Origin of the sequence: Pseudomonas sp. AM4(2022) (assembly GCF_036346515.1) — a bacterium.
Taxonomy (GTDB): Bacteria; Pseudomonadota; Gammaproteobacteria; order Pseudomonadales; family Pseudomonadaceae; genus Aquipseudomonas; species Aquipseudomonas paracarnis.
Genome location: NZ_JAOTNW010000024.1, coordinates 1 through 57,063, shown reverse-complemented (window position 1 = coordinate 57,063; position 57,063 = coordinate 1). Strand labels below are relative to the sequence as shown.

The 57,063-nt window shown below is 60.8% G+C and carries 48 protein-coding genes and 3 pseudogenes (1 of these 51 only partly in view); 22 read left to right on the top strand and 29 right to left on the bottom strand.

The features are described 5' to 3' along the window. The 13 genes and pseudogenes from ODQ19_RS24370 to ODQ19_RS24310 form a co-directional block, all read right to left on the bottom strand. Positions 1–852 carry the 5' portion of an O-antigen ligase family protein gene (locus ODQ19_RS24370; protein WP_330211425.1) on the bottom strand. It extends 552 nt beyond the left edge of the window, so the window shows 852 of its 1,404 coding nt (coding positions 1–852); its start codon is at positions 850–852; the stop codon falls past the left edge of the window. Further along, positions 852–1,955, bottom strand: a complete 1,104-nt coding sequence (locus tag ODQ19_RS24365; RefSeq protein ID WP_330211424.1) for a glycosyltransferase family 4 protein — start codon at positions 1,953–1,955, stop codon at positions 852–854. The genes ODQ19_RS24370 and ODQ19_RS24365 overlap by 1 nt, the downstream gene beginning before the upstream one ends. Beyond that, positions 1,946–3,160, bottom strand: a complete 1,215-nt coding sequence (locus ODQ19_RS24360) for a glycosyltransferase family 4 protein (RefSeq protein WP_330211423.1) — start codon at positions 3,158–3,160, stop codon at positions 1,946–1,948. The genes ODQ19_RS24365 and ODQ19_RS24360 overlap by 10 nt, the downstream gene beginning before the upstream one ends. A 22-nt stretch (positions 3,161–3,182) precedes the next feature. Beyond that, the gene (locus ODQ19_RS24355) at positions 3,183–4,523 is read right to left on the bottom strand and encodes a beta-xylosidase (protein ID WP_330211422.1); all 1,341 of its coding nucleotides are present in this window, start codon (positions 4,521–4,523) and stop codon (positions 3,183–3,185) included. Beyond that, positions 4,520–5,701 (bottom strand): glycosyltransferase, encoded by a 1,182-nt coding sequence (locus ODQ19_RS24350; RefSeq protein ID WP_330211421.1) that lies wholly within the window; start codon positions 5,699–5,701, stop codon positions 4,520–4,522. Before ODQ19_RS24350 ends, ODQ19_RS24355 begins: the two co-directional genes overlap by 4 nt. Next, positions 5,701–7,680: an exopolysaccharide transport family protein gene (locus ODQ19_RS24345; RefSeq protein WP_330211420.1), complete on the bottom strand. Its 1,980-nt coding sequence runs from the start codon at positions 7,678–7,680 to the stop codon at positions 5,701–5,703. Before ODQ19_RS24345 ends, ODQ19_RS24350 begins: the two co-directional genes overlap by 1 nt. A 70-nt stretch (positions 7,681–7,750) precedes the next feature. Then, positions 7,751–8,578, bottom strand: coding sequence for a polysaccharide biosynthesis/export family protein (locus tag ODQ19_RS24340; protein ID WP_116666029.1), 828 nt, complete (start codon positions 8,576–8,578; stop codon positions 7,751–7,753). Positions 8,579–8,584: 6 nt separating this feature from the next. After that, positions 8,585–9,496, bottom strand: a complete 912-nt coding sequence (locus tag ODQ19_RS24335; protein ID WP_116666030.1) for a glycosyltransferase family 2 protein — start codon at positions 9,494–9,496, stop codon at positions 8,585–8,587. Then, a complete protein-coding gene (locus tag ODQ19_RS24330; RefSeq protein ID WP_330211419.1) occupies positions 9,496–10,956 on the bottom strand; it encodes a mannose-1-phosphate guanylyltransferase/mannose-6-phosphate isomerase in 1,461 nt (486 codons plus the stop codon). Before ODQ19_RS24330 ends, ODQ19_RS24335 begins: the two co-directional genes overlap by 1 nt. Further along, the gene (locus tag ODQ19_RS24325) at positions 10,956–12,395 is read right to left on the bottom strand and encodes an undecaprenyl-phosphate glucose phosphotransferase (protein WP_116666032.1); all 1,440 of its coding nucleotides are present in this window, start codon (positions 12,393–12,395) and stop codon (positions 10,956–10,958) included. The genes ODQ19_RS24330 and ODQ19_RS24325 overlap by 1 nt, the downstream gene beginning before the upstream one ends. Before the next feature lie 514 nt (positions 12,396–12,909). Continuing rightward, a pseudogene (locus tag ODQ19_RS24320) lies at positions 12,910–15,395 on the bottom strand (TonB-dependent siderophore receptor). A 105-nt stretch (positions 15,396–15,500) separates the two neighbouring features. Next, entirely contained in the window at positions 15,501–16,451 is a 951-nt protein-coding gene (locus ODQ19_RS24315; protein WP_330211418.1) for a FecR domain-containing protein, read from the bottom strand. Next, positions 16,438–16,953, bottom strand: coding sequence for a sigma-70 family RNA polymerase sigma factor (locus ODQ19_RS24310; protein WP_116666035.1), 516 nt, complete (start codon positions 16,951–16,953; stop codon positions 16,438–16,440). The genes ODQ19_RS24315 and ODQ19_RS24310 overlap by 14 nt, the downstream gene beginning before the upstream one ends. 169 nt (positions 16,954–17,122) lie before the next feature. Here ODQ19_RS24310 and ODQ19_RS24305 point away from each other — a divergent pair, with 169 nt between their 5' ends. Further along, on the top strand, positions 17,123–17,752 hold the full coding sequence (locus tag ODQ19_RS24305; protein WP_330211417.1) for a LysE family translocator: 630 nt from the start codon (positions 17,123–17,125) through the stop codon (positions 17,750–17,752). A gap of 740 nt (positions 17,753–18,492) precedes the next feature. Here ODQ19_RS24305 and inhA read toward each other — a convergent pair. Further along, the gene (gene inhA, locus ODQ19_RS24300) at positions 18,493–19,173 is read right to left on the bottom strand and encodes an isonitrile hydratase (RefSeq protein WP_019818712.1); all 681 of its coding nucleotides are present in this window, start codon (positions 19,171–19,173) and stop codon (positions 18,493–18,495) included. Positions 19,174–19,262: 89 nt separating this feature from the next. Between inhA and ODQ19_RS24295 the strand changes: the two genes are divergently transcribed. Continuing rightward, positions 19,263–20,231 carry a GlxA family transcriptional regulator gene (locus ODQ19_RS24295; protein ID WP_330211416.1) on the top strand — a complete coding sequence of 323 codons (969 nt, stop codon included), beginning with the start codon at positions 19,263–19,265 and terminating at the stop codon, positions 20,229–20,231. On the opposite strand, the gene ODQ19_RS24290 is transcribed toward ODQ19_RS24295, so the two are convergent. Genes ODQ19_RS24290 through ODQ19_RS24280 form a run of 3 tightly spaced genes read right to left on the bottom strand, consistent with a single transcriptional unit; the run spans position 20,217 to position 23,735 of the window. Then, on the bottom strand, positions 20,217–21,128 hold the full coding sequence (locus tag ODQ19_RS24290; protein ID WP_330211415.1) for an alpha/beta fold hydrolase: 912 nt from the start codon (positions 21,126–21,128) through the stop codon (positions 20,217–20,219). The two genes, ODQ19_RS24295 and ODQ19_RS24290, sit on opposite strands and share 15 nt — an antisense overlap. Beyond that, positions 21,116–22,942: a glycoside hydrolase family 15 protein gene (locus tag ODQ19_RS24285; RefSeq protein WP_330211414.1), complete on the bottom strand. Its 1,827-nt coding sequence runs from the start codon at positions 22,940–22,942 to the stop codon at positions 21,116–21,118. The genes ODQ19_RS24290 and ODQ19_RS24285 overlap by 13 nt, the downstream gene beginning before the upstream one ends. Next, positions 22,935–23,735, bottom strand: a complete 801-nt coding sequence (locus tag ODQ19_RS24280) for a glucose 1-dehydrogenase (protein WP_116667317.1) — start codon at positions 23,733–23,735, stop codon at positions 22,935–22,937. The genes ODQ19_RS24285 and ODQ19_RS24280 overlap by 8 nt, the downstream gene beginning before the upstream one ends. Positions 23,736–23,882: 147 nt before the next feature. Here ODQ19_RS24280 and ODQ19_RS24275 point away from each other — a divergent pair, with 147 nt between their 5' ends. The 7 genes from ODQ19_RS24275 to ODQ19_RS24245 all read left to right on the top strand — a co-directional run bounded on the left by ODQ19_RS24275 (position 23,883) and on the right by ODQ19_RS24245 (position 31,143). Then, positions 23,883–24,284, top strand: coding sequence for a c-type cytochrome (locus ODQ19_RS24275; RefSeq protein ID WP_330211431.1), 402 nt, complete (start codon positions 23,883–23,885; stop codon positions 24,282–24,284). Between the two features lie 79 nt (positions 24,285–24,363). Continuing rightward, entirely contained in the window at positions 24,364–24,864 is a 501-nt protein-coding gene (locus ODQ19_RS24270; protein WP_330211413.1) for a sigma-70 family RNA polymerase sigma factor, read from the top strand. A gap of 26 nt (positions 24,865–24,890) precedes the next feature. After that, complete coding sequence (locus tag ODQ19_RS24265) at positions 24,891–25,841, top strand: FecR family protein (RefSeq protein WP_330211412.1); 951 nt, start codon at positions 24,891–24,893, stop codon at positions 25,839–25,841. A 97-nt stretch (positions 25,842–25,938) separates the two neighbouring features. Further along, positions 25,939–28,332 carry a TonB-dependent siderophore receptor gene (locus tag ODQ19_RS24260; protein ID WP_330211411.1) on the top strand — a complete coding sequence of 798 codons (2,394 nt, stop codon included), beginning with the start codon at positions 25,939–25,941 and terminating at the stop codon, positions 28,330–28,332. A gap of 234 nt (positions 28,333–28,566) precedes the next feature. After that, positions 28,567–29,589 carry a type III secretion effector protein gene (locus tag ODQ19_RS24255; RefSeq protein WP_330211410.1) on the top strand — a complete coding sequence of 341 codons (1,023 nt, stop codon included), beginning with the start codon at positions 28,567–28,569 and terminating at the stop codon, positions 29,587–29,589. A gap of 292 nt (positions 29,590–29,881) precedes the next feature. Further along, positions 29,882–30,049 carry a type III secretion effector protein gene (locus ODQ19_RS24250; RefSeq protein ID WP_330211409.1) on the top strand — a complete coding sequence of 56 codons (168 nt, stop codon included), beginning with the start codon at positions 29,882–29,884 and terminating at the stop codon, positions 30,047–30,049. 341 nt (positions 30,050–30,390) lie between these two features. Then, a complete protein-coding gene (locus ODQ19_RS24245; protein WP_256660474.1) occupies positions 30,391–31,143 on the top strand; it encodes a type III secretion protein in 753 nt (250 codons plus the stop codon). A gap of 8 nt (positions 31,144–31,151) precedes the next feature. Here the strand turns inward: ODQ19_RS24245 and ODQ19_RS24240 are convergent, their stop codons facing one another. Beyond that, a complete protein-coding gene (locus ODQ19_RS24240; RefSeq protein ID WP_330211408.1) occupies positions 31,152–32,303 on the bottom strand; it encodes an MFS transporter in 1,152 nt (383 codons plus the stop codon). A gap of 812 nt (positions 32,304–33,115) precedes the next feature. On the opposite strand from ODQ19_RS24240, the gene tssI reads away from it, so the two are divergent. From tssI to ODQ19_RS24220, 4 genes are read left to right on the top strand one after another with little or no spacing between them, the layout of a single operon-like run. Beyond that, positions 33,116–35,011: a type VI secretion system tip protein TssI/VgrG gene (gene tssI, locus ODQ19_RS24235; RefSeq protein ID WP_330211407.1), complete on the top strand. Its 1,896-nt coding sequence runs from the start codon at positions 33,116–33,118 to the stop codon at positions 35,009–35,011. Next, positions 35,011–35,847 (top strand): DUF4123 domain-containing protein, encoded by an 837-nt coding sequence (locus ODQ19_RS24230; RefSeq protein WP_330211406.1) that lies wholly within the window; start codon positions 35,011–35,013, stop codon positions 35,845–35,847. The genes tssI and ODQ19_RS24230 overlap by 1 nt, the downstream gene beginning before the upstream one ends. After that, a complete protein-coding gene (locus ODQ19_RS24225; protein WP_442962779.1) occupies positions 35,840–36,613 on the top strand; it encodes a hypothetical protein in 774 nt (257 codons plus the stop codon). Before ODQ19_RS24230 ends, ODQ19_RS24225 begins: the two co-directional genes overlap by 8 nt. Before the next feature lie 14 nt (positions 36,614–36,627). Next, a complete protein-coding gene (locus ODQ19_RS24220; protein ID WP_330211405.1) occupies positions 36,628–38,772 on the top strand; it encodes a lipase family protein in 2,145 nt (714 codons plus the stop codon). A gap of 9 nt (positions 38,773–38,781) precedes the next feature. Here the strand turns inward: ODQ19_RS24220 and codA are convergent, their stop codons facing one another. From codA to ODQ19_RS24195, 5 genes are all read right to left on the bottom strand, one after another. After that, the gene (gene codA, locus ODQ19_RS24215; protein WP_330211404.1) at positions 38,782–40,017 is read right to left on the bottom strand and encodes a cytosine deaminase; all 1,236 of its coding nucleotides are present in this window, start codon (positions 40,015–40,017) and stop codon (positions 38,782–38,784) included. Between the two features lie 49 nt (positions 40,018–40,066). Next, a complete protein-coding gene (gene codB, locus ODQ19_RS24210; protein WP_330211403.1) occupies positions 40,067–41,335 on the bottom strand; it encodes a cytosine permease in 1,269 nt (422 codons plus the stop codon). Positions 41,336–41,485: 150 nt separating this feature from the next. Continuing rightward, positions 41,486–42,109 (bottom strand): NUDIX hydrolase, encoded by a 624-nt coding sequence (locus ODQ19_RS24205; protein ID WP_330211402.1) that lies wholly within the window; start codon positions 42,107–42,109, stop codon positions 41,486–41,488. Positions 42,110–42,173: 64 nt separating this feature from the next. Continuing rightward, a complete protein-coding gene (gene queD / locus ODQ19_RS24200) occupies positions 42,174–42,530 on the bottom strand; it encodes a 6-carboxytetrahydropterin synthase QueD (RefSeq protein ID WP_003190259.1) in 357 nt (118 codons plus the stop codon). 97 nt (positions 42,531–42,627) lie between these two features. Next, the gene (locus ODQ19_RS24195) at positions 42,628–43,707 is read right to left on the bottom strand and encodes a patatin-like phospholipase family protein (protein ID WP_330211401.1); all 1,080 of its coding nucleotides are present in this window, start codon (positions 43,705–43,707) and stop codon (positions 42,628–42,630) included. A gap of 157 nt (positions 43,708–43,864) precedes the next feature. Here ODQ19_RS24195 and ODQ19_RS24190 point away from each other — a divergent pair, with 157 nt between their 5' ends. The 4 genes from ODQ19_RS24190 to ODQ19_RS24175 are packed head-to-tail and all read left to right on the top strand — an operon-like array spanning position 43,865 to position 46,456. Beyond that, positions 43,865–44,167, top strand: coding sequence for a PepSY domain-containing protein (locus tag ODQ19_RS24190; RefSeq protein WP_116667335.1), 303 nt, complete (start codon positions 43,865–43,867; stop codon positions 44,165–44,167). Beyond that, positions 44,167–44,478 carry a PepSY domain-containing protein gene (locus tag ODQ19_RS24185; protein ID WP_330211400.1) on the top strand — a complete coding sequence of 104 codons (312 nt, stop codon included), beginning with the start codon at positions 44,167–44,169 and terminating at the stop codon, positions 44,476–44,478. Before ODQ19_RS24190 ends, ODQ19_RS24185 begins: the two co-directional genes overlap by 1 nt. Beyond that, positions 44,478–45,146, top strand: coding sequence for a response regulator transcription factor (locus ODQ19_RS24180; protein WP_003190268.1), 669 nt, complete (start codon positions 44,478–44,480; stop codon positions 45,144–45,146). Before ODQ19_RS24185 ends, ODQ19_RS24180 begins: the two co-directional genes overlap by 1 nt. Next, positions 45,143–46,456 carry a sensor histidine kinase gene (locus ODQ19_RS24175; protein ID WP_330211399.1) on the top strand — a complete coding sequence of 438 codons (1,314 nt, stop codon included), beginning with the start codon at positions 45,143–45,145 and terminating at the stop codon, positions 46,454–46,456. The genes ODQ19_RS24180 and ODQ19_RS24175 overlap by 4 nt, the downstream gene beginning before the upstream one ends. A 250-nt stretch (positions 46,457–46,706) precedes the next feature. On the opposite strand, the gene ODQ19_RS28280 is transcribed toward ODQ19_RS24175, so the two are convergent. Together ODQ19_RS28280 and ODQ19_RS28275 are read right to left on the bottom strand one after the other, a co-directional pair. After that, positions 46,707–47,462 (bottom strand): methyl-accepting chemotaxis protein, encoded by a 756-nt coding sequence (locus ODQ19_RS28280; protein ID WP_442962780.1) that lies wholly within the window; start codon positions 47,460–47,462, stop codon positions 46,707–46,709. 102 nt (positions 47,463–47,564) lie between these two features. Beyond that, positions 47,565–47,711 (bottom strand): annotated as a pseudogene (locus ODQ19_RS28275) (HAMP domain-containing protein); the annotation flags it as partial. Positions 47,712–49,083: 1,372 nt separating this feature from the next. Here ODQ19_RS28275 and ODQ19_RS24165 point away from each other — a divergent pair. The 3 genes and pseudogenes from ODQ19_RS24165 (at position 49,084) to ODQ19_RS28265 (ending at position 52,268) form a co-directional block, all read left to right on the top strand. Further along, positions 49,084–50,403 (top strand): Na+/H+ antiporter family protein, encoded by a 1,320-nt coding sequence (locus ODQ19_RS24165; RefSeq protein WP_165861644.1) that lies wholly within the window; start codon positions 49,084–49,086, stop codon positions 50,401–50,403. A 185-nt stretch (positions 50,404–50,588) separates the two neighbouring features. Further along, positions 50,589–51,410, top strand: a pseudogene (locus ODQ19_RS28270) (cache domain-containing protein); the annotation flags it as partial. 36 nt (positions 51,411–51,446) lie between these two features. Beyond that, positions 51,447–52,268 carry a methyl-accepting chemotaxis protein gene (locus ODQ19_RS28265; protein WP_370874666.1) on the top strand — a complete coding sequence of 274 codons (822 nt, stop codon included), beginning with the start codon at positions 51,447–51,449 and terminating at the stop codon, positions 52,266–52,268. Positions 52,269–52,290: 22 nt separating this feature from the next. On the opposite strand, the gene trhP is transcribed toward ODQ19_RS28265, so the two are convergent. Beyond that, positions 52,291–53,604: a prephenate-dependent tRNA uridine(34) hydroxylase TrhP gene (gene trhP, locus ODQ19_RS24155; RefSeq protein ID WP_330211396.1), complete on the bottom strand. Its 1,314-nt coding sequence runs from the start codon at positions 53,602–53,604 to the stop codon at positions 52,291–52,293. A 171-nt stretch (positions 53,605–53,775) separates the two neighbouring features. Between trhP and ODQ19_RS24150 the strand changes: the two genes are divergently transcribed. After that, entirely contained in the window at positions 53,776–54,843 is a 1,068-nt protein-coding gene (locus ODQ19_RS24150) for an AI-2E family transporter (protein ID WP_116667341.1), read from the top strand. Between the two features lie 3 nt (positions 54,844–54,846). Here ODQ19_RS24150 and ODQ19_RS24145 read toward each other — a convergent pair whose 3' ends face one another. The 3 genes from ODQ19_RS24145 to ODQ19_RS24135 form a co-directional block, all read right to left on the bottom strand. After that, entirely contained in the window at positions 54,847–55,029 is a 183-nt protein-coding gene (locus ODQ19_RS24145; protein ID WP_003190283.1) for a hypothetical protein, read from the bottom strand. 91 nt (positions 55,030–55,120) lie between these two features. Beyond that, positions 55,121–55,315: a hypothetical protein gene (locus ODQ19_RS24140; RefSeq protein ID WP_003190284.1), complete on the bottom strand. Its 195-nt coding sequence runs from the start codon at positions 55,313–55,315 to the stop codon at positions 55,121–55,123. Between the two features lie 235 nt (positions 55,316–55,550). After that, positions 55,551–55,925, bottom strand: coding sequence for a hypothetical protein (locus ODQ19_RS24135; RefSeq protein ID WP_019818659.1), 375 nt, complete (start codon positions 55,923–55,925; stop codon positions 55,551–55,553). A 156-nt stretch (positions 55,926–56,081) separates the two neighbouring features. Between ODQ19_RS24135 and ODQ19_RS24130 the strand changes: the two genes are divergently transcribed. Further along, a complete protein-coding gene (locus ODQ19_RS24130) occupies positions 56,082–56,900 on the top strand; it encodes a shikimate 5-dehydrogenase (RefSeq protein WP_330211395.1) in 819 nt (272 codons plus the stop codon). Positions 56,901–57,063: the final 163 nt, after the last annotated feature.

The window sequence follows — 57,063 nt, the reverse complement described above, 5'->3', positions numbered from 1 at the left end:
CACGCGCTTGTAGGCCAGCCAGATCAACACCAGCGCCAGGGCCACGATGGCACCACGGGAAATACTCAGCAGCAGGCCGGCACACCCCAGCACCGCCACCGCCAGGCCCAGGGCCCGACGCCAGCCGCTGCGGGTCCAGCCATAGAACAGCGCCAGGGGAATAAACAGCACCAGCACGCCACCGGTCAGGTTGGGGTGCACCCAGGGCGAGGCCATGCGCGTGTAGTTGGCAGAGAAAATATCCTTCACCGCTTCCGGGTGGGCGTATTTGAGGTCGGTGAGAATATCGATCATCGACATCGCGTTGCGCGTTTTCAGGAACATGAAAATCGACAGCAACAGCATCGCCAGGTTACCCAGCAACAGGGCGACCACCACCTTGTCGCGGTCGGCGTCGGTGCGCAGCAGCAGCGGCACGATAAACAGCATCGACAGGTTCATCAGCCAGCGCACCCAGTTCACCGGCCCGTTGCCTTCGGCATGGATGATCAGCATGCCCCAGATAAACGGAATGGTGCTGAATAGCATCAGCCACATCAGCGCCCGCTCGGTCGGTCGCCACAGCATGAAACCACGCGTCTTGCCGATGAACGATTGCCAGAACACCCCGACCCAGGTCAGCCCCAGTACCGCCTCGCTGACGGTGGTGCGGATGCCCAGTTGCAAGGTGGTGTAGGGAATACTGGTGGCCAATACCGCGAAAATCAGCAAGCCCCACAGGGGAAAGCGGATCAGCGTCAAGGCCACGGCCACTCCGGCCACGACCAGCATGACCTTGATCGGCGACAGGGCCAACAGCAACCCGCCGAACACCAGGCCCAGCAGCAGACTGACGAATTTTCCTGGCAGCATTAGCGATCCAATTCCTTGAGCAAAGTGTCCAGGCGCGAGCGATAGGCCGGTGCGGCAAATTGCCGGGCCCAGGCGCGTTGTGTTTCGCCGTCTTGTGTGGCGTCGGCAGCTGCCAGTTGTTGCATGACGTTGTGCAATTGCTCGGCGTCATGGGGGGCGAAGCGCGGGGCGTTGGGCGGCGCGATTTCATCCAGGGCGCTGCCGCGTGCCACCGCGACCGGCGTGCCGACACTCAAGGCTTCCACCACCGGCAGGCCAAAGCCTTCGGCATAGGACGGCTGCCACAGGCACGCGGCATGACGGTAGAGCGCTTGCAGTTGCCCGTCCGATAAACCGCTGCACCAATGCAGGCCCGGCAGGTCACCCAGTGCCGCCGGTACATCGCTGGCGTGGCCCACCAGAACCAAGTCCGGCACATCAGGGTTCAGCGCACGGCAGGCCTGCCATTGGCGCAGGAAGAATTCCATGTTCTTGCGTGGCTCCCGCGTGCCCACCACCAGCCAGTAGCGTGTCGGCAGGTGGGTTGGCAGTGGCTCTGGTGCTGCATTCAATTCGGGCACCAAGTTGTTCAGCACGCGGAACTTGGCCCGGGCCCAGGGGAACAGGCGCGCGGCTTCATTGCAGGAAAACTGCGAAGGGCACCACACCCGGTCAGCCTGCCACACCGACCAGGCAATCGAAGCCCCGTCGATCAGGCGGTAGGCCAGGGCCTTGAGTTTGGAGCGATGGAAGTTGCGGTGGGTCAGCTGAAACAGGTCATGCAGCACCAGTACATAGCGGGTGCCGGCGGGTTTACGGCACAGCGGCAAGCCCATATTGGCCGTGGCGATGTACAGGTCGATCTGCTGCTCGTGCAGCGCCTTGGGCAAGAACCTGCGCTCGAACCGCAGGCGCACTTGTGGGCGTTGCAGGCCGTCCAGCGGGCTGGCCCAGGCCGGGCAAACGGCAGTCTGGCGTTGCGGATGGTCCAGGGGCGCTTCGGTGAACAGCACCACCTCGGTGTTGCCCCGCGCGCGCAGGGCGTCTTCCAGGGCCACGACCTGGCGGGCGATGCCTGAAGACGGCGCAACCGTGGCGGGGCGATAGTCCAGGGCTACACGCATGGCTGAGACTCCTTGACGGTGAGCAAGCTGCGGTAGAGGTGCTCCAGTTCATTCGCCGCCACCGCCCAGTCGTGGTATTGCCGCGCATAGTCGCGTGCCGCATCGGCCAGTCGCCCAGCCAGCGCCGGCTCATCCAGCAGGCGCACAACGGCATCGGCCAGGGCCTCAGCGTTTTCGCCGGCCAAGTAATGTACCTGTGGCTGTACCGCCAACCCGGACACGCCCTGGGCCGTGCTCACCAGCGGCAAGCCGGCGGCCATCGCCTCCAACACCTTGAGCTTTGAGCCGCCGCCATGGCGTAACGGGGCGACAAAACCGGCGCAGCGGCGTTGCAAGGCACACAGGTCGGGAACAAAACCCAGCCACTCGATACGTTCATCGGGCCAACGCTCGCGCCAGTGTTCGGGTAAGCCATAGCCGACCACTGCCAGGCGTGCGTTCGGGCGCTGCAACCAGAGCCTGGGGAAGATCTCGTCGAGCAGCCACTGCACGGCGTCCAGGTTCGGTGCGTATTCGTAGTTACCGACGAACAACAGGCGCTGGCTCTGCGCATCGGCGCTGACCTCGGCAAAGGCACGACTGTCGACCCCATTGACCACCACGCTTACCGGCGTCGACGACAACGGTCGCATGGCCTGAGCGTCCGCCTCGGTCACGGCGACCACATGAGCGGCGGCATCGAACGCCTTGCGTTCCCATTGCCGGCAGCGCCACTGGTCATACTGTACAAACGGTGCGGCCCACTTCGGGAAGCGGTCGTAAGTGGCGCCGCCGAGGCTCGATTCCAGGTTGTGCTCGGTCAGCACAAATTCGCGCCGTTGCTGCTGCAGGGTGTGCAGGAACGGCTGCAGGCTGTAGCTGTGTTCCACCTGAATCACGTCCCAGCGCTCGTTCAACAGTTGCGCAAACTGTGCCTGCAACGGTGCCGACAGGCCGTTGACCGTGGTCAACAGCGGCCAGGGCGCGAACAGGCCGCCGAGCAGGGTCAGTGGATGTTTCAGTGCCCGGCGCGGTACCACGATCAGGCGTTCGAGCAATGGTTCAAGGGCCGCGTGCACCGCCCCATCGGCCGGCGTCTTCGATTGCGCCAGCAGCGTGATGCGATGCCCGCGCTCACTCAAGGTGCGCAGCAAATGGTACTGCCGCGTCTTGCCGCCGCTGGTGGCCGGCCACGGCAGGTAGGGCACGATCCAGAGGATTCTCATGTACAGCTCTCCATGCCCAGGGCTACCACATCAGTATCTGCAAACTTGGTTTCACCACCGGGCGAATACCGTTGTCGTCGCTCAGGGTTTGCCGGGCGCCGGTCAGCGGGTCCAGCAGTTCTGCGCGTTTGATGCCGGGCAGGCTGATGCTGCTGCCTTTGGCACTCCAATACATCAGCAGGTGTTTTCCGTCAGGGCGGGTCCAGGCCACGCTGTAGAAGCTGTCCGGTACATCCTGCAACTGCGGCGTGTTGCCGGGTTTAAGCGTGGGGCCGGTGATCTCCAGGAAGCGGGCGAGGGCGGTGTATACCGGCTTGGGTTCGCCATCAAGGTTCAACAGGCCGTAATGCTGGTCGCGTGGCGAGGCGCGTTGGTCGAGGTCGGACAGCGCGAACAGGAAGATCTTCTGGTAGTCCTGGGACGCCATCAACGCCAGGCGGCGCAAGGTGTAATCGGCCTGCCCGTCGATACCGATCAGGTCCTGCATTTCCTTGGGGCCGGCATAGCTGGACCAGCCCCACTCGGTAGCCCATACGTTCTTGATCCCGGCGCCGTGCAGCATTGAGTTGAGTTGATCACCGCGCAGCAGCACTTCGTTCTTGCCCGGCTCATCGGTTTCCGGGGTCATCGAATAAGGGTGATAGGCCGCGACCATGCCCAGGTTTTGCACACCCAGCGCGCCGAGTGCTTCAAACATCAGGGTTTTGCCACGGGGCGGCATCTGGCTGTAGTACGCCATGCCGCCCATGACCTGCAGTTTGCCGGGCGCGGCAAGGTTCAGGGCCTGGTGACTGGCCAATAACAATTGCCCGTACTCCTTGGCGTCGACTTTGGGGCGCCAGTTGTTCGGCAGGTTCTGCTCGTTCCACACCTGCCAGGCATCAATAGTGGGGTAGCGTTTGGCCAGAAGTGCCAGGCGCAGCGCATACACTTCCGGATCCCGCGGTCGGTACTGATCCTGGAACTGCGCACCCTTGGGGGCGGTGGTGATAAAGGGCGCCGAGCCCACCAGGTAAAACACCGAGCGGATTTTTTCAGCGGTCAGGGTGCGGTCCAGTTCATCGAAGGTGCTGAGCTGATAACCGTCTTCTTTGGGTTCCAGGCGATCCCAGTGCAGGTCGACCCGCACCCATTGCAACCCAAGCTTCTTGTATTGCTTGATCTGCTGGCGGTACTGCTCGGGCGTGAACCAAAGGAAGTGCGCATTCACACCGAGAAAGTCCTTCCAGGCGACGGTGCGCTCCGGGGCCAGGTTCACCGGCTGCGCATCGACTTTTTCACTCAACAGCAGGGCGCTACCGACGGCGATTGACAGCACCAGCGGCAGGTAGCGCCACAGTGGGCGAACGGATGACAGGTTCATCGCAACGGCTCCTCACAAGCATCCCGAAATAATTCAGCAAACCGCTGGGCCGTGTTGGCCCACTGGCGTTGGTGGCCGATTTCTCCAGCCCGGGCGGCCCATTGCTGCGCCTGTTGCGGGTCGAGGATCAAGCGGTTCAAGGCGTTGCTCAAGGACGCTGTATCGCCCTGCTGATAGGTGATGCCATTGCCGCCGGCCACCTCTTCGGCAAAGGCGCGGGCGTTGGAGGTGATCACCCCGCGCCCGCATGCATTGGCCCACGACAGCGCGCCACTGGTGCCGCGCATTTGCCCTAGGAAACTGAGTTTTTTCGATTCGCGATAGGGCAGCACCATCACATGGTGCGCCTGGATCGTAGAAGGGATCTGCGCCGATGGCAGGTCCAGTTGCCAGTCCACCACATCCTCAAGATGCAGGGCGCTGATCTGCTCGCGCAGGCCATCGAGGTAGTTGCCGGCGGGGTCAAAAGTCATTTCCGGCGCGGTGCCACCGGCCAGGGTCAGGCGTACCTGGCCTCGGCATTGCGGGTGGGCGGCCAGTGATTGGGCCAAGGCATGGAGCAGGTCCTCAATGCCCTTGCCACGGTAGATAAAGCCGAAATACAGCAGGCGCAACGGCGCCAGTGGCGGCAACGCCTGGGGCACGATGGGCAGGTTGCCGTGGGCAATCACCGCCACCTGTTCCGGGCGCAGGCCCATGCGCTGGCGCAGGCAGTCGCCGCCCAGACGGGTGAGTGTGATCAGGCGGCGCATGCCTTTGGCCAGGCGCCGTTCTTCGTGCAAGGTCAACGGGTCGGCCAGCAGCGCTGCCGCCTGGGGCAGGGGGTGGGGCAGGCGTTCAAGCAAGGTCAAGGGGAAAAACAGCTTGGCCCGGCGCCAGATCAGGCGCTCCGGGTCATGCACCGTGGCGGTCAACGGCAGGTGTGGTTGCGCCCGGCGCAGGTACTCCAGCGCCTGGAACTCACCGAAGCGTCCACCCCCGAGTTCGGCATGCACCAGGTCCACGCTGCGCCAGTCGAAGGCCTGTAGACGCTTCAACTGTTCAGGCAGGTCCAGGCAGCCGGCGAGCGGGGTCACCACCTCCAGCCCCTGTTCGGTCAACGCATGGCGCAAGTGCGCGGCATAATCGGCGATCCCGGTCTGCTCCGGTGGCAGCGGCGCCAGCAGTGCGATACGCATCAGGCCGCCCCGCGCCAGCTGTTGAGCCGCGCCAGGACCTTGGCCGGCACTTCGAAGCGGCGGCGGTTGAGGATCATGCCGTCGACTTTGCCGAACGCGGTGGTCAGCAACGACACGGCATTTTCGATAGTCGGTACGGTGCTGGTGCGGGCTTCGATCACCAGTACGATCTGGTCGGCGCGGCGCAGTGTCAGGAAGGCCTGTGGGTTGGAGGACAGCGCCGAGGCGTCCAGCAGCAATACTTCACCTGGCGTTGGCGCGTTCGTCCCATCGATCGAGACGCGGTGACCACGGTCCTCCAGCAGACGCTTGAGTTGCGAGGCGATAAAGGTCACACCCTCGCCATGCCGCGCCGAGGTCAGGCCCAGGGCAAAACCTTCGGTGGCGATACGGTCCAGGGGTAGCAGACTGTACAGGCGGTAGAGGCTGGCGGTGACGGCTGCCGGCGTTGCGTCTTGCACATCGGGAATGCTGCTCCACAGCGGCACATGGAACATCTCCTGCAACCGTGTGCCATCGTGGATGCGCTGGTCCAGCAGGTACAGCACATAGATGGTTAGCAAGCCCACGGCCACGCCGGCGGGAATGGCGAACAGCAGCATCAGCAGACTCTTGGGAAACACGCGTGCCGGGTTGAGGGTGGCGTGTTCGATCAGGGCGATGTTGCTGATCTGGCTGTTGTCCAGTTCGTGGTCGATTCGCGCCTGTTCAAGATTGTCCGAGTACAAGGCATAGCTCTTTTCGGCCGTGCGCAGTTGTTGGCTCAGGGTGTTGAGTTGCGGTTCATCAGTCATCGCCTGGTCACGCTGGGCGCGCAGTTCGGCAAGGGTCTTGTCGTAGTTCTCGATTTCCCCGGCCAGTTTGCGCTCTTGCAACTGGGCGTCGATCATTTGCTGTTTAACGTTGATCACCAGGCTGTTGGGCGCGGTGTTCTGCGAGCGTTCCAGGCGTGTAGCTTCCTGGGCGCTGAGGGCTTCCATGTCGCGGATGTTCTGCTCGATCTGATTGACCTGCGGGGTACCCGGCAGGTAGGTGCGCAACAGCCGAGCCCGCTCCACTTGCAGCGCATTGAGCTGGCGCTTGAGGTCGAGCTGGGTGGGGTTGAGGCTGGTTTCGCGCATCGTGACCACGTCTGCCGGCTGGCTCTTGATCTGCTGGCTGGCGTTGGCCAGGAGGCTGCGAATCCCCGATATCTGGTTCTGTGCGCTGACCTTGGCGTCGGTGACGCGGTCGATCTGGTTGGTCAGGTTCTTCAGGCGCGCATCGACACTGATCGAATCGATCTGCTTCAAGCGACCTTGCAGCTGATCTTTCAGGCTCTGGATATTCTCCGCCACCTTGGCGCGTTCGGTTTCATAGAAGGTATGCAGGCTCTTGCGCCCGAGAATTCGCGCACGTTCTTCGAGGTAAGCGTTGACCCATGTCTCGACGATTTTTTGCGCCACCGCCGGGTCGTCCCAGGTGAACGAAATCTCGATCACCGAAGAACCCGGCTCGTGACCGGCGGTGAAGTTCTTCTCCAGTGAGGTCGCCAAGCGCTCCAGCGGGCTTTGTTTCTCGGCAAGGCCCACGAACTGCAGCACACTACGAATGCCATTGATGACTTCGCCAACGCCCTTTTTGATGTAGAACTTGGTGACCTTCCAGAAGCCTTGCGGCGGTTCGGCGGTCATCGCCATATAGCGTTCGGCAACGATATGCACGATGGGCCGACCCGTGAGCATTTTTTCTTCGTCGACAATCGGGTCGTGCTGGGTGCTCGGGGCAATCAGCGTCTGGCGGTTGGCGGCCTCGATCGGCAAGGTGGTGTTATCCCGCCCCGGCTTGACCAGCAAGCGCGCGTCGGACTCGTAGCGAGCCGGCAACAGGAAGGCACCCAGCACGGCGACCACAATCGTGGTGAGCACGGCCAGTTTGAATTCGCGGCGGTAGATGAAGAACAGCCGCAGCAGGTCGCGAAGAGAGCGGATTTCGATCACAGGATCACTCCATTGCATATGGGGTTTACGAAAGGCGGGAACGCTTGGTTCGAGTGATACGAAGCCCGCTTCATAATCCTTGGCCTGCGTTGATGGTTGGGTTGTTGTAGATGGTGTTGCCGCTGTTTTTCACGTCGCTCTTGTTCAGGTCGTAATTCAAGCCAATACCAATCCCCTTGTTGATCGGAAACAGCTTGGTGAAGTACATGTCCACGGCCTCCACCGTCGCGCCGATGCCCGACTGCGGCACAAAGATCAAATCGCCGCGCTGCAACGCCACCCGCGGGTGATTGGGGTTGGTCAGCATGCTCTCCAGGCTGATGAAGTACGTCCTGTACTTGCCATCGGGACCGGTGCGCAGCAAGGCCACGTTGGAGGCATCCGCCGAGGGCAATACACCACCGGAGCTGAGCAGCGCCTGCTCGACGCTGACGTTGCCGGCCAGGTCGAAAAACGCCGGGTTGGACACCGCGCCGCCGATAAACACCTTGTTGCTCGGTGCGCTGGCGATGTTCACCGTCACCGCCGGTTCGCGGTAGATGCGCTTGTACTTCTCGGTGATTTCCTTGCCCAGGTCTTCGGGCGTGCGCAAGGCCGCCTTGACCCGGCCAATATTGGGCACCGAGATCACGCCGTCGGGGCGCACGACGAATACGGTCATGTCATCGGCCGCCGCCGGTTCCTGGGCATCACGCACGATACGCAGCGAGTCGCCGCTCTGGATCAGCACCTGCGGCGGTGGCAGGTCGGCCAGGGTCAGCGCCGCTTGATGGCCGGCCTTGAGCGTATTGTTGTCAGGAAGCGGCACCCGCGCGGGGGTCGAACAACCCGCCAGCCAGATTGAGGCACTCAAGAGGCTGAGCAGGGTAAGACGGGAACGTCGGTTGATAGTCTTCATGACGGCTCAAGTCCAGTAGGTGGAAAACATGCCCAGGCGCCGTTTAAGCGCGTTGGGCAAGTGGCGTTCAAGGTGGCCGAGGCGATAGCCCAGCAATTTAAAGGCACTGCGCACCACCACTTCGGGGGCGCGGTACAGCGCGTTGGCCTCGCGCAATGCGTGCAGTTCGGCCAGCACATAACGTTTGCCTTCGCCGCCGGCGTCGCCAAACGCCTGGCGAATCCATGGCTCGCGGCCGTAGAACACACCGATATCGAAGTAGCGGCGAAACTCTTCCAGCAAGCGGTAATCGTGGGAGTGATACACCTGCGCGCTGGCGGCGTAGCGCACCTGGTAACCGGCCAGCAGCATGCGGGCGGCCACATAGGCGTCTTCACTGCCAATCACATCCTGGGGGAAACCGCCCACCGCGCTCAGGGCGCTGCGCCGGTACACCGAAAACGAGTCAGAGCTGAAGCAGGTCTTGATGCCCAGTTGCGGTGCATCGTCCAGGCGCTTGGTGCGGCTGGCCGCCGGGTAATTGAAGTGCCGCGACTGCGCGCCGAGTACGCCGGCGCCGGGGTGCGGCAGCTGCCGTCCATAGGCCACGCCATTGAGCGGGTCCAGTTGCAGCTCGCTGATCAGGTTGGCGAAGGTCTCGGCAGTGGCGGGGATCGCGTCCTGGGTCATCACGATCAAGGCGTCGCCGCCCACCTGTTCACTGGCCCAGCGCCGGGTACCGCCGTGGTTGAAATCACGCGCATCGATCCGCTCCACGCGGGCGCCGAATTCGCGAAAGCGCGCCACGGTGTCATCGCTCGATGCGCTGTCGACCACCAGCATTTCATCCGGTTGCAAGGTCTGCATGCGCAGCGCTGGCAACAGGCGGTCCAGGTGGCTGGCCGCGTTGCGGGTGGGAATGATCAATGACGTACGCATCAGGGCTTCACTTCAACCGGCGCGCGGCCGTAGATGTCGTCATAGCGCACGATGTCGTCTTCACCCAGGTACTCACCGCTCTGTACCTCGATCATCACCAGATCGATGATGCCGGGGTTGGTCAGGCGGTGTTTGTGGCCGGCGGGAATGTAGGTGGACTCGTTCATGTTGAGCAGGATTTCACGCTCGCCATTGGTGATCATCGCCGCGCCGCTGACCACCACCCAATGCTCGCTGCGGTGATGGTGCATTTGCAGGGACAGCGAGCCTTTGGGCTTGACCACAATGCGCTTGATTTTGAAGCGCGTGCTTTCTTCCAGCACCGTGTAGGTGCCCCACGGGCGGGTGACCGTGCGGTGCAGACTGAACGCCGGGTGATTCTGGCGCTTGAGTTCGGCGACGATATAGCGCACGTCCTGGCTGCGGTGCGCGTCGGCGATCAACAGCGCGTCCGGGGTGTCGACGATGATCAGGTCACGCACGCCCACCGCACCGAGTACCCGCTTGGGCGAGTCGATGTAGCAGTTATGTACGTCGTGCAGGATGGCCTCGCCATTGATCTGGTTGCCATTGTCATCACTGGGGGTGAGTTGGCGCAGGGCTTCCCAGGAGCCGATATCGCTCCAGCCTATGTCGCAGGGCACGACCGCGACCTGGGCGGATTTTTCCATCAGCGCCACATCGATGGAGATATCCGGCGCGGTGCCGAAACCTTCAGGGCTCAGTTCGCGCTGGCGACTACTGCTGTTTTGCAGGCTCTGGCTGTGCTCCAGTGCAGCCTTGGCCGCTTCTAGAACCGCCGGGGCGTGGCTGGCCAGTTCTTCCAGCAGGGTGGCTGCCTTGAAGCAGAACATGCCGGCATTCCACAGGTGCTTGCCGCCGTCCAGATAGCCTTGGGCGGTGGCCAGGTCGGGCTTTTCGACAAAGCGCTGCACCCGAAACCCAGCGCCCAGTGCCGGCCCTTGTTCGATATAGCCAAAGCCAGTTTCTGCTCGGTCAGGCTGGATGCCAAAGGTCACCAGGTAACCGGCTTCGGCCAATGCGCGGGCTTTTTCCACCGCCTGGGCAAAGGCGCCTTCATCGAGGACCAGATGATCGGCCGGCATCACCAGCAACTGCGCGTCTGCGCCGAAATGCTCTTGCACGTGCAAGGCGGCCACGGCGATGGCGGCGGCGGTGTTGCGGCCAAACGGCTCCAGCAGCAGGTCGAGGCCCAGGCGCTGGGTGTTCACCGCGCGGTAGTCGTCCAGGGTGCGAAACAGCAGGTCGCGGTTGGTCACGGTCAGGATGCTGTCGACGCCCGGCAAGTGACTGGCCCGCAGGAAGGTCTTCTGCAACAGGCTCTGGTCGTCGCGCATGCGCATGAAGGGCTTGGGCATGTTCTGCCGCGAAACCGGCCACAACCGCGTACCCGAACCACCGGAGATGATGCAGGGAATCAATCCGTTAAGTGGGTTCATCAATAGACTTCCTTGGTGGAAAGAACGGCCGGGACCGTCATGAAAACGATGTAGAGGTCCAGCCACACGGACCATTTGGCGATGTATTCCAGGTCGTATTCGACCCGTTTCTGAATCTTGAACAGCGTATCGGTCTCGCCGCGGTAACCATTGATCTGCGCCCAGCCGGTGATGCCGGGCTTGACCCGATGGCGCGAACTGTATTCGCTGACCGCTTCCTCGAAAGGAATCCCGGCCGCCTTGGTGGCCGTGGCGTGAGGGCGCGGGCCGACCATCGACATATTGCCCAGCAGCACGTTGAACAGTTGTGGCAGCTCATCGATGCTGGTCTTGCGGATGATCCTTCCCACCCGGGTGATGCGCGGGTCCTGGCGTGTGGTCTGGTTTTCGGCGTTGAGGTCGGTCTGCTCGACGTACATCGAGCGGAACTTGAACACGCGGATCAGGTTGTCGTTGTAGCCATAGCGCTTCTGGCGAAACAGCACCGGGCCCTTGGAATCGAGTTTGATCGCGATGGCGGTCACCAGCATCACCGGCGACAGCAACAACAGGCCGAGGCTGGCCAGCAGCAGGTCTTCGCAACGCTTGATAAACGGCGACCAGCCCCGCAGCGGCAACTGCGAGGTGTTGAACATCAGGATGCCGCCCACATCGGTGATGCGGTTATGGCCATAGCGCAGTGCGGCCATATCCGGCACCAGCATGACGTTCACCGACATCTGCCGCAGGCGCTTGACCAGCCCATTGATGCGCTGCTCGGCAGCCCAGGGCAGGGTGATCATGACCTGGTTGACCTGTTCGGAGCGGATCAGCTTTTCCAGGTCGCGGGTATTGCCTAGCAAGGGCAGGCGGCTCAACTCCTTGGGAATGCGCTCGGTACGGTCGTCGATAAAACCGATGAGGCCGGAACGTATGTCACTGTTGCGCGACAGGTGTTCAGCCACATGCACGGCCGTGTCGGTAAAGCCCAGGATCACGGTGCGCTGGAGGAATTTGCCGTTATCCATCAAATGGCGGTACAGGCGCAGCATCAGTATCCGCTCCACGCCAAACAGCAGCAGGCTCGCGGAAAACCAGAACACCAGGTTGCGTGGGCTCAACTGCGGGAACAGGAGCAGGATCTGGTACATGAACAACAGGATGCAAAACGCCGAGACCCAGGCCACCAGCATCACGCGAAAACGCAGGCGATTGCTGAACAGGTCATCGGAGTAAACCCCCAGGGCCTGGAACAAGATAATGGTCAGGATCGCAAAGAACGCCAGCAGGCCCAGATAGTGAGTGCGCATGTGCTCAGCGACGGGATCCGGGTAGAACAGCAGGATGATCGCCGGCGAGATTGCGGTCAGCCCATGGATCAGTTTTACGAAAACGACAAAAAACTCAACGAAACCGGTGCGAGTCAAAAACAGGCTATCAACCGACGATTTACCGCGCATACATCAGATCCTCAATACACCACCAGAACGTTCCTATTCGTTTGCTCATCCATAAGGCAGGTATGCATTACAAGTGGTGCAAATCGAACGACTTCTGTTGCTGGGTAAACCGTAATGGCTGTCTAGACGCAGGCATTTACTGGGTGATGGCTAAATAGTGGCCCTATTGAGGGTTTGTGTCAATGATTTGGCTTTTAGTCCGTTTTCTTCGTTGCTCCTCTTAAGGTCTCCATGATATGACGGTTTGTTGACGTGTATGGCGGGTATTTCAGAATAATCGAGAATCGATGATGGCTTTTTGGAGTGTAGGAACAAACCTGGGGATTTGCCTGCCAGCGACGAAAAGCTTTTGCCGGCGGGAAGGAGGGGGCGGGACAAGGCTTTTTTGTAGGAGCGAGGACGCCTAGTTCTTGCTCGCGAAAGACGTCAACGATAACGCGTGCTTCCTGAATAAACGCGGCGTCTGTGAGTTTTTCGCGAGCAAGCTCGCTCCTACAGGAGGGGTATGCAGTGCTTAGAAGTTGCCTTTGAGGCTCAGCGTGAGGTTACGCGGCTCCCCGTAGAGGTTACCCCAGCCTGCTGTACCAACGGTCTGGTAGTAGTTTTTATCGAACAGGTTGTTGCCGTTGAGCGCCACAGTCCAGGTGTCGTCCACCTGATACGCAATGCGTGCACTCCACAACGCATACCCGGCCTGCTCCAGTTTGATGGTTTGCAGGCGGTAGTTACTGCTTTGGGCGTTGACGCCTGCGCCGACTGTCCATTTCGACAGCGCACCGTCCAACTGGTAGTCGCCCCACAAACGCAGCATATGCCGCGGTACGTAGGTGTTGGACACCGCGCCTTCGGCGGCACTGTCGATGTTTTTCAGGTTCTTGGTTTGCGTGTAGGTATAGCCGCCGAACACCTGCAGGCGTTCAAGCAATTCGCCGCTCAGCTCGGCCTCGACCCCTTGGGCGCGCACTTTGCCCGTGTCGGTGTAGCAGTAGCCGTCGGAGGAGCTGCCGCAGCGGGTCTCGAAATCGGTTTGGGCGGCGTTTTTTTCGATGGCGCGAAACAGCGCCAGGGAGCTGTTCAGGCGCCCGTCAAACCATTCGCCCTTGATGCCCAACTCATAGTTCTCCCCATTTTCGGCTTGAGGGCCGAACCGCTGACCGTAGCGTAGGAGCTTTGTGGCTGGAAGATATCGGCGTAGCTGGCGTACACCGAAAGGTTGTCATTGAGGTCGTAGATCAGCGCGGCAAACGGCGTGACCACCCCGGTTTCCTTGGTGCGTGCATCCTGGTCGGCCCACTCGCCCCAGGCCAGGTTCAGGGACTCACGGCGGTTTTCATACCAACTGACGCGACTGCCCAGAACCAGCATCAAAGGTTCGGCCAGACGCAGGCGCAAGGTGGCGTAGGCACCATATTGAGTGGCGGTTTCCTTGACCGTGCCGCCACGGTACATGTTGGGCCAGAAGGTGTCGTCGGCAGGTTCCGGGAAGTGGTGGTTGGGGGTGAAGACGCTTTGGCGCTGGGGCAGGTTGCGGATCGCATAGACATCGTCCTGAGTGCCACGGCTGCCATTGGCGCCGAGGATCAACTCATGTTGCAGGCCAAACGCTTCAAATTGACCATCAATGTAGGCATCCAGGCCGTAGTCCTTGTGATCGTAATCCAGCAGCGCGGCGTAACTGGTGAGCGTAGGGGCCGGGTTACCATAGTCCACGGTGCTTTCGCTGGCGGCGTATTTGATGTCTTGCAGGTTGCGGCTATGCACGGCGCTGACTTTGAGCTTCCAGTCGTCGTTGAAGTGATGGGTCAGATCAGCGAACAGCGTGGTGCGCTGGCTTTGCCAATCGTTCCAGGCCTGGCCCAGGCAGGTGGAGCGGCTCAGGCCGAGGCTTTTGCCGTCGCGATAACGCGGCAGGCCGCTCCAGCACGGTGTGGCGTCGACATCCTCATAGCTGGCCCCGAAGCCCAGGGTGGTGTCAGGGCTGACATCCATGTCCAGGGCCGCGTAAAACGCCTGGTCCTGACGCTTGGCAAGGTCCATGTAGGAGCCGCGATTCTGTTGGCTGACCGATGCGCGGCCACGCACCGTGCCGCTGTCGTTCAATGGGCCGCCAGTGTCGAGTTCGGCGTGGTAGTTATCCCAGGTGCCCGCCGACAGCCCGAGGCTGGTGGTCGGGGTGGCTTGGGGCCGCTTGCGCACGAAGTTCACTGCACCGCTGGCGGTGCCGGCGCCCTTGAGCATACCGGCGGCGCCTTTTAGCACCTCTACCCGGTCATAAATCGCCATGTTCGCGCTGAAACTGTCGGCCTGTATGTAGTCCTTGCCGATGTCCAGCGGCACACCATCGAACTGGTACTGGCCGAGCATCTTGAAGCCCCGGGAGTAAAAATACTTGCCGCCCATGGGCGATTCGTAGCTGGTGATCCCCGGGGTGCGCTCCAGCAATTGGTCGATGGTGGTGATGTTCTGGTCATCCATCAGCTTGCGGGTCATCACGCTCACCGATTGCGGCGTGCGCCGCAGGCTATGTTCACCCTTGCCGATGGTCACCGCACCGGTGGTGTAGGAGCCGCTGCCTTCGGTAGTGGCGCCCAGGCGGTTGCCGGTAATGGTGGTGGCGCTCAGGTTCAGGGCCGAACTGTCGGCCTGTTGGGGTAACAGTAACCAAGCGTTCGGGCCCTGGCTTTGAGCCTGCAAACCCTGGCCCTGAAGCAGTCTGCTCAGGGCCTGTTGTGGCTCCAGAGTGCCGCTCAGCCCAGCACTGCTTTTGCCGGCTACGCTGCCTGCGTCATACGACACGCTGATACCGGCCTGCCGCGCAAATTGATCAAGGGCACCGGCCAGTGGCCCGGGGGCGATATTCCAGGTGCGCGCCTGGCGTTCGCCTCCGGGTGGTTGGGCACCTGCGGAATAGGGCAGGGTACTGGCCGCCAGGCACGCGCCGAGAAGGGTCGCCTTGATGGCGTGCCTGAGAGGTGAACGCAGGGAGGGGAACGCTTGCATGACCGCGGGATGCTCCTGAAGGAAGTGGACAAAACCGGCCTGTTGATCGGCCTTTCCTTACAGGTCGAATGGCAATGAGAATTCACCTCATTTATTTTTGGCCGGTCACGCGCGCGCGGAGACGGTTACCCAGTAACGGCTACGGTAGGTCACATCGATTGCCAGCGATTTCGCCACCAACTTGAGCACCTGGTCGGTGTCGTCCAGTTGGTAAGTGCCCGACACCCGCAGCCCCGCCACGGCTTCGCTGCAACGCAGCAACCCATTGCGATAGCGACCCAGCTCGGCCAGGAAGTCCTCCAGGCGCATATTGTGGGCGCTGATCACGCCGTCACTCCAGGCCCAAGGGTCCAGGCCGTTGTTGGGGGACGGGCGAATGCCGCTACGGTTGAACACCACTTGTTCGCCAGGCTTGATCACTTGGCGTGCCGTGCCGTCATGGCGGTCGGCAAACACCGCCACCGCCCCCTGCTGCACGGCTAGCAGAGTGCCTTGGGGTTCTTCGCGCACCAGCAAGCGCGTGCCGAGGGCGCGTAGGTAACCGTCGCGGGTATGCACCCATAGCGGACGGCGGTCGACGCCGGTATTGATCAATATTTCACCCTGGCGCAGGTTCACCAGCCGTTGTTCGGCGCTGGAGGTAATGTCGACGGCGCTGGCGCTGTTGAGCTGGACTTTGCTGCCATCCTCCAATGCTACCCAGCGCCGCTCGCCAGTGGCGGTGCGGTAGTCCGCCATCAAGGCGGGCAGGGGTGTGTAGTCGCGGCCCAGCCAGGCTAAACCTGCGGCGCCGGCAAACAGCCCGAGCAGTTTCAGGCCTTCACGACGGCTGATGTGCTGGCGTGCGCCGTCGAGTGCATGGCGACTGACATGCGCCGGCAAGTGGTTGAAATCGTCATTCAGGGTGGCGACCCGTTGCCAGGCCTGCTGATGCGCCTCGCTGGTCTGCAGCCACTGGTCAAAGGCCGCGGTGCTGGCGTCGTCGGCGGTGTTATAGCGCAGCTTGATCATCCACTGGATAGCCTGGTCGACCAGGCGCGAGTCAGGAGTCGGCATAGCGCAACCGGTAACAGGCGTGCAGCGCCTTGGACAGGTCGCGCTCAACTGTGGCCTTGGACACGCCCAGGCGCAGGGCGATCTGTGGGCAGGTCAGGCCGTCCAATTGGGCCAACAGAAACGCCTCGCGCACCCGTGGTTTGAGCTGGTCGAGCAAACGGTCGATGCGCTCCAGGCTGTCGAGGATCAGCAGCCGTGTTTCCTCGCTTGGCACCTCCATTTGCGCAAAGTGCGCCAGGCTTTCCAGGTAGGCGCGTTCCAGTTCGCGGCGCCGGTATTGGTCGATCATCAAGCTGCGCGCGATGCTGCTCAGGTACGCGCGCGGCTGCTGCAAGGTCTGTTGCTGACGCGCGTTGAGCAGGCGCACGAAGGTGTCCTGCGCGAGGTCAGCGGCGCGCTCATGGCAACCCGTGCGCCGGCTCAACCAGCCCCGGAGCCACGAATGGTGGGCTTGGTAAAGCTGGCCGATGGCGGCATGGTCCAGTGGGTGATCGCTCGACATGGTCATCCTGGCGCAGCAGGCTTAATTGATAATGTTTCGCATTCTAGACGTTGGTCGTGGCATTCAGCAATCACTGGGTTCGCTGCGTGAGCAATGTATCCAGCACAATTTTTTGTAGCGCCTGCCAGCGCCGATTAATCTGGATTTTTTCCCAGCGGACGGTTCAACCATGATCAGCCTCGTCACACTTGGCGTTTTTTCCGGCGCTGTGTTGCTGTTGCTGCTGTCACCGGGGCCGAACATGGCGTTTGTCATCAGCCAGGGTGTCACCCATGGCTGGCGCGGCGGCGTTGCTTCTGCCCTGGGCATTGGCGTGGCCGACCTGTTACTGACAGCGTTGACCGCCATGGGGGTAACTGCGTTGGTTGCCAGTTGGCCGCCAGCGTTCGACCTGATTCGTTACGCGGGCGTGATCTACCTGCTGTGGCTGGCCTTCAAAACCTTGCAGAAACGTCCCGGCCTGGACACCGCTCACGTCGGCCGCGTGGCGTTGGGCCGGGTGTTTCTGCAGGCCATGTTCAACAGTTTGCTCAATCCCAAGGCGTTGTTGTTTTTCATGGTGTTCCTGCCACAGTTTGTGCGGCCGGAGGCGGGGCCCATCGCCTTGCAACTGATGGTGCTGGGCGGCGTGCTGACGTTGATCGCGAGTGTGTTTCATGTGTTGTTGGGCCTGTTTGGCGGGGCGCTCAGCCGCTTCTTCGCCAAGCGCACCAAAAGCGCCTGGCTGCAGAAGTGGGGCTTGGCAGCGGTGCTGATGGCGTTGGCCGTGCGCTTGGCGGTGATGTCACGTCCTGCCTGAACACACGCAGGAAGCCAAACGAGTTTCTTCGTGGCGAGGGAGCTTGCTCCCGTGACGGCCTGCCAGTCGCTGCTCATTTACCTGACACCCCACAATCCAATTGTGGGAGCTGGCTTGCCTGCGATGACGACCTGACAGCCGACACTTCTCTACCTGACACCCCACGATCCAATTGTGGGAGCGGGCTTGCTCGCGAAGGCGGCGTGACAGTCGACACAGCTATACCGTGTACATATCCATTCCTGCGGTAACGGCCACTTAGGGTTCCGCCCTTACGGCGGCTCACTTTGCAAAAGCGGCAAAGTAAGCAAAACGCTCTTGCCCCACCACTCGGCACCTCGCCTAGGCTCGGTGTGCCCGAACACAGGCTTGAATCCGTGGGCCGCCGCCACGCGCCATCCATGGCGCGGGGCGGCTAACCCGGCGTCCTGCCGGGTTACCCACGAATTCAAGCCTGCGTTCGGCCAGCGTGGTTTAACGGGGCGCCTAAGATCAAAAGCAGATCAAGAGCAAGATCAAGAGCGACTCGCTTCGCATCGTGATTACTGTCGGCTACAACTGGACAGCCGTTGAGCACCGAAAGAATCAAAAGGAGTTTCGTACAGCGGACTAGGACTTACCTTACGTTCAAGCGTTGAAACCGATTTTTTCCCACGGACCTTTAAGGTTGCTGCTAGGAACAGGTCACGAGTCTTCCCCAGTCGCTGCAAATTCAGCGACCGGACGTGAGAAATCCAACTTCACCCCAACCGCGCAGCCGCTCGGGCCACAATCTCCCCACGCACTCTGCGTGACTCCACCGTGCGCTTGTTGGCTTCCTCCAGCACATGCCTGGGCGCCGTCTCCGGGCGGCCTGAGTCAAACGGTGGGGCCGGCGCGTATTCGATCTGCAGTTGCACCAGTTGCGCCGCCGCTTCGCTGTACAACTCCGCGGCCAAAGTCAGGGCAAAGTCGATGCCGGCGGTGATCCCGCCGCCGGTAAACAGGTTGCCGTCACGCACCACACGTTCCTGTACGGGAATAGCCCCGAGCGGGGCGAGCAGGTGGTGGTAGGCCCAATGGGTGGTGGCCTTGCGACCGCGCAGCAACCCTGCCGCGCCCAATACCAATGAGCCGGTACACACCGAGGTCATGTATCGCACTGTCTGGGCCTGGGCCTTGAGGAAATCCAGGGTTTGCGGGTCTTCCATTAACGGGCCCACACCGGCGCCGCCGGGTACGCAAAGCACATCCAGGTTCGGGCAGTCGGCATACGTGATGGTCGGCGTGAACACCAGGCCAGTGCTGGAGGTGATCGGCGCGAGGTCTTTCCACACCAGGTGCAGCTTCACGTCTGGCAGCGAACCGAGGACATCATAGGGGCCGGTCAGGTCCAGTTGCTGGATGCCGGGGAACAACAGAAAGCCGATCTGCAAGGTCATGATTCAAGCTCTGAAAAGGAATAGACGTCCTCACTGTAGAAGCCTAGGCTTTGGCGAGTACGCCATTGAGCCCACTAATCGCGCCAATCATGCCTAAAATTATTCATGTACTCGCTTTTGAAAATGCCCAGGTGCTCGATGTCACCGGGCCTCTGCAAGTGTTTGCGTCGGCTAATGACCTGTTGCGCCAACGGGGTTTACCGTTGCCCTACGCAGTGAACGTGATCGCCGCTCAGGCAGAACCGGTGAGGACGTCTGCCGGCCTGGCGCTGCTGGCTGATCCGCTGCCTGCCATCGACGCGCCTTGCGACACCCTGGTGATCGCCGGTGGCTGGGGCGTGTACGCTGCCGCCGAAGACCCGGCGCTGGTGCAATGGGTGCGCGATAAATCCCATTACACCCGGCGCATGGCTTCGGTGTGCACCGGAGCTTTTCTGCTGGCCGCCAGTGGTTTGCTCGATGGTTGCCGCGTGGCCACGCATTGGACGCGCTGTGAAGAACTGGCGCGCAAGTTCCCCACGCTCACGGTTGAGGCCAATCCGATTTTCATCCAGCAGGGCGCGGTGTGGACGTCTGCTGGTGTGACCGCCGGGATCGACCTGTGCCTGGCCCTGGTAGAGGATGACCTGGGGCGTGCGATTGCCCTGGAGGTGGCGCGCCACTTGGTGGTGTTCCTCAAGCGCCCTGGCGGTCAGTCGCAATTTAGCGTGACGTTATCCCTGCAAAAAAGCGACAGCCGTTTTGCCGAGCTGCACGCGTGGATCGCCGATAACCTGACGCTGGATCTGAGCATCGCCACCCTGGCAGCCCAGGCTGGCATGAGCGAGCGCAGCTTTGTGCGCCACTACCGCACCGAGACCGGCCAAACCCCGGCGCGCGCCGTGGAACTGATCCGCGTCGAAAACGCACGCCGGCAATTGGCAGACAGCACAACCTCCATCAAACGTATCGCCATGCAATGCGGGTTTGGCTGTGAAGAGACTTTGCGCCGCAGCTTTCTAAGGGCGTTGTCGGTGACGCCCCAGGCTTATCGGGAGCGTTTTTCACCGCTCCAGTAGTTCCAGCAAAGCTTGAAGCGTGACCTGGGGCGCTTCCTGGAAAACGTTATGACCCACGCCGGGCAACACCTGGCGGCGATAAAAACCGCTGAAGTGCTCCACGTCATCATCCTCCAGTGACGGCGGGCCCACACCGTCGTCGGCCCCGCATAACGCAATGCTGGGCACTGTTATCGCCGGTTGCGGCACCAGCGCCTGCTCGATGTATTCCAGCGCAGGATCACCCGGCGCATACATGAAGCGATGGCGATAGGAGTGAATCACCACCTCGACAAAATCCGGGTTATCAAACGACGGCGCGGTCAGGGCGTAGCGGCTTGGCCCTTCGGCCCAGGACGGTGACCACAGCGCCCACAGCAATTGGCAGAGTTCACGCCGGTTGGCCGTCAAGCCGTCGACCCCGCGCTGGGTGTGGAAGTAATACTGGTACCACAATCGATGCTCGGTTTCCGGTGCTCGAGGTTCGAGGGACTGGGCGATGTCCTGGATGTTGTAACCGTCCCCCGTCACCAAGCCGCTTACCCGCTCGGGCCACAGCGCCGCGACAATACACGCCGCGCGCCCACCCCAGTCATACCCGGCGAGAGTGGCCTGCTTAATGGACAGCGCATCCATGAAATCCAGCAGGTCCTTGGCCAACGCCGCCTGTTGGCCGGAGCGCATGACCTGGTCGTTGATAAACCGCGTCGGGCCATAACCGCGCAAATACGGGACCAACACCCGATAACCACGCTCGGCCAGCACCGGCGCGATTTCGTCATAACCGCGAGGGTCATAAGGGAAGCCATGCAGCAGGATCACCGGCTCGCCTGCGATGGGGCCGTGGGTTTCATAAGCCACGTCCAGCATGGACGTGCGCACATACAATAGCGGGGCAGGGGACGTCAGGGTTGCCATACAGTCTTCTCTCCACTGAGTTTGCGGTCCAGGAAGGTTGCCGCACTGATCAATGCCAGGTGGCTCAACGCCTGAGGTGTGTTGCCCAAGTGCCGAGCCTGGCTGTCGAATTCTTCGGCGTACAGTCCCAGCGGGTTGGCGTAGCGCAGCAGCTGTTCGAACTCCAGGTGAGCCTTTTCCACTTGCCCGGCGCGGGCCAGGCATTCCACGTACCAGAACGAGCAGGCGGCAAATGCGCCTTCGGTGCCTTGCAGGCCATCGATCTGGCTGTCGTCATTGCGGTAGCGGTAGACCATGCCGTCGCGCACCAGGCTTTTCTGGATCGCTTCCAGTGTCGATAGCCAGCGCGGGTCGGTGGCCGCAACGAAGCGCACCAGCGGCATCAACAGCATCGAGCCGTCCAGCGCCGTACTGCCGATATGCTGTACGAAATGCCCGCGTTCTTCGTTCCAGAAGTTGCTCCAGATGTCGGCGTAGATTGCCTGGCGTGTCTGGTCCCAGCGCGCGAACGGTGCGGGCAGCGAGCGTTTGGAGGCGAGGCGAATAGCTCGGTCCAAGGCCACCCAGCACATCAGGCGCGAGTGCAGGAAGTGGTGTTGCTCGCCGCGCATTTCCCAGATGCCTACGTCTTTGCGGTTCCAGATATCACACACTTGGTCGACCACTTCCACCGTATGTTTCCAGCCTTCGTGGGAAATGGCTTCGCCGTACTTGTTGACCAGATACACCGCATCCATCAGTTCGCCGTAGATATCCAGCTGGATCTGGTCGAACGCTTCGTTGCCCACGCGCACCGGCTGGGCGCCGCCGTGGCCGCTCAAATGATCGAGGGTGGTTTCCGGCAACTCCTGGCGACCGTCGATGCCGTAGAGAATATTGATTTTGGTTGGCTGGCCGCAGCAGTCGCTGACTCTGCCTTTGAGCCAGCGCATATAGGCGTTGGCTTCCTCGACAAACCCCAGGCGCATGAACGCGTAGACGGTAAACGACGCATCGCGTATCCAGGTATAGCGGTAATCCCAGTTGCGCTCGCCGCCGGGGCTTTCCGGCAGGCCGAAGGTGGCGGCGGCGATAATTGCGCCGTGCTTGCGCGAGGTCAAAAGCTTCAACGCCAAGGCCGAGCGGTTGACCATTTCGCGCCAGCGCCCACGGTAATTGGACTGGGAGATCCAGCCGCGCCAGAACTTGAGGGTGCGTTCCAGGTACAGGTCCGTGCAGTCGTTGACCACCCGCGGATCATCCTGGCCGCCGAGCACAAATTCGGCGCCCTCGTCCTGGGCCAGGGTGAAGCGGGATACGACTGAATTTTCTTCGAGGGTCAGCGGGTGGCTGCCTACCAGACGCAGGCCGGGCTGACCGTCGGCGCTGAACAGCACGCCGTTGTCATCGGCTGTGGTGTGGGTCTTGGCACGGGCGTAGTCGTGGCGCACGGCGCAACGCAGGTGCAGGTTGGCCTGGCCGCTGACCACCCGTACTCGGCGAATCAGCAAAGGCAGCTCGTCGACCTCTTCGCTGACCGCCAGCAGGTCGGTGACTTCTACCACCGCCGCGTCGCTGAGCCAGCGTGTTTGTAGTACGTTGGTGTCGGGCAGGTAGATCTGCTCGCGGCGGGCGTTGGGCAGGTCCGGGGTAAGCTGGAAGGTACCGGCGTCGGGTGTGTCGAGCAGTGCGCAGAAGATCGATGGGCTGTCGAATTCCGGCCAGCAGAAAAAGTCGATACTGCCACGGTCGTTTACCAGTGCGGCACTGCGCATGTCGCCGATGATGCCATGGGCATCAATGGCGCTTTGGGGCTCTGTCTTCAAATCAACCATTGCCACGAAACTCCGGATAAAGGCTCATGCCACCATCGATAAACAGCGTACTGCCGACCACATAATCAGAAGCATCGCTGGCTAGCCATACCACTGCATTGGCCACATCTTCTACATCACCGACGCGACCGTAAGGAATCAATTTGAGCAGCTCTTTTTCTGCCGCGCCTTCAGTGGCTGCGCGGTTGATCGCCGTGCGAATCGCCCCAGGCGCAATGCCGTTGATGCGGATGCGTTGCTCGCTGACTTCCTGGGCGAGGGTGCGCATCAGCATCTCCACGCCGCCCTTGGACGCCGCGTAGTTCACATGCCCGGCCCAGGGGATGACTTGATGCACCGAACTCATATGGATGATTTTGCCTGCCGCCCGTGACACACCTTCGCGAATACCCTGGCGATTGAAGATACGCACCGCCGCCCGCGCGCAGAGGAACTGCCCGGTGAGGTTGACGCCAATCACCGTGTTCCAATCCTCAAGGGTCATATCCACCAGATTGGCATCTTTTTGCAGGCCGGAGTTGGCCACCAGAATATCCAGATGGCCGAAGGCGTCGAGAGTTTGCGCGAATAGGCGTTCGACATCGGCCTCCTTGGACACATCGCCGCCGATGGCAAGCGCTCGGCCGCCGTTGGCATTGATCTGTGCGGCGAGGGCCTCAGCCGGTGCCGCCTGGGAGTTGTAGTTAAGCACCACCGCCGCGCCTGCTGCAGCCAGGGCGTTGGCCGCGCCCGCGCCAATACCGGAACTGGCCCCGGTGACCAGGGCCACTTGTTGCTGCAAGGAAATCTGCATCGCCCACCCACCGTTTTATGAGAGTCCTTCTTGCTGACTGGCGGCGGGGAGTGGAAGTTCACCCCCTGGCGCTTACGCCCAGCTCGGGCAAAAGCGCGACGTTGTCGTATGATGCTGAAAACAAAGGGCAATACAGGAAGCGATGGAATGCATGCGTGGGCCGATACCCGAGGGACGAAACTATTACTCAGCGGCGTATTAGCCGTTTTATCACTGATTCAGACAGCCTTGTGCGTCGCGGACAACAGCAATGGTAAAACGCTGTATCTACAGCGCTGCGCTGTGTGCCACGGGCCCGATATCAAAGGCACCGGGCCATTGGCTAAAAAAAGTAATCCGCCAACCCCCGACCTGACAACTGCCACCTTCAAGAAACGACTCCATGATTATCCGGGCGTTATCGTCTCCTCGGTCATCCTTCGCCCCAATGGCAACCTGATCCCCAAGACGCTGCAAGACAATGGCGTAAAGATCGCGCCACATGCCTGGAGCGTTAAAGACTTTCGCGATTTGCATCAATACATGAGTGAGGTCATTTCAAACAAATAGTGGGTGGGCGATGAGCAGCAATTGCCCCGCTTAATAGGAAGCATTACTATTCACGCCCCGCCTCCCCAGTGCTCTCGCGATGACTCCTCAGCCGCCCCGCAGAACAGGCTTTTTCGAGCACTACGAAGAGTTGATCGGCACCTGGACACGCCGCCTGAGAAACCGTCAGCAAGCCGAAGACCTTGCGCATGACACCTTCTTGCGGGTGCTTGAGTCCGCTGCCTGCAAGGTTGCTCAGCCACGCGCCTACCTGCATCAAACCGCACGCAATATTGCGGTGGATGCCTACCGCCGCGAAGACCGTCGCGAGGCGTTGACGCGGCAGGCGGTTGATCACAGCACGCCTTACAGTAGCGACCCGGAGCATTACATGCACGCGATCCAGTTGGCCGACGCCATCGAGCGGGCGCTGGCCGAGTTGCCGCTCAACTGTCGCAGAATTTTCATCTGGCAAAAGATCGAAGGGCTCACCCAGCAGGAAATCGCCACACGCCTGGGGCTGTCTAAAAACATGGTGGAAAAGTATATGATCCGCACCCTGCGGCATCTGCGTGATCGTCTGGATGCGAGCGCGCCATGACCGGCTTTGAAACAGGATCTTCCACGATGGATAACCGTGTCCGTGATGAGGCCGCGCAGTGGTTTGTACGCCTGCAAGACGGCCCATTAAGCGCCCAGGAACGTCAACGTTTCGATGCCTGGCGCAGGTCGCAGCCCGCGCATCAGTACGAAATCGATGTGCTGCAAGGCCTGTGGAGCGCTACGGATTTACTGCCCAAGGCCCGCTTGCAGGCGCTGGGCGATGCCCCGACCGAGCGCCTTGGGCGGCGTGCGCTGCTGCGTTATGCCGTGGCTGCCAGTGTGGTCGCCGTTGCAGTGGGCCTGGGTGCGTACAGCGGGCTGGGGCAGCCAAAGCCCTACAATGCCGAATTCAGCACGCGGTTAGGCGAGCATCGTCAGGTGACCTTGCCCGACGGTTCCGTGATGGACCTCAACAGCCGCAGCGTGGTCGCGGTTCACTACGAAAAGGGCCGGCGGGGCGTGGAGCTCAAGCAGGGCGAGGCGATGTTCAGCGTGCAGCATGACGCCGGCCGCCCGTTTGTGGTCGCAGCCGGCGCAGGGCAGGTGACCGTTACCGGCACGCGCTTTGATGTACGTCGGGATGCGGACCAGACCCGTGTAGCGGTCGAAGCCGGCACGGTCAAGGTGCAGGGCCAGGCGTCGGGTCACATCGTCACGCTCACCGCCGGCCATGGCACCCATGTCGACCGCCTCGGCCAAGTGGCAGCGGCCTACGAGGTGAACCCTGAAGCGCTGACTGCGTGGCGCAGCGGTAAACTGGTGTTTAACAACGCCACCCTGGCCGACGTGGCGCGGGAAGTGTCGCGCTACCGCGAGCAACCGCTGCGTGTCAGTACGGCAGCGGTGGGCAACCTGCGCTTGACCAGCGTCTTCAAATCCAGCGACACCGACGCCTTGCTCAAGGCCTTGCCCCACATCCTGCCGGTCGCCTTGCGCACTTTGCCGGACGGTAGTCAGGAAATTATTTCACGCTGACGTTCAGGTTTTTTTCGAGTTCTTCGTCTTCTCCTGCAACTGCAACTGGTTTGCATTAACGGCTGCGCATGCTTGCGATCACAGGACTAGGCTCGACGTGAAAAAACTTGCCCCCCACAACAACAAAATTTCCCGCTGGGCGCCCTTGGCCCTGGCCGTTGCCATCAGTACTGCACAGGCTGCCGAGGGCATCCACATTCGTGCCCAACCCCTGGGCGCAGCCCTGAGCCAGTTGGGCCAGCAGACCTCGCTGCAAGTGTTCTTCAGCCCCGATATGGTTGCCGGCAAGCAAGCCCCCGCGGTCGATGGTAACCTCTCGCCCGAACAAGCCCTGCGCCAATTGCTGCAAGGCAGTGGCCTGGATTACCAGATTGACGCCGGCTCCGTGACCTTGCGCCCGGTGAGCAACGGCACCGGTGAAGCCGGCTCGCCTCTGGAACTGGGTGTGACCGACATCAAGGTGGTAGGCGACTGGCTCGCCGATGCCGATGCCGAAGTGGTGCAGAACCACCCCGGCGCGCGCACGGTCATTCGCCGCGAGGCCATGGTAGAGCAGGGCGCGATGAACGTCGGTGATGTGCTGCGCCGTGTGCCTGGCGTGCAAGTGCAGGAATCCAACGGTACCGGCGGCAGTGATATTTCCCTCAATGTCGGTGTGCGCGGGCTGACGTCACGTCTGTCGCCGCGCTCCACCGTGCTGATCGACGGCGTACCGGCGGCGTTCGCTCCCTACGGCCAGCCACAGCTCTCGATGGCGCCGATTTCTGCCGGCAACCTGGAAAGTATCGACGTTGTCCGTGGCGCGGGTTCGGTGCGTTATGGGCCACAGAACGTTGGCGGCGTGATCAACTTCGTAACCCGTGCGATCCCGCAAGACTTCTCCGGGGAAGTCGGCACCACCCTGCAAACCTCCGCCCACGGGGGCTGGAAACATGTGGAGAACGCCTTTGTCGGCGGCACGGCCGACAACGGTATCGGTGCCGCGCTGCTGTACTCAGGGGTCAACGGCAACGGCTACCGCAACAGCAACAACGGCAACGACATCGATGACGTGATCTTCAAGACCCACTGGGCGCCGACCGAGCAAGACGATTTCTCGCTGAACTTCCACTACTACGATGCCAGCGCCGATATGCCCGGCGGCCTGACCCAGAAGCAGTTCGACGCCAACCCGTACCAGTCGGTACGCGACTGGGACAACTTCAGCGGGCGCCGCAAGGACGTGTCGTTCAAGTACATCCGCCAGATCGACGACCGCACCCAGGCCGAAGTGCTGACTTACTATTCTGACAGTTTCCGTGGCAGCAACATTGCCAACCGCGACCTCAAGACCCTCAGTTCCTACCCGCGCACCTACTACACCTTCGGCATCGAGCCGCGTGTGTCCCATGTGTTTGACCTGGGGCCCAGCACCCAGGAAGTCAGTGTGGGCTATCGCTACCTCAAAGAAGGCATGCACGAGGAGGCCACCAGCCTGAACCTGGTCAACAACGTGCCGACGCCGGGCGGGCAGAGCGACGGTCATGTCTATCAGGACCGCACGGGGGGCACTGAAGCCAATGCCTTCTATATCGATAACAAAATCGATATTGGCAAATGGACCATCACCCCCGGCATTCGCTTCGAAGACATCCGCACCGAATGGCATGATCGCCCGGTCGTGGCCCTGAATGGCAAGCGTACCGAGGAAAAACGCCGCGAGGTCCACAACAACGAACCGCTGCCGGCGCTGAGCGTGATGTACCACGTGTCTGACGCCTGGAAATTGTTCGCCAACTACGAAACCTCCTTCGGCAGCCTGCAGTATTTCCAACTGGGCCAGGGCGGTACCGGCGACCAGACGGCCAACGGCCTGAACCCGGAAAAGGCCAAGACCTACGAAATCGGTACGCGCTATAACGACAGCGTCTGGGGCGGCGAAGTGACGCTGTTCTACATCGACTTCTCGGATGAACTGCAATACGTCAGCAATGACGTGGGCTGGACCAACCTTGGCGCCACCAAGCACAGCGGTATCGAAGCATCGGGCCATTACGACCTGTCCAACCTCGACCCGCGCCTCGACGGCCTGACCGCTAACGCGGGCTTCACCTACACCAAGGCCACCTCCGAAGGCGATGTGCCGTTCAAGGGCCGAGACCTGCCACTGTATTCCCGCCAAGTGGCGACTCTGGGCCTGCGCTACGACATCAACCACTGGACCCACAACCTGGATGTCTATGCCCAGTCCGGCCAGCGCGCGCCAGGCACCGGAACCACCTACATCACCCAAGGCACCGCGGATGGCCAATACGGTGATATCCCAGGGTATGTCTCGGTCAACGTGCGCAGCGGTTATGACTTCGGCGCGCAGTTGTCGAACCTGAAGCTGGGTGTGGGCGTGAAAAACGTCTTCGACCAGCAGCATTTCACGCGCTCCAGCGATAACAATGCCGGCTTGTACCTGGGCGAGCCTCGCACCTTCTTTGTACAGGCAAGCGTCGGGTTCTGATCTGTCGTCGCTGGGAAAAATCGCAACCTCAGGGGGGCGATTTTTTTTGCCTGGGCAAAGCGCTCCGTCCACTCATTGCTGCAAGACCACACTCTGTTTCCTACATCACCACAGCACAGATTATGGCTGGATCAGGAACTGATTCCGACGCAACACCACACATGGGAAAGCTGATGGGCTTCGACACTGCGTTGGAGCGACAAGCTGAAAATCGCCCACTGTATGGAGAAACTTATGTCGGTATCGATGTTGGATACACCCGTCTCTGCTTCATCAACGCCTGACCTTTCACAGGCCAGTGCCAAGGCCGAGGTCAAAAACACTCGCCAGGCTCCGGCGTCGCCTTCCTTCACTGGTCAGAATGCTGCCCATGTGAATTTTCAATCCGGGGCCAACAAAGCCGGGCCGGTATTCGGTAACCCTCAGGCACCCACCGCCGCGGCTGACGTGCCTGGGCATCATCACCGACCACCGGCGATGCAGAATTTCCTGAACCAACTCCAGCACTGGATCAGTCATTGGTTCTCCGGGCATCGGCCGTCTATGCATCCTGGCTGTGGGCATCCGCCGCCAAAGCCGAACCCAGGTTGCAGCAACCCGCCACCCAGGCCGAACCCCATTGGGAGTAATCCGCCACCGAGGCCGGACCCCACTGCAGGTCGGCCGTATCCGCCCGCCCCCGGCAGGCCTGATCCGCAGTACTCGCTGAAAAATAGAGAAGAGTTGGCGCAGCAGTTGCGCGATAGCTTCAACGCCTTCAGAGACCCGAAGAACCCTGGCTCCATTAGCGTTGACAGCATTCTTGCAATGGCAAAAAGAGGGTGGTCGCCCAACCCGGTCATGAACGAGAACATTCGCCTGGCCAATGAGCTGCTACGACGTCCGGAACTGATGGCCGCATTGGACCGGCACGGTTCCACGGGCGCTTTGGATGGCCTGATCGACCGGCACAGCCTGAACGCGGTAATCAAAGGAGAAAACTACTTCAAGTACAAGACCGACAAAGAACTGGCCGGTGAGCTGCTTGAGCATTTCGACGAGTTGAAAAACGGGAGCGGGGGCTCAAGCCTTAAAATCCGCGACCTGAAAAAGTGGGCCCGCCAGCCACTTACCGGCGACGCAGCCAAGGACCATCTGATCCAGTTGGCCCAGGAAATGCTCAAGCGCAGTGATCTGCTTGAGAAAATGGATAACCGCGCCAGTAAAGATGACGACGGGAAGATCAGCCGTACAGGACTGTACTTGTTGTCCCGCTGACCGCTCTTCAGGCGCCGCCTCTCGGGGGGCGGCGCCAGTCCAATATGTTTCAAGGAACGAATTACGCCCATTTGCCACAGAGGTGATACTTGCGGTTGTAATTCGACCCGCCGCTTTTCAGATTCTGAATGAGGGAAAACATATGACTTCAGCCTCGTTTAATTCTTCCCCAAATGGTCCCATCGACCTGTTGCGCAGTACCCAACGTACAAGTCCACCAGTATCCAAGGAGCGCGGCCCCTCGCGTAGCCTCCCTTTTGCGTCGACGGAATATGAAGCAGAAGCACGGCGTATGAAGGCTTATGCCGGCGAGCGTAGATTCCAGGCGCCCGTGTCGGACGACTTTTCCCGGGGCATGCTGGCAGACCCGCACATCAGGGGGGAGGGCACCGATTCGTTGAGCGACACGGGGTTGATTAATTGCCTGGCAGGCTGGTGGCGTAGGCGCAAGCTGGGTTAACCACGGCTGACGCCGGTTTTACATATTGTCATTGGTAGGTATCGTTGACTCGGAACTGCCGAGTTCCTCCAACCACACATGAGGTGCCTGCCTGAGTAGAGTCCATTCGTTGATTTTGCCCATCAAGGTAAAAATCACCCTGCGGATATGCATCTGAAAAGTGTTGGAGAAAACCCATGACAATCGAGGGTGTATTACCTTCCGGACGGCCTCTGCCCCCCGACAAGCCTGCCGTACACTCAACTACGTCACCAGCGGCCACCCACCCTGAGGCCTGGCATCAACCCCCCTCATCAACTTCGGGCGAGGGTTCGCGCAAGCCTTTTCTTTTACGCGGAACATTGTCCGCTCTGCGCCATCGTGACTTGCAGAACTTTCCCATTGGGCGGGCCAGTGGCACCCCGCCGGGTACTACCTCAACGGACGACCAACTGGCGAAGGCCCTGGAAAAAGCCTTCGGCCTGCTGCACCCCTTTCTGAATGATGGGCGCCTGACGTGGATGTCTTTGCAGCGGATCGCCGCTCATACTATGGGTGAAAACGAGGCGTTGGACGGCGTGATTCAGGTCGTCAGGGAAATGCTCAAGCGCCCGCGGTTAAGTGACGCGATCTTCAGTCGTGACGGCGATATCACACGTGACAGCCTCAGCGCGGCGGCCCAAGCGTTGCAGGGGAACAGCTCGGCAATCGAGTTCAGTCAGGACCCGTTTCATGCGCAAGGCAATGCGCAGGTGGTGGAGGCGCTACAAAGCCAGTTTCCGCTGTTGAGAGACAAGGCCATGGACCGAACCTACCTGTTTGAAGCGCATCAGTACGTTGAAATAGCCAGGCTGCGGGAGGTCATGCAGGACCCGCATGAGGTCGATCAACAGGGCGCGCCGGTGCTGGATGCGTCCACGGGCATGCCCCAGTCCAAATACAGCGAACTCTGTGTCTACACCGCGAAGAACATTATTGAGCGTCCAGGTTTGCTGCCTTCGCTGGAGCGTGCCAATGGCACACGACTATTTGGCCCGCCTCACAAAGAGGGGTGGCTCAGCAACAAAAGCCTCGAACGGTGGCATGAGCAAGACGCCGCTCGCAAGGCACGCTGAAAGGCAGGCTACACCTTGAGGACTTTGCCGCTGATGGCCACCGCCGCCAGCAATACTGCGATCAGGATGAAGGCAGTACTCAAGCTGCTGCCGTGGGCGATAAAACCAATTACGGCGGGGCCGGCGAGAATGCCGGCGTAGCCCAATGTGGTGATGGCAGGCACTGCAATATGCTCTGGCATAACCGTTTGCTTACCCACGGCGGTGTACAGCACCGGCACGATATTCGAGCACCCGGCCCCCACCAGCGCATACCCCAGCAGCGCAGTTTCCCACGCAGGCAATAGCGTCGCGAGGAGCAAGCCGGCACAGGCCAGCGCGCCACCGATCACGATTACCCGCGTGGGGCCCAGGCGTCGAACAATCGCATCACCGGTCAGGCGTCCAGCGGTCATGGTCAAGGCAAATGCCGCGTAGCCCAGGCCGGCGTAGGCCTCATCCAGGCCGCGCTCGGCGCTGAGGAACACGGCGCTCCAATCCAGTACGGCGCCTTCAGCCAGGAACACGATGAAACACAGGCAACCGAGAAACAACACCACACCATGGGGCACTGCAAATGCCGGCCCCGAGCTTTCACTGCCATAAGGCAGCAAGTGCGGTGCAGCCTTCAACAGCGCCGCCAGCGTGATAACCACCACCACCAGGGTCGCCTGCAATGGCGACAGGCCCAGGCCCAGCAACCCCGCAACCCCCGCAGCGCCGACAATGCCCCCCAGGCTGAACAAACCATGGAAGCCCGACATCATGGTTTTGCCACTGGCGCGCTCAACGATCACCGCTTGCAGGTTGACGGTGGAGTCCACGGTGCCCAGGCCTGCGCCAAACAGGAACAACCCGGCAATCAACAACGGGATGGAACTGACAGTGGCCAGCATCGGCAGGGCCAGGCAGATCATCAGTGTCCCTGCGCTCAGCACGCGTCGGCAACCGTAACGCGAGGCCAGCGCGCCCGCTGCCGGCATTGCGATGATCGATCCCACACCCAGGCACAACAACAGCAAGCCAAGGGTGCCTTCATTCAGGTTCGCGCGCGCCTTGGCATACGGCACCAGCGGCGCCCAGGCGGCGATACCAAAACCTGCGATAAAAAAAGCGATGCGGGTCGACATCTGTTCCAGTCGCCCGGGAACCACGGGGGCAGGGGTGGGAATGGCAGTCATGAAAAATCCTTGGTTTGGCGTTCAACGAACGATGTCCGGCGCGACATCCTTGCATATCAGGCCCTCTTGAGCGAATCGGGTTCCGTTGGTGTTCAGGATTAACGGTATGGGGTGCAAGCCTTATTTTTTTACAAACACGGAACGCTTTGGCGGCCGGTCACCACGTAGAAATGATCGAGCCTGTAGGAGGTGGGCTGGAAGGTGTGTAATCCCTGCGGGGAGTGGCTGAACCCCAGGTTTCTTGCGGCGGATTACCACCTTCCCGCCCACTTCCCACGGACGGGCCGTTCTTTAATACGCCGCTGTCCGGTAAGTAGAGACGCGGGGCAATATCAGTGGGAATTGCCATGTCCGCGCGCGAAGAGGGGGCAATGCTGTAAGGAAGGCCTGACGGCTATCTACCTGATGCCTCGCGATCCAATGTGGGAGCTGGCTTGCCTGCGAAGGCGGCCTGCCAGTCACCCATGGTCAGGAGCCAACACTGTGTAGCGGGACAGTGCGACTAAAAGGCTGAATCGCGGAAACGACTGTCGCATTGAATAAGTGTCAGCTGTTTACTTAAAACGTAGTTGTAAAAAGACAAGCCGTAGTCAGAATTTTCTTCAAACCTTTAGAAGTTTTTTTGGCTGTACATATATTCTGTAAAAGACACTTCCACCTTCGCTGTACGAAACTTCTTTTTTATTCAATAAAGTCCGAAAAGCTCCTGAGCTCGCTAAGCTTGAGCGTGTTCAGGTGCTTTTTTTCGCAATCCGAATGGGTATTGGCGAGGGAGAGGCGTTCAAGAAAAAGTTGATGGCGGGTAACAAAGGATGGTTAACGGGTTAGTTTCGTCACGTTTCAAATTGATACTTCCAGCAGTAAATGCAGAACTTCAGGTAGTGGCGTTCAAAGGCAGCGAAGCCCTCGACCAGCCCTACTTTATACAGGTGCAGTTAGTCAGCGAAGACCCCTACCTTGACCTGGAGGCATTGCTTCATCAAACCGCCTATCTGTACTTCGGCGAAGCAGGTCAGGGCTTGCATGGGCAAATCTACGCCATCGGTCGGGATGATCCCGGTACGCGGCTCACCCTTTATCACCTGACACTGGCGCCACGCCTGGCATCCCTTGCCCATCGTTGCGATCAGCGGGTTTTCCAGCAGCGCAGCGTACCGCAGATCATTGCGACGGTCCTTGAGCACCACGGCATTCTCGCCGACGCCTATGCCTTCGAGCTCGGGCCGGTGGTGTATCCACCACGCGCATTTTGCGTGCAGTACAGGGAATCCGACCTGCATTTCATCCAACGGCTGTGTGAAGAGGAGGGCATTCACTACCACTTTCGTCACAGCGCGCAGAATCATCTGCTGGTGTTTGGCGATGACCAGACGGTGTTTCGCCGGTTGCCGGTGCAGCGTTATTGTTCCTCGGCTGATCCATCGCTTGGGGCCCCGGTCGTCCAACGTTTCGACCGGCGCCTGGTAACGCGCAGCCGGCGCACCGTACGTCGTGACTATGACTTTGAGCACCCTTCGTTTCGCCTGCAAGACAAAGCCGGTGCCGAGACGGCTGATCCTCTGGAAGATTATGGCTACCCTGCCGGCTTTATGGGCCATGCACGCGGTGCGCAGCTGGCGCGACGCAGCCTGGAGCGTCACCAGCGTGATCGCCATCGAGTGCTGGGCAAGAGCGATCAACCGGTGCTATGCAGTGGCCACTTCCTTGAACTGTGCGATCACCCGGACCCAGCCTGCAACGACTTATGGTTGCTGACCTCGGTGCGTCATGAGGGTTATCAGCCGCAGGCGTTGGAGGCTTTGTTGGTTGAGGCCGGCGAGTTCCAAGGCTATCGCAACCGATTCACCGCGACACCCTGGCGCGCAGTGCATCGACCGGCCCTCAAACACCCCAAACCGACGATCAGTGGCAGCCAGACCGCGACGGTAACCGGGCCGGCAGGCGAGGACGTGCACTGCGATACCTATGGTCGTGTGAAGGTGCGCTTTCACTGGGATCGCGCGGACAAGGGCGACGAGACGAGCAGTTGTTGGCTGCGCGTGGCGTCCGGTTGGGCGGGTGATGGGTTTGGCGCCATGGTCATTCCACGGGTGGGTATGGAAGTGCTGGTGAGCTTCCTGGAGGGTGACCCGGACCAACCCCTTGTCACCAGTTGCCTGCCCAATGCATCGCACTTGCCGGCGTACGCTTTGCCGCAGCACAAGACACGCAGCGTACTGCGTAGCCGCAGCTCGCCGGGCGGCGGGGGCGCCAACGAGTTGCACTTGGAAGACCGGCGCGGCGAAGAACTCATCTACCTGCGTGCCCAGCGTGACCTGGAGCAACGGGTGGGGCATGACAGTCGCCTGGAGGTAGAGGGCGATAGCCTTACTCGCGTTGGCAGGAGCTTGTTGATCGAAGCCGGGCAGCAGCTTCATCTCAAGGCCGGCGCCAGCCTGGTGATAGAGGCCGGCGCACAACTGAGCTTGAAGGCAGGCGGGGAACACCTGGTGATGCAAGCCGGCAGTATTTCCAGCAGCCGGTCCATCACTCTGGGCGGTTCGCCGTCTGCAAGCCGTTCGGTGAGCCCATCAGGGGTTGCCGGCACGCAAATCTCTGCCGTGCAAAGCGTCATCATGGACTTGGCCAAGCAACTGGGCGCCGACTTTTGCCCTCTGTGCGAAAGCTGCCGCGAAGGCCTGTGCGATATCCCAGGGAGGGCGGCCTGATGGACAGCTTGCTCCATCGTTGGATGGCCCAACAACAGCAGAGTGGACACCCATTGTGCCTGATGCTTGATGGTCACCACGAGGCTCGCCAACGCCTGATGGCAGATCGTGCTCCGTCGCACTATTGCAACCTCTACAGCGAGACCGCTGCGGCGGAGTTGGCGAATTCAGGCCCGCTCATACTGTTACTGGAGCAACTGAATGAGCCTGCCTTGGCCGACCTGTTGCTACACCCCGAGTCGAACTGGGGCTGGCTCGCCAGCCTGCCCGCCAGCGACTTGGCGGGAGTGGCGCGTCATTGGCGCGAGAGACTGCTGCGGGGGCCAGAAGGCCAACAGGCGCTTTATCGCTTTCACGACAACCGCACCCTGGCCCGTGCCTTGGCCCATCTGGCCGAGGAGCATTGGCCAGCCTACCTCGGGCCGCTGATCAGTGTGTGCTATTGGCATGAAGGCTGTTGGTGCCACCACGAAAACCCTGCACCGGGCGACTACCCTGTGCCTGAGCCCCCGCCGTGGCTCAACACACCCAACCCCCAGGCCGAAGCCATTCTGCACGCTAATATCCTGCGCTACCTGCTGGCTGAGCACAGTGAAGACCTGGCGGCATTAGTCGAATTCCAAGACCCCAGAATTTGGGTGGCCCAGGTACTGGAACAGGCGCGCACCTGGCAATGGCGGGAGCCGGAGCAGCTCGAATTTTTGGTGGTACGCCGGTTGGCAGAGGCGACCGGCAGCAGGGTTACTAATTGGCAACCGAGGGCAGACGAGACGCCAGGGGAGCATTTTGAACGAGTGGCGGCGCAGTGGCACAGGGAGGTGGGGAGCAGTGAATAAATTGATGGGATGGGTGCTACTGGTGGCTGCGGGGCTTTCGGGATGTACGGGGAAGGCGGTGGAGAGTTTTACATTGGAGGTGGATTTGCCGGCGCAATTCGGCCTTGTGGGCGATGCTTCCTACACCCCCGCGCCGGGCGAAACGTGCAAGTTGCCTCGAAGACATGGCAAGCGAGCGGATCTCAAAATATTCAAGGCTGCCAGCAAACCCGTAGCGAATAGAGTGAGTTTCGAGGTGCCAATGACAGAGCGGGTGGAAGGCTGCTCGCTGATGTTACGTAAGCTTGTGTTTGCGATTAACGCAAAGTGGGGGGGACGTTGGTCGGATGTCGGACGGGATTACGCCGCTGTTTATATCCAAGATAGTTGGGAGGACGGAATGTCTTTGATGTCAGAAAGTTATGTCCAAGAGCTCCCTGGGCAATGTCAATGGTTGTTTCGTACTGTTGGCCCCCAGCATGCCCTTATTAAGGGGCTTAAATGCAATTCGCTGAACACCAGCGGACAGCTTACGAAAGCTCGTGCTGGCGGTTATGTGTCCCGTGCTGGATTGCGTGGGAAGACGCTGAGAATGGTGCTGGCGTTAACGGAAGAAGAACAACCAGCAGTGCGAGACAACTGGGTAAAGGTTGTCGGTGGCTGGAAGCGTTGCAGGGGAGAAAGCCTGGAAGACATATTTGCGTTTTGTCGCGGCAATGTCTCTGACTTCAAGGCTTTTAAAATGCCAGATGGGCGTTTATGCAATATTTATCCGACCTGTGATTAATCAGGAGAAACCTCATGGAACAAGCTGCATGGAAGCAACAGTTTTTCAACGACAGGATGCCTGCTTGCTCATCGAGTGGGGATTGGTTGACCTTCTGCTTAGTCGATGAAACGGGAAATGGAAAAAGTTATGGGGGACTGCCTTACACCCTGCGTGACGTTGCTGGTCAGCAATACAGCGGTCGGTTGAACGGGGAGGGTTTTGCCCGAGTGGAGGGCTTTTTCTGTGGTCCCGTAATTCTGATGATGGAGGAGCGCTATTCAGGTCGGGAAACGCTCTATCAGTCGCTCATGACACGTTCATTCTATGCATTGCCTATCACTGAGTTGCAAGTGCGTGCCGAGCAAACCCATTTTCTTGATAACCACGATCAGATTGTCGAAAAAAATCCCGCACGCCCAAATGCAGATCATTTTTATCAGGTTGAAGTGAGTGACCTGGTTCGACATAGCGCTCACTTGCCGCCCCTGTCGTCACAGGCTCACCGTCCAATGCGGCATGCACTCAAGATGATGGCAGACCTTGGTTTTGGACCTCCCGAGTCTTCCTTCAAGGGGCTGGTGCTCTTTCCGAAAAAATTCACGATGTTGCAGGTGCGACCTCTAAGAGCATTACGACCAATCCTTTCTACACAGGATCAATTTTGCGCATTGAACCTGTACCAACTGGCGTTAATGGCAACATTAAGCTATTGCGAGTTTGGCCAAGATCCTTCAGCAGAACCTAAGGACAAAGTCAGCTTTCCTTGGCATCCAAGTATCGGGAATTTGTTTTCCGAACGCTTGTCATGTCACCGGGAGGCGTGGAGGTTTGACTCAGAGCAAGTGCAACGATTTTATCCATTGTATGAAGACGTAGCTTATTCCCGTCGTTTCGAGATTTTGCCTTTTGATCCAGAGTTGTACGGGCAGAATGCCAATGCGCATGATCTCGAGCATCCGGAGCGGATACACTTTTTTAACGATGTAGAGTTTGGAACAGATACTCAAGCATTCATTTGTCATCACGATGAAGTGGTGCTTATTGCTGTACGCGGCACCGCTAGTGGTGCCGATGTTCTACGCGATGCAAACGCCCATCAAGTCCCATTCATCGAGGGCGTTGGAAAAGCCCATCAAGGTTTTTATCAGGCATTTCAGGCCATGCATAATTTTGTATCGGGTTACCTTTTTCGATATCACAGCGGCCAACGAATTATCATTTGTGGCCATAGTCTTGGGGGGGCTATAGCTCTCTTATTGGCAGAGGCCCTACGTCGCACGCCAGATCGAGATTACGACCCACTCCTCTACACCTACGGCGCCCCCCGCGCCGCCGACTCTGAATTTACCGCCGGTGCCTCTTCCCTGGTCCACCACCGCATCGTCAACCACAACGACCCTGTCCCCAGTGTCCCGGCGTCCTGGATGAATACCACCGCCAAGCTCTGGATTCCCGGGGCCATCGCGCTATTCAGCCACCCCGTGCCCGGTGGCCTGCTGTTCGCCGCAGGGCTGGTGCGCGTGGGTGGTAGCCCCTACCGACATCATGGCGAGCAATATCATTTCATGCCGATCACGCTCCCGGATGGCAGCCATTCCTCGGTGTTATGGAAGCCTGGCTGCGAATCGCTCCAAGAGGCGGGTTGCAACCGCGCATTGCAACTGCAGGGCGACATGCCCGACCGCGATAATGTGTTGAGGCAGCTGTTCCAAGCCGACCAGCACTTCATGACCACCAGCTACATCCCCGCGGCGTGGGCGACGTTGCGCCGCTGGCAACAAACCCTGGAGAGCCAGGGCCCGCTGGTGACCCAGAGGGAGTTCGAGCTGCTCGACCGGGCCTTCGAAGACATGCGCCAGCAACTACGGGTCAAGCGGCGTGAACTTGCGCTACGGCGCCCGGCCAATGATCGTAGCCATGAACCTACCGATGCCTTGAACGCAGAGATCGACCGTTTGCACACCAGCCGCGAGCGCTTGGCAAGCCTGCGCTGGCGACGCCTGGAAGCCCGCGATGTCTACGGCAGCCATGCCCGTTCTGCACATCTGCAATCGAGCCTCAAACGTTGGTTCAGCCACCGCGAGAATCGTGAGCCGGCCCAATTCGCCAGCATCCCGCCGCCTGCCCACGACGAACAGGCACGGGTGCAAACGCTGGACATCGACTCAATCGTCTAACCCGCGCGGTTACATAAACTCTACCTGCGCCGGTTGCCGCTTCATCAGCACCTTGCCGTTGCGAATCGAGTACAGCGGCAGGCCCTGGCTACGTATGACTTCGTAGTCGCTGTCGGCCGACAGGATCAGCAGGTTGGCCGGGCGACCTGCTTGCAACCCATAACGATCGCCCAGAGCCATGGCTTTGGCACTGTTGTCGGTGACCAGGTCCAGGGCGTTTTGCAAATTGCGGTAGCCGAGCATATGACAGATGTGCAGACCGGCCTCCAGTACTCGCAGAATGTTGCCGTTACCCAGCGGGTACCAGGGATCGACGATGGAGTCCTGGCCGAAGCACACGTTCATGCCGGCCTCAAGCAGTTCGTTGACGCGGGTGACGCCGCGCCGTTTCGGGAAATTGTCGAAGCGGCCTTGCAGGTGGATGCTTTCGGTGGGGCACGAGACAAAGCTGATGCCGGAATGCCCCAACAGGCGAAACAGTTTGGCGCAGTAGGCGTTGTCGTAGGAGCCCATGGCCGTGGTATGGCTGGCGGTGACGCGGGCACCCATGTCGCGGCTGCGGGCTTCTTCCGCGAGGACTTCGAGAAAGCGCGAGTGGGGGTCGTCGGTTTCGTCACAGTGCACGTCCACCAGGCAGCCTGTGCGTTCGGCCAGGTCCATGAGGAACTTCACCGAACTCACGCCTTGGTCGCGGGTGTATTCGAAGTGGGGGATGCCACCGATCACATCGGCACCCAGGCGAATGGCTTCTTCCATCAACTCGCGACCATTGCGGAATGACTCGATGCCTTCCTGGGGGAAGGCGACGATTTGCAGGTCGATCAGGTGCGTGCTTTCTTCACGTACCTCCAGCAGGGCCTTGAGTGCGGTGAGGTCCGGGTCGGTGACGTCGACATGGGTACGCACATGCTGGATGCCATGGGCGGCGAGGGCTTGAATGGTTTTTTTGGCCCGGGCCTTGGTGTCCTCCAGAGTAATGGTGGCCTTGCGTTCGCCCCAGCATTCGATGCCTTCAAACAGCGTACCGCTCATGTTCCAGCGCGGCTCGCCGGCGGTGAGGGTGGCGTCGAGGTGGATGTGGGGTTCGACGAAGGGCGGTATCACCAGGTTACCGGCGGCGTCCAAGTCGCCGGCCATCAGCGCCGGCACCCCAGTTTGCGCAGTGATGCTGGCGATCCGGCCGTGTTCCAGGTGCAGATCATGCAGGCCTTCACGGTTGCGCAGGCGGGCATTGATGATGTGCATGGTCAAGTTCCTCTTGGCAAAAAAAATCAGGCAGACAGCCGCCAGATCCTCAGGGCGATACCGATGTCCAGGCGGTCATGGCGCGTAGTATGGCGCTGAGCAGCACATAGGTCAGCGATGCGGCAAAAATTCCCACCAACGGTGCGACCCACGGCGAGTTGAACGCGACCACGGTGCCCACCCCATACGCGATCAGACCTGGCCAATTGAATGCCGGTAAGTGAGCTTCCGCCAAGCGCGGATATTGGCCGCGATAGCGATAGAAGAAGTCCGCCATGATCACGCCTCCTATCGGCGGGATGACCGTACCCAGCAGGATCAGGTACGGCACCAGCAGGTCGTACATGCCGAACAAGGCGAGCAGGGTGCCGATCACCGCGCCGGCCAGGGTCACGCTCTTGCGCCGTTGGGTGCGCAGCAGGTTGCAACCGGCGACGGCGAAGTTGTAGATGGTGTTGTCCTGGGTGCTCCAGATATTGAGCAGCAGCATGGCCATCGCCGCCGTGGCGAAACCTTGCAGCAGCAAGACCTCCACCACATCCGGTTGCTGATAGACGATGGCGCCATAGGCCCCGATCAGCACCATCAAGCCGTTGCCGACAAAAAAGCCGATCAGGCTGGCCAGCACCGCAACCTTGGCCGAGCGCGAAAACCGTGTCCAGTTGGTGGCCTGGGTTGCCCCGCTGACAAAGGTCCCGAACATCAGGGTGATGGCGGTGGACAAGTCCAGCTCAGCGCTGGGCACCACCGCCAGGAGCCCTTCCAGCCCGCCGACCTTCACGGTGGCGACCCACATCGACAGCAGCAACAGAAGCCCCATGGCCGGCACCGCGATGTAGGACAGGATTTCCAAGCCGCGATACCCCACGTAGGCGGTGGCGCAGAACAGTAAACCAAATACCACCATCAGCCCCAGCACACCGCCCTGGCTCAACTGGAAATACTTGCCCAATACCACGGCCGCCGTGGCCGTGCCCCAGGCATACCAGCCGATCTGGGTAAAGCCGAGGATCAAGTCACTGAGCTTGCTGCCCACTTCGCCAAAGCAGAAACGCCCCATCAACACCGAGTTCAAGCCGCTCTTGAACGCGATGTAACCCAAGCCTGCGGCGTAGATACCCAACAACAGGTTACCCAGGGCCACGACGCCGAGCATGTCGATGAAGCTGAACGCCACCCCCAGCTTGCCGCCGGCAAACATGGTCGCGGTAAAAAAGGTGAACCCCAGCAACACCATGGCCGTAGAGGCCAGGCCCTTGCGCGCGTGCAAGGGGACTTCGCTGAGAGGGTAGTCGTTGCCGGGGTCTTGCTGCGTCATGGGGGGCTGCTCCCTGAGTGGTGACCCAGGTTGTGTGCATCCTGCGTGCCAATGCAGGTGCAGGCAGGTATGCGCTGACGGGAGCAAGCCCTTCATAGAGTCTCCCGCCCAATCCAGCGCAAAAGCGGTGCAGCGGTGAGCCAAACTGGCTCAGTCGAATAGTGTCTGCGTGGTCTCACCCCGATTAAATGCGAAGGCAGCCTCAAGATCACTTTCAATCGTGCGCCCGCGAGACAGGGGCGGCAGGTCATCCAAGGTGAAAAAGCCGACTTCGGTGGTTTCAAAACCTGCCGTGGGTGCGAGTTGGTCCACCCGGTCACACAGGAAGTACAACTTGTAGAAATCCCTCACATCTGGCCGGTACGAGCCCTTGGCCTTGTGCGTCACGCTGTATAGCGCCCTTGCGGTGACAGTGAGCCCGGCTTCTTCGTGGATTTCCTTGATGATGTTCTCGGCCGCCGACAAACCTATATCGGCATAACCACCCGGCAATGCCCAGCAGCCATCGGTCGATTCCCGTACCAGCAAAATCCGCTCACCTTCGATCACTGCGCCGCGCACGTCGATCATCGGCGTCGAATAGCGCTGGGCGAAATCCGAAACCAGGCCGGTGATACGCTCCAGCGGTACGTTGCCCAATTGCGCCAGCATGGTGTGAGCGATCAGGGCAATTTCCTCCAGGCGCTCGCGCTCGAAAGCATCGGTGCAGAAATGCAACCCCGTGGAAGCCAGCGCCTGCAAGCGCTTGGCTTGGGCCAGCCAGGTGTTTTCCATCACGTCCTCCTGAAAGCATTCCCAAAAAAAACCACCCGCAGGTGGTTTTCCAGCACGTTATCGCTTATTCGCCGCGATAAATGCACCCACTGGTGCAGGTCTCGTGGATACGGATCGCACTGAGTTCCGGCAGCAAGGGTTTCAGTTCATTCCAGATCCACTTGGCCAGTACTTCGCTGGTGGGGTTTTCCAGGCCGGGAATGTCATTGAGGTAGTTGTGGTCGAGGCGTTCATAGAGCGGCTTGAAAATCGCCTTGATCTCCGAGAAGTCGCGAATCCAGCCGGTATGGGGATCCAGATCGCCGCTCAGGTGGATGGCCACCTTGAATGAGTGCCCATGCAGGCGCCCGCATTTGTGGCCTTCCGGTACGTGGGGCAGGCGGTGGGCGGATTCGAATGTAAATTCCTTGAAGATTTCCACAGTGTTTTCAGCTCGGTCAGGTGTCTGGCAGGCGGCGAGTTTAACAGTTTGATCAACCTCTGCGCATACCGCCCCTCGGCCGCAGGCACCCATGCGGTCAAAGGGCTAGCAATCGGTCGCCGAGCTTGCCGTTATCCGCCAATGCCAAAAACTCATCCCCCAGTCGTTGGCTCTCGCTCATGGCGGTTTGCCAATATTTGTTGCGGCCAGGGTCATCGCCCATAAAGCGCTTGAAGTCGCTGCGGTCTGGCAGCTTGCCGTGGGGCAGGAGGGCCAGGTAGTCCCTGGACGGCGCGAGCAGTAACACATCCTGCAAAAATTGCTGGTTGCTGCGCCGCCATGGCAGGCCCTTGTCGAACCAGCCGGGGATGACCCGGTCGGTAAAGTGCGGGTACAGCACGATGTCATCGCCGTGGTAGGGCAGGTCGAGGTGGTAGTCCAGCAGGCCGCCGTCGCGGTAGGTGCCGGCTCCGGCCCCGGGCAGGTCGCGCACGCCTTGCATCACCATGGGGATCGAGCCGGACGCGAGCAACGCCTGGCGCAGGTTGCCCACGTCCAGGGTGAGGAAGCGCGAGGGGAAATCCTTCAGCGGGTGTACCGGAGGCGCCTGACGCGGGTCGTGGATGATCAGCCGCTCGAAATGCCGCGACAGCCGTGCGCGGCCCCGCAGATTATCGGCAATCACCGACGACAGGCCCAGCCCCAGCCGCCCACGGTGGTCATCGGCGAGCAATCCGTGGCTCTTGACCACCATGATGTTCAGCCGATAGTCGGGGTTGTCCAGCACCCGCGCATCGCGCCCGGCCAGCAGGTCGTCGAGCATGCGTTGGCAGCTCTGGCTGACTTGCGCCATGGTCACGCCTTTGGCAAAGCGCTGCTCGTTGTACAGCCGGCCCAGGTCGAGCAAACCTTGCACCGGGTCGGGCAGGCAGGCGCTGGCGAACCGCCACGAGCCGATGGACGCGCCGATCAGCGCACGCTCGCGCGGCGCACGGGGCAACCAGTCACCGAACAGCGCCAGGTCCAGCCCTTGGATACCCAGGGCCTTGGGGCCGCCAGCCGCACCGGGGAGGATACCGACGTCGGCAGGCGCAAGGCCCTGCTCGCGGAGGCGGGTGAAGGCACGCTTGCCGGCCTTGAGGGTCAAGGCCGGGAACTTGATATGGATGGCTGTCATACCGGTCTCTGTTGAGGCGAGCGGGGCAGTATAGGAAATCTCCCAGTCAGTGGGAAAACGGATTGCGTGAAATTGCCATGGTGGCAATTCAGTTTCAGTTAAGTTGCGGCGCGTACCGTGGTCGGCGTAGGAAAACATCATGTAACGGAGACTTATCATGAAGCGCCTCACTGCCCTGGGCGCCGCCGCTATCATCCTCGTTACGGCGACCTCGGCCGCCGCATTGGACCCCGACAAACCACTGATCGTGCCGGCCACTGTTACTATTGTCGCTTTCGATCAATTGGAAGCCACGGCCTTGGCCCTTCACCCTGGTTCGACGCTGCTGGGCACCGACCTGGATGAGGAGTACGGCAAGTACGTCTATGAAGTTGAGCTTCAAGACACTGACGGCATTGAATGGGATGTTGAATTGGACGCGCTCACCGGGCAGGTTCTCAAGAATCATCAGGATACGTAATGAAGGTAAATTTACGCGTCGGCAGTCGCGTGGGGCTGGTGCTCATGGTGTTTTGTTCCAGCCTCGCGGCCCGCGACCTCAACCAGGACGAAGCCCTGGCCCTGCGCCAGCAAGGCGTGATCCTGCCGTTGGAACAGCTGTTGCAGCAGGCCATGGCGCGATACCCCGGCTCACGGCTGCTGGAAGCCGAACTGGAAAAGAAACACGGGCAATACGCCTATGAAGTGGAACTGGTGACCACCGAGGGTGTGGTGCGCGAGATCAAGCTGGATGCCACCAATGGCGACCTGATCAAAGATGAGGAAGACTGATGCGCCTGCTCCTGGTGGAAGACAACGTGCCCCTGGCCGACGAACTGATGGCCGGCCTGCAGCGCCAGGGCTACGCGGTCGACTGGCTGGCCGACGGCCGGGACGCCGTGTATCAAGGGCGCAGCGAGCCCTATGACCTGATCATCCTTGATCTTGGCCTGCCCGGTTTGCCCGGGCTTGACGTGCTGGCGCAATGGCGCGCCGCCGCGTTGGCCATCCCGGTGCTGATCCTCACGGCCCGCGATTCCTGGGCCGAGCGCATCGAAGGGCTCAAGGCCGGCGCCGATGATTACCTGAGCAAACCCTTTCACCCTGAAGAGCTGTACCTGCGCATCCAGTCGCTGTTGCGCCGCTCCCACGGCCAGACGAACCAGCCCACCCTGCAGGCCGCCGGCCTGCATTTGGATGAAGGGCGCCAGTGCGTGCTACGCGACGGCGCCGAGATCCAGCTGACGGCTGCCGAGTTTCGTTTGTTGCGTTATTTCATGCTGCATCCCGAACAGATCCTGTCCAAAAGCCACCTGGCCGAACACTTGTATGACGGCGAGACCGAGCGCGACTCCAATGTGCTGGAGGTGCACGTCAACCACCTGCGGCGCAAATTGGGACGCAGCGTGATCGAAACCCGACGCGGTCAGGGTTACCGATTCGGCGCCACCCCGGCATGAGGTCGATCCAGCGGCGCTTGAGCCTGGGGTTGATCAGCGTGATGGTGATCATCGGTGTGGTGCTGGCGCAAACCAGCCTGTGGTTGTTCGAGGCGGGTTTGCAGCGCTACCTTGAAGCGGGCTTGCGCAACGACAGCGAAAATCTGCTGGTGGCGCTGGTGCGTGGGCCCAACGGCGTGCAGTTGGATGAGCAACGCCTGTCGCCGGCGTACCAACGGCCATTTTCCGGGCATTACTTTCGTATCGACTTTGCCGATGTGCATTGGCGCTCCCGTTCACTGTGGGACCAGGAACTGCCCCGGCTCCCCACGGCGGGGCTCAAGGGCAACCTGCAACTGGGGCCCGAAGGCCAGCAACTGTTGGTGTTGCGCTCGGACTACAAGCGCTTTGGCCAATCGATTTCCATCAGCGTGGCCCAGGACTACACGCCTGTGCGTGAGAGCTTTCGCCTGATGCGCCAGGTCGGCCTGGTGATGGGGCTGGCGGCGCTGCTGCTGGTGCTGGTTCTGCAACGGGTCACTGTGCGCCGTGCCTTGCGTCCGCTGGAGACCGCGCGCAACCAGATCGCCCAACTGCAACAAGGCCAGCGCTCGCAACTCGACACCCAGGTGCCGCTTGAGCTGGAGCCCCTGGTGGCGCAGATCAACCACCTGCTGGCGCACACCGAAGACAGCCTCAAGCGCTCCCGCAACGCCCTCGGCAACCTGGGGCATGCGCTGAAAACCCCGCTGGCAGTGTTATTGAGCGCCGCTTCCAGTGAAGCCCTCAAGGATCATCCGCAGTTGAGCCAGTTGTTGCGTGAGCAACTGGAGCAGGTGCAGCAGCGCCTTAACCGTGAACTCAACCGTGCGCGCCTGGCGGGTGACGCGCTGCCGGGCGCGTTGTTTGACTGTGAACAAGAACTGCCCGGCTTACTGGCCACCCTGCGCATGATCCACGGCGAACACCTGGACCTCAGCTACCAGGTGGCGCCAGGCCTGCAACTGCCCTGGGACCGTGAAGACCTGTTGGAACTGCTGGGCAACCTGCTGGACAACGCCTGTAAATGGGCGGACGCCGAGGTATGCCTGAGCATCAGCGAGACGCCCCACGGCTACCGGCTGGCGGTGGAAGACGACGGCCCCGGCATTCCCGAGGCCCAGCGCGACCAAGTGTTCAGCCGTGGCGCACGCCTGGATGAGCAAAGGGTCGGCCATGGCCTGGGCTTGGGAATCGTGCGGGACATCGTTGAGGTGTGGGGTGGGGTGTTGCAACTGCAAGAGAGTGAGCTGGGTGGGCTCAAGGTATTGATCCAACTGCCACGCCGCTGACACTGACACACCGCAGCTCAAAATGTGGGAGCTGGCTTGCCTGCGATAGCATTGAAATACCGAGGTGTTTGCATCGCGGGCAAGCTCTAATGCCAGTCAGTTAAGCGGTCATCGCCTACTGTAGGAGCGAGGGGGACGCCTAGTTCTTGCTCGCGAAAAACGTCAACGATAACGCGGGCATCCTGAATGAACGCCGCGCCTGTGAGTTTTTCGCGAGCAAGCTCGCTCCTACAAAAAAGCCTAGCTACATTCAGACCCGAAACTGATCCATCAACCCCTGCTGCTGGTTCGCCAGGCTGTTCAACGCCTGGCTGACCCGCGCCGATTCATTGGCCTGCTCCGACAACGACTCGGTCACATCGCGAATGGTCGCCACGTTATTGTTGATCTCTTCGGCCACGGCGCTTTGTTCTTCGGCGGCGCTGGCGATTTGCAGGTTCATGTCGCTGATAACCGTGACTGCATCGCCAATCTGGCGCAAGGCTGTCACGGCCTGGCCGACCTGTTCGACACTGCCTTGGGCCTGGCGATAACTGTTGCCCATGGAGCCGACCACGTCGCTGGTACCGGTTTGCAATTGTTCGATCACCAGGCGGGTTTCTTCCACTGACTCCTGGGTGCGCCGTGCCAGGTTGCGCACTTCGTCGGCGACCACGGCAAAACCGCGGCCGGCTTCACCGGCGCGAGCGGCTTCGATGGCGGCGTTGAGCGCCAACAGGTTGGTCTGCTCGGCGATGCCGCGAATCACTTCAAGCACCGAGCCGATCTGTTCGCTGTTGGCGGCCAAGCCTTCTACCTGGGCCATGGCAGTGCTCATGTCGGCGGCGAGCTCGCCAATGTTGGCGGTGGTGCGGTCGATAACCGTCAAGCCTTGACGAGTCGCCTGGTCGGCATCTCGGGCGGCTTGGGCCGCTTGTGCGGCGCTGCGGGCCACGTCCTGGGCGGTGGCGCTCATTTCGTGGGATGCGGTGGCCACCTGATCCACCTGGCGGTACTGCTGCTCCATGCCGGCGCTGGTTTGCGTGGCAATGGCTGCGGATTGGTCGGCGGTGCCACGGGCGTCCTGCACCGAGCGTTTGACCTCGGCAATGATCGGCTGCAGCTTGTCGAGGAAGCGGTTGAACCAGCCGGCCAATTGGCCCAGCTCGTCCTGTTTAGCGTAAGCCAGGCGCCGGGTCAGGTCGCCTTCGCCGCTGGCGATATCTTCAAGCATGTGCGCCACGCCGAGGATTGGCCGGGTCACGCTGCGCGCCATCAGCCACACCAGGATCAAGCCGACCACGGCGGCGAGCAGGCCCAGGCCCAGTTCCAGCAGGGTGCCTTTGGCGTTGTCGGCGTCCAGCTGGTTTTTCAGCGCTTCGGCGGGGGCGACCAGGACTTTTTCCGGTACATCCAGCAATACGCCCCACGCCTTACCGGCGGGAATCGGCGCAAAAGGCGCCAGTACCTTGAGTTGATGGTCGGTGCGCAGGCTGTGGGTCTGGGTACTTCTGGCCAAGGCACTTATCAACTGTGCGCCGCTGGCCGGGTCGACCTGCTCCAGGCGTTGGCTGAGTTTGCTGGCATCCGGGCTGTAGCCGGCCAGTAAGCCGGTCGGGCTGAGGATGCTGACTTGGGTCTGGCCGTCGTACAGTTTCTGGCTGGCCTGTTGGCTGACCGCCTGCAGGCTGTTGAGGTTGATATCCACCGACAGCGAGGCGATGACTTTGCCATTGACCATTAGCGGGAACACGATGCTGGTCATCAGCACGTTCTGGCCGTCGATCACATAGAAGTAGGGCTCGATCACACAGGGCTTGAGGGTCGTGCGTGGGCAAGTGAACCAGGCGTTGGCCTTTTCACCGCTGGGGCCGATGGAGGTGTCGGCCATGTCGCTCTCGGGCAGCGCCATCGAGGTGATTTTTCCCGGTGTCGGTTGCGACCAGTACAGCGCGAAACGGCCTTTGTCATTACTGCCCAGTTCCGCCTGGTTGGCGAACAGTTCGTCTTTGCCGTCCAGCGCATTGGCTTCGAACACCAGGGACAGGCCGAGCAGGTCTGGGTTGGCCTGCAGGGCGGCCTTGACCTGGCGCGTCAGGTCTTCACGGGTGTCGAAGGCATCGAGAAAGCGCTTCTCGGCCTGTTCGCGCAAAAACAGCACCTGGCGGGAAAAACCATGGCCGTATTGGTAGGCATCCATGAACTGCTGGCGAATGCCCAGCGCCTGCACTTCGCCCTGGGCCTCGATGCGCGACTGGGCGGCTTCGTCGAGCATCTGCATGCTGGATGCCTTGACCTGTTGCGAGCTCTGCGCCATGCGATACAGCGACAGACCCACCAGCAGGGTCACGATCCCCAGCAGGCAAAGGCCCGCCAGCAGGGTGATTTTCCATTGAATGGAGAGCTGCCTGAGCGACATCGGGACATCCTTACCTGAAAGCACATAGAGACAGCGTATCGGCCAGTGCCTGTAATTCTTTATCTGTGCAGAGGGCTTTGCCTCACCACAGTTTTTGACATGACAGCCCAGCTCCTGCAAAGTGCGCGCCCTCTAATAAGACCTCTTTCAAGCCTGCACGCCGGCAGCTGTTCCCATGGGCCGCGCGCGGGCATGCCTGTCTTTTTTGTTTCTGCTTGAGGTAACCATGATTAACGCAGTCATCGCCGCGGTCGGCACCATGCTGGTACTCAGCCTGTCCCGCGTGCATGTGGTCATCGCCATTATCGTCGGCGCCCTGGTAGGTGGCTTGACCGGTGGCCTGGGCATCGAGGCCACGCTCAAGGCCTTCAACGGCGGGCTGGGCGGCGGCGCGACCGTGGCCTTGTCCTACGCATTGCTCGGGGCTTTCGCCGTGGCGATTGCCAAATCCGGGCTGGCCCATGCCTTGGCGGACAAAGCCTTGCTGCTGGTGGACCGTCAGGACGCCAGCGGTGGCAACCACGTCAAATGGCTGCTGATCGGCCTGTTGTGGGTGGTGGCGATTGCCTCGCAGAATATCTTGCCGATCCACATTGCGTTTATTCCGCTGCTGGTACCGCCGCTGCTGTACGTACTGACCAAGCTGCAACTGGACCGTCGCCTGATCGCCTGTGTGATGACCTTCGGCCTGATCACCCCGTACATGTTTCTGCCGGTGGGCTTTGGCAATATCTTCCTCAATCAGATCCTGCTGGCCAACGTCGCCAAGAGCGGGGTGGATATCAGCGGGGTGAATGTCACCCACGCCATGGGCCTGCCGGCGCTGGGCATGGTGGTCGGCCTGCTGGTGGCGGTGTTGATCAGCTACCGCAAAAAGCGTGTGTACGACCTGAAGAAAATCGAGCGTGTCGAGCAAGTGGCGGTGCAGTACAACCCGCTGACCCTGCTGGTGGCCGGCCTGGCGATCGCCTCGGCGTTTATCATCCAGTTGTGGCTGGACTCGATGATCATCGGCGCCCTGGCCGGGTTCCTGATCTTCTCTGTGTCGGGCATCGTGCGCTGGCGCGACACCGATGACCTGTTCACCGAAGGCATGAAAATGATGGCCATGATCGGTTTCATCATGATCGCGTCCTCAGGCTTTGCCGAAGTGCTCAAGGCCACCGGTGACGTGAACTCGCTGGTGCAAACCTCGGCGGCATTCATCGGCCATAGCCGGGGCGTCGGCGCGTTGTTGATGCTGCTGGTGGGGTTGTTGGTGACCATGGGCATCGGCTCGTCGTTTTCCACGGTGCCGATCCTCGCGGCGATTTTCGTGCCGCTGTGTGTGCAACTGGGCTTCAGCCCGTTGGCCATCGTGTGCATTGTCGGTACCGCCGGTGCCTTGGGCGACGCCGGTTCCCCCGCTTCGGACTCCACCCTCGGCCCCACCTCCGGCCTGAATATCGACGGCCAGCACCACCATATCTGGGACACCGTGGTGCCGACCTTCCTGCACTACAACCTGCCGTTGCTGGCGTTCGGCTGGCTGGCTGCGATGACGCTCTGATCCAGGCGAGAACCTCTGTGGCGAGGGAGCTTGCTCCCGCTGGGCTGCGAAGCAGCGCCAAAAAAGCGTGCGGGCGCTGTGCACCCGAGCGGCAGCAAGCTGCCTCGCCACACAAGCTCGCTCCTACAGTAATCGCTCACATGGCCGTTAACCTCTCAAGTCGCCACTAACAAGAGAGAAAAGCCATGCGTCTGAGTTTGAAGGCCAAAGTTCTGGCCCTTGCTGTCGTGCCGGTGTTGTTGTTTGCCGTGGTCATCAGCCTGACTACCGTGTGGATTCTGCAGGGCCAGGCCCGCAACGAGGTGGATGAAACCCGCCAGCGCCTGCTCAACGACGCCAAGGCCACCCTGCAAAGTTATGTCGAGGTGGCCATGACCACCATCAAACCGCTCTACGACGCGGCAGCCCCCGGCGACAGCGCGGCGCGGGCGCAGGTGGTCAAGTTGTTATCCAATACCCGTTACGGCAAAGACGGCTATTTCTTCGGCTACGACTCCGAGACCATCCGGCTGTTCAAGGGCAACAGCCCGGACGGCGTGGGCAAAAGCTTCAAGGACAACCGCGACCCCAACGGTGTCTACGTCAACCGCGACCTGGTCAAGGTCGGCAAGGACGGCACCCACTACCTGCAATACAGCTCGACCCAGCCCGGCCAGACCGAACTGGTGCCCAAGCTCGGTTATACCGAATACCTGCCCAAGTGGGACATGGTGATCGGCACCTCGGTGAACCTCGATGGCATCGACGCCCAAGTGGCGGTGGTGCAGGCAAAAGTCGAGAAGCGCATGCAAGGCGTGCTGTTGAGCATCCTCGGCGTGGCCGTGGTGGTGTTGCTGGTGATCGCCGCCGTGGGCATGCTGCTGGCCAATACCATCCTGCGCCCGCTGCACCTGATGAAAGCCAACCTCGATGACATCGCAGCGGGTGAAGGTGACCTGACCCGCCGCCTGGCCATTACCAGCCAGGATGAGCTCGGCGACCTGGCCGGTGCATTCAATCGCTTTGTCGATAAAATTCACGGCCTGGTGCGCCAGATCACCGACATGACCGCCCAACTCACCGGGCTGGTGAGCCAGGTGTCCGACCAGGCCCAGCGCTCCGAGCAGGCCATGGAACGCCAGCGCCACGAGACCGACCAGGTGGCCACCGCGATCAACCAGATGTCCTCGGCTGCCCACGAAGTGGCACGCAGTGCCCAGGGCGCCGCCGTCGCTGCGCAGCAGACCGACGCCGAAGGCCAGGCCGCCAAGCGGGTAGTGGACGGCAGCATCGCGCAGATCCATGCGCTGGTGAACGACATCCGCAGCAGCGGCGTGTCCCTGGACAGTCTGCAGCAGGATGTGTCGTCAATCGTCAGTGTGCTCGGCGTGATCCGCTCCATCGCCGAGCAAACCAACCTGCTGGCGCTCAACGCTGCCATCGAGGCCGCACGGGCCGGGGAGGCTGGGCGTGGCTTTGCCGTGGTCGCCGATGAAGTGCGTGCCCTGGCCAGTCGCACCCAAACCAGCACTCAGGAAATCCAGGGCATGATCGATCGCCTGCAAAAAGGCACCGAGGCGGCTGTGGACGCTATGCGCCGCTCCAGCGATGCCGGCGACGGCACCTCGGCGCAGGCCAACCAAGCCGGCGCGTCCCTGGACACCATGGCGCAACTGATTGGCACCATTAACTCAATGAACGCCCAGATCGCCAGCGCCGCCGAAGAGCAGACTGCCGTGGCGGAAGAGATCAACCGCAGCGTGCATCAGATTGCCGTAGCGGTAGACAGCGTGGCGGACGAAACCCAGTTGGGCGCTCAGACGTCTCGCAGCCTGGCCGACCTGGGCCAGCGCCTCGGGCAGTTGGTGGGCCAGTTCAGGATCTGATCCATTCAACCCGTGGCAGGGTTTAAACGTCGCGCATCAGCAGACCAAAACGCAGGTCCATCTGCGTCGGAATCGGCACATACACCGTATGCCCGTCCCCCGGCGCCACCTCAATGCTTTCGCCCTTGGCGTTATGCAGGCTCGGCAAGTCAAAGTGAAAATTGCCGGCGGGCGTCATCAACTCCAGGTGGTCGCCCAGTGCAAAGCGATTCTTCACCTTCACCTCGGCCAACGCGCCACAACGCTCGCCGGTCAGCTCCCCGACAAACTGCTGGCGCTCGGAAACCGAACTGCCGTTCTGGTAGTTCTGGTATTCGTCGTGCACGTGGCGGCGCAGGAACCCTTCGGTATAGCCACGCTGGGCCAGGGATTCGAGGTTGGTCATCAAGCCGCGGTCAAACGCGCGCCCGGCCACTGCGTCATCGATGGCCTGGCGGTACACCTGGGTGGTGCGCGCGCAGTAGAAGTGGGACTTGGTGCGGCCTTCGATCTTCAACGAATGCACGCCCATCTGTGCCAGGCGCTCCACATGCTGCACGGCCCGCAGGTCCTTGGCGTTCATGATGTAGGTGCCATGTTCGTCTTCGAAAGCGGGCATGGGGTCATCGGGGCGATTGGCCTCTTGTAGCAGGAACACCTGATCGGTGGGCGTGCCGATCCCTAATGTGGGTTGATATTCATGGACGATATCGCCAGTGGCATTCTCCACTGCCGGCGTGGCCTGGTATTTCCAGCGGCAGGCATTGGTGCAGGTGCCCTGGTTGGCATCGCGCTTGTTCATATAGCCCGACAGCAGGCACCGCCCGGAATAGGCCATGCACAAGGCGCCATGTACAAACACCTCCAACTCCATCGTCGGCACCTGCTGGCGGATCTCGCCGATCTCTTCCAGGGACAGCTCCCGCGACAGAATCACCCTGCAAATGCCTTGTTGCTGCCAGAACGCCACGCTGGCCCAATTCACCGTATTGGCCTGTACTGACAGGTGAATCGGCATCTGCGGGAAGTGCTGGCGCACCAGCATGATCAACCCCGGGTCGGACATGATCAGCGCATCCGGGCTCATGGCGATCACGGGCGCTAGGTCTTTGAGGAAGGTCTTGAGCTTGGCATTGTGCGGCGCAATGTTCACCACCACGTAGAAGCGCTTGCCCTGATCATGGGCTTCCTGGATGCCGAGGGCCAGGTTGGCGTGGTCGAACTCGTTATTGCGCACCCGCAGGCTGTAACGCGGTTGGCCGGCATAGACCGCATCGGCACCGTAGGCGAAGGCGTAGCGCATGTTTTTCAGGGTGCCGGCGGGAGCGAGCAGTTCGGGGGCAATTATGGAGGGCATGGTTGTAGGTCGCAAAAGGCGCGAGGGTAGTGCAGGGCCGGGCGCCGCTCATTGATCCACGTCTAACACAGGGCGATCTATGCTTGTTCGATAAACAAGGGCACTCCCACGTTTGGCTGCGGACTAAGCAACAGGGCCGCCATCGGCCTTGTTTTCTGACATGGACCGGACATGAATCAAACCAACCTGCAATTCAAAACCCTGTTGCTGCTACTGGCCTTGGTCACCGTGGCTTTTATCTGGATATTGCTGCCGTTCTACGGCGCGGTGTTCTGGGCGGTGATCCTGGGCATTATCTTTGCGCCGATGCAGCGCCGCCTGCAGCAGCGTTTTAGCTGGAACCGCAACCTGACCTCCCTGACCACCTTGATGGTGTGCCTGGTGATCGCGATTCTGCCGGTGATCATCACCAGTGCTTTGCTGGTGCAAGAGGGGGCCACGCTCTACAAAAACATCGAGAGCGGCAAACTCGACGTAGCGGGTTATATCGAGCAATTCAAGAACGTCCTACCGCCGTATTTCCAGCAGTTGCTCGACCGCTTCGGCATGGGCAACCTCGAAGGGCTGCGGGAAAAGGTAGTCAAGGGCGCGATGCAAGGCAGTCAGTTCTTTGCCTCCCAGGCGTTCAGCTTCGGCCAGGGTACGTTTGATTTCCTGGTGAGCTTTTTCATCATGCTGTACCTGCTGTTTTTCCTGCTGCGCGATGGCCCGGAACTGGTACGCAAAGTGCGCACAGCCGTACCGTTGGCCGAGCCGCAAAAGCGTCGCCTGCAACTCAAGTTCAACCGCGTGGTGCGCGCCACGGTCAAGGGCAACGTGCTGGTGGCCGTGACCCAGGGTGCGCTGGGTGGCTTGATTTTCTGGTTCCTGGACATCCCCAGTGCCTTGCTCTGGGCCGTGCTGATGGCGTTCCTGTCGCTATTGCCAGCGGTGGGCGCCGGGCTGGTCTGGGGGCCGGTGGCGGTTTACTTCCTGTTGAGCGGTTCGATCTGGCAGGGCGTGGTGCTGGGGCTGTTCGGGGTGTTCGTGATTGGCCTGGTAGACAACGTGCTACGCCCGATCCTGGTGGGCAAGGACACCAAGATGCCGGACTACCTGATCCTGATCTCGACCTTGGGCGGCCTGTCGGTGTTCGGCCTTAACGGCTTTGTCATCGGGCCGCTGGTGGCAGCGTTGTTCATGTCGTGCTGGGCGTTGTTCGCCGAAACCAAGCCGCGGGTCAAGTTGCCGCTGCCATAGCGTTCAGGCTTCTAGCCTGAAGTCGGTTGCCATTCGGCGTTGTGTTTCGGCATCGGATAACGAGGTGAGCGGGCCGCTGATCGGCTCGCCATCGCGCACGACATACCAGCAGGCGAGCAAGCCCAGTTTGCGCAGCGGGGCGGGGACGGCGCTGCCGATGACAGACATGATTTGAACAGTGGGCATAAATACCTCCAAACGTTATGGAGGTCACCTTACGGTTTGCCGATGCCTGGGAAAAATCACCTGGCTCGATAGTCGACATCAACGCCAGGCGTTAATCCACCACTTGGTCGAGCATGTTCACCACTTCGTGCTCACTGAGCAGTCCCTTGCGCACCAGGTTTTCTGCCAGTAATGCCAGGAACTTGGCGCTGCGATGGCCTTCAAGGTGCTTGAGTTCAGTCAAGGCGCTGTAGACCTTGCTGGAGGTGCAAAGGCCGGCGGTGCGGTGCGGGTTTTGTGTGGGCATGGTCAATCGTCCTTAATTGTTATTGGCTGGACTGAGTCGATAGTGCGACTGTTTTGTGACGCAAACATGACAGCGCAGCCCGCAATCGATCAAGAGGATATTTGACGCTTATGATGTGGGATTGGCGCTCGTGCGTTGTTCTCACAGCGACACTGGCAGGATAAATCCGGACTTCCCAGGCAAAAAAAGGCCCCGCGTGTGGGCGAGGCCTGTGGATGTCCACGGGGATTAAAACTTACCAACCATGGCGGTAGTAACCGTGGGGCGGGCCGTAGTAGCCACGAGGCGGCCCATAATAACCGCGTGGCGGGCCGTAGTAGACCGGCGCCGGACGATAGTAAACCTGCTGTTGCACATACACCGGTGGCGGTGGCGCGTAGTAGACCGGCGGCGGCGCGGCATACACCGGCTGCGGCTGCACATACACCGGCTGTTGCACATACACCTCACGCGGCTGGCTGGCAACCACAGAGCCGACTACCGCTGCGCCGACAAGCGCACCGAACACGGCCGGGCCACCCCAACCACCACCGTGGGCGGAGGCTTGGCCGGCCATCGCGAGTGCGCCGATAAGCAAGGCGATCCTGGGGAGTTTACGCATGATGGTCATTCCTCGGTTGGCCCCTGCGCTTGTGGTCTGCAATCAATAGACTCAAGGATTGTCGCGGGGATACTTTTAAGACAACGTATTTCGAGAAAACAGCACGGCCAATGGGTAAAGGTTGTGTAAGGTCTGTACCGATTTGCTTACTTCAAGGAGTTATCCATGCAGATGCACCCCAACAAGGACACCCAACTGTGCATGTCACTGTCGGCGCGCCCTGGGAACTTTGGCCTGCGTTTTCATAACCACCTGTATGAACAGCTGGGTCTGAATTTTTACTATAAAGCCTTCAGCAGCCAGGACTTGCCCGGCGCGATCGGCGGTATTCGCGCCCTGGGTGTGCGGGGTTGCGGGGTGTCCATGCCGTTCAAGGAGGCTGCCATTGCCTTGGTGGACGAACTCGACGACTCGGTTCAAGCCATCGACTCCCTGAACACCATCGTCAACACCAACGGCCACCTCAAGGCTTACAACACCGACTACATCGCCATCGAGCAATTGCTGAAAAAACACGCGGTGCCCAAGGAGTCCAGCTTCGCCCTGCGCGGCAGCGGCGGCATGGCCAAGGCGGTCGCCAGTGCCTTGCGTGACGGGGGGTACGCCAATGGCGTGATCGTGGCGCGTAATGAGGTGGCGGGCCAGGCATTGGCCAGGAACCTGGGGTACGCGTGGCAGGCGGATCTGGGCAGCCTGCGGCCACAGATGCTGATCAACGTGACGCCCATTGGCATGACCGGCGGGGTCGAGGCGGATGCGTTGGCGTTTGACGCCGAGGCAATCGATCAGGCCGAGACGGTCTTCGATGTGGTGGCGATCCCGGCGCAAACGCCGTTGATCGTGCGTGGCCGTGCCCAGGGCAAGCGGGTGATTACCGGGCTGGAAGTGATCGCTATCCAGGCGTTGGAGCAGTTTGTGCTTTATACCGGCGTGCGGCCTACGCAAGAGCAGTTCGAGGCAGCGGTGGCCTTCGCCCGCAGCTAACGATTTACCCAAATCCACTGTGGGAGTTGGCTTGTCGGGTCGCGGCATCGCTGCGATGGCGGCCTGACAGCCGCCCCATATCTACCGGACGCCCCGCGATTCAACTGTGGGAGCGGGCTTGCTCGCGAATAGGCTGTGTCAGCCAATGGATTCTTAATTGATG

What these genes read in the sequence shown, in the direction of transcription:
- ODQ19_RS24365 (WP_330211424.1), bottom strand. Translation starts at nt 1,955, where the DNA reads ATGCGTGTAGCCCTGGACTATCGCCCCGCCACGGTTGCGCCGTCTTCA.
- ODQ19_RS24360 (WP_330211423.1), bottom strand. Translation starts at nt 3,160, where the DNA reads ATGAGAATCCTCTGGATCGTGCCCTACCTGCCGTGGCCGGCCACCAGC.
- ODQ19_RS24355 (WP_330211422.1), bottom strand. Translation starts at nt 4,523, where the DNA reads ATGAACCTGTCATCCGTTCGCCCACTGTGGCGCTACCTGCCGCTGGTG.
- ODQ19_RS24350 (WP_330211421.1), bottom strand. Translation starts at nt 5,701, where the DNA reads ATGCGTATCGCACTGCTGGCGCCGCTGCCACCGGAGCAGACCGGGATC.
- ODQ19_RS24340 (WP_116666029.1), bottom strand. Translation starts at nt 8,578, where the DNA reads ATGAAGACTATCAACCGACGTTCCCGTCTTACCCTGCTCAGCCTCTTG.
- ODQ19_RS24335 (WP_116666030.1), bottom strand. Translation starts at nt 9,496, where the DNA reads ATGCGTACGTCATTGATCATTCCCACCCGCAACGCGGCCAGCCACCTG.
- ODQ19_RS24330 (WP_330211419.1), bottom strand. Translation starts at nt 10,956, where the DNA reads ATGAACCCACTTAACGGATTGATTCCCTGCATCATCTCCGGTGGTTCG.
- ODQ19_RS24325 (WP_116666032.1), bottom strand. Translation starts at nt 12,395, where the DNA reads ATGCGCGGTAAATCGTCGGTTGATAGCCTGTTTTTGACTCGCACCGGT.
- ODQ19_RS24315 (WP_330211418.1), bottom strand. Translation starts at nt 16,451, where the DNA reads ATGCCGACTCCTGACTCGCGCCTGGTCGACCAGGCTATCCAGTGGATG.
- ODQ19_RS24310 (WP_116666035.1), bottom strand. Translation starts at nt 16,953, where the DNA reads ATGTCGAGCGATCACCCACTGGACCATGCCGCCATCGGCCAGCTTTAC.
- ODQ19_RS24305 (WP_330211417.1), top strand. Translation starts at nt 17,123, where the DNA reads ATGATCAGCCTCGTCACACTTGGCGTTTTTTCCGGCGCTGTGTTGCTG.
- inhA (WP_019818712.1), bottom strand. Translation starts at nt 19,173, where the DNA reads ATGACCTTGCAGATCGGCTTTCTGTTGTTCCCCGGCATCCAGCAACTG.
- ODQ19_RS24295 (WP_330211416.1), top strand. Translation starts at nt 19,263, where the DNA reads ATGCCTAAAATTATTCATGTACTCGCTTTTGAAAATGCCCAGGTGCTC.
- ODQ19_RS24290 (WP_330211415.1), bottom strand. Translation starts at nt 21,128, where the DNA reads ATGGCAACCCTGACGTCCCCTGCCCCGCTATTGTATGTGCGCACGTCC.
- ODQ19_RS24285 (WP_330211414.1), bottom strand. Translation starts at nt 22,942, where the DNA reads ATGGTTGATTTGAAGACAGAGCCCCAAAGCGCCATTGATGCCCATGGC.
- ODQ19_RS24280 (WP_116667317.1), bottom strand. Translation starts at nt 23,735, where the DNA reads ATGCAGATTTCCTTGCAGCAACAAGTGGCCCTGGTCACCGGGGCCAGT.
- ODQ19_RS24275 (WP_330211431.1), top strand. Translation starts at nt 23,883, where the DNA reads ATGCATGCGTGGGCCGATACCCGAGGGACGAAACTATTACTCAGCGGC.
- ODQ19_RS24270 (WP_330211413.1), top strand. Translation starts at nt 24,364, where the DNA reads ATGACTCCTCAGCCGCCCCGCAGAACAGGCTTTTTCGAGCACTACGAA.
- ODQ19_RS24265 (WP_330211412.1), top strand. Translation starts at nt 24,891, where the DNA reads ATGGATAACCGTGTCCGTGATGAGGCCGCGCAGTGGTTTGTACGCCTG.
- ODQ19_RS24255 (WP_330211410.1), top strand. Translation starts at nt 28,567, where the DNA reads ATGTCGGTATCGATGTTGGATACACCCGTCTCTGCTTCATCAACGCCT.
- ODQ19_RS24250 (WP_330211409.1), top strand. Translation starts at nt 29,882, where the DNA reads ATGAAGGCTTATGCCGGCGAGCGTAGATTCCAGGCGCCCGTGTCGGAC.
- ODQ19_RS24240 (WP_330211408.1), bottom strand. Translation starts at nt 32,303, where the DNA reads ATGACTGCCATTCCCACCCCTGCCCCCGTGGTTCCCGGGCGACTGGAA.
- tssI (WP_330211407.1), top strand. Translation starts at nt 33,116, where the DNA reads ATGGTTAACGGGTTAGTTTCGTCACGTTTCAAATTGATACTTCCAGCA.
- ODQ19_RS24230 (WP_330211406.1), top strand. Translation starts at nt 35,011, where the DNA reads ATGGACAGCTTGCTCCATCGTTGGATGGCCCAACAACAGCAGAGTGGA.
- ODQ19_RS24220 (WP_330211405.1), top strand. Translation starts at nt 36,628, where the DNA reads ATGGAACAAGCTGCATGGAAGCAACAGTTTTTCAACGACAGGATGCCT.
- codA (WP_330211404.1), bottom strand. Translation starts at nt 40,017, where the DNA reads ATGCACATCATCAATGCCCGCCTGCGCAACCGTGAAGGCCTGCATGAT.
- codB (WP_330211403.1), bottom strand. Translation starts at nt 41,335, where the DNA reads ATGACGCAGCAAGACCCCGGCAACGACTACCCTCTCAGCGAAGTCCCC.
- ODQ19_RS24205 (WP_330211402.1), bottom strand. Translation starts at nt 42,109, where the DNA reads ATGGAAAACACCTGGCTGGCCCAAGCCAAGCGCTTGCAGGCGCTGGCT.
- ODQ19_RS24195 (WP_330211401.1), bottom strand. Translation starts at nt 43,707, where the DNA reads ATGACAGCCATCCATATCAAGTTCCCGGCCTTGACCCTCAAGGCCGGC.
- ODQ19_RS24190 (WP_116667335.1), top strand. Translation starts at nt 43,865, where the DNA reads ATGAAGCGCCTCACTGCCCTGGGCGCCGCCGCTATCATCCTCGTTACG.
- ODQ19_RS24185 (WP_330211400.1), top strand. Translation starts at nt 44,167, where the DNA reads ATGAAGGTAAATTTACGCGTCGGCAGTCGCGTGGGGCTGGTGCTCATG.
- ODQ19_RS24180 (WP_003190268.1), top strand. Translation starts at nt 44,478, where the DNA reads ATGCGCCTGCTCCTGGTGGAAGACAACGTGCCCCTGGCCGACGAACTG.
- ODQ19_RS24175 (WP_330211399.1), top strand. Translation starts at nt 45,143, where the DNA reads ATGAGGTCGATCCAGCGGCGCTTGAGCCTGGGGTTGATCAGCGTGATG.
- ODQ19_RS28280 (WP_442962780.1), bottom strand. Translation starts at nt 47,462, where the DNA reads ATGGAGCAGCAGTACCGCCAGGTGGATCAGGTGGCCACCGCATCCCAC.
- ODQ19_RS28265 (WP_370874666.1), top strand. Translation starts at nt 51,447, where the DNA reads ATGACCGCCCAACTCACCGGGCTGGTGAGCCAGGTGTCCGACCAGGCC.
- trhP (WP_330211396.1), bottom strand. Translation starts at nt 53,604, where the DNA reads ATGCCCTCCATAATTGCCCCCGAACTGCTCGCTCCCGCCGGCACCCTG.
- ODQ19_RS24150 (WP_116667341.1), top strand. Translation starts at nt 53,776, where the DNA reads ATGAATCAAACCAACCTGCAATTCAAAACCCTGTTGCTGCTACTGGCC.
- ODQ19_RS24145 (WP_003190283.1), bottom strand. Translation starts at nt 55,029, where the DNA reads ATGCCCACTGTTCAAATCATGTCTGTCATCGGCAGCGCCGTCCCCGCC.
- ODQ19_RS24140 (WP_003190284.1), bottom strand. Translation starts at nt 55,315, where the DNA reads ATGCCCACACAAAACCCGCACCGCACCGCCGGCCTTTGCACCTCCAGC.
- ODQ19_RS24135 (WP_019818659.1), bottom strand. Translation starts at nt 55,925, where the DNA reads ATGACCATCATGCGTAAACTCCCCAGGATCGCCTTGCTTATCGGCGCA.
- ODQ19_RS24130 (WP_330211395.1), top strand. Translation starts at nt 56,082, where the DNA reads ATGCAGATGCACCCCAACAAGGACACCCAACTGTGCATGTCACTGTCG.